The organism is Sporosarcina contaminans (assembly GCF_042679045.1).
GTDB lineage: Bacteria > Bacillota > Bacilli > Bacillales_A > Planococcaceae > Sporosarcina > Sporosarcina contaminans.
This window is the reverse complement of sequence record NZ_JBHTLT010000124.1, coordinates 1-48,280: the sequence shown is the minus strand read 5'-3', so window position 1 is coordinate 48,280 and position 48,280 is coordinate 1. Positions and strand designations below refer to the sequence as shown.

Below are 48,280 nucleotides of genomic sequence, written 5' to 3'. Positions count from 1 at the left end.
GGAAAGCGACGGTTGTCAGGGGTTCCCCATTTATTCTCCAACCAGAAAGGGACTATCACAGAAAATCAGTTTTCACTGACTTTCTGGACAGCCCCTTTTTATTTTATGAAGACTCTGTTACCACCCTTTGTTCAACCTCCTTTTTTGCTCTATTTATATGAGTTCGAAAAGTACTTTTGCTAACTCCTAATTCAGTAGCAATTTCGCCCATGCTCTTTTTATGTCCAATATGCAATAAATAACAAATCCGCTCTTTTTCTGAGAATGATGCCAGGATATCAGCTAAAATAACTTTCTCTTCCCGTGTCATATACAGTTCTTTTTCTTTATCGCTTTTGAAAAAATCCCTGCTCCGCCTGGTCAATCACAATCAACGCAACACTTCGCTTGTTAGTATCAAACAAACTAAACTCGCTGTCACACCATTTTCACTTAACTCGTATGTCCTCAAACAACAGATGAAACGGCTTATGCCTTGCGCTGACCATTTGCTACTGAAAAGAACGAGATTGCAGCTTCCAACTTAATGGACGAATTTGTCGTTTTAGATTCCTTCGATGAATGAAAAATGGTGAATTTAGGGTACAAATTGGAGTACATGGCAAGCTGCATTCTTTTAAACTGTGTAAACCGAAATATAAAAACATCTCAATACACTTAATTAACAATGATATATCAACGTTTATAAAATAAAAAAACACCCGTATTTTGTACGAGTGTTAGGACAACCATTTCGGCGGAGTGTTTTTCGACCAATAAATATCACCTAGTGAATGATGCGCAAGAAAGCCATCTTCGGCTGTGTGGTAATGAAAGTTGTAAAAATAGCCATCTTGCGGTCTTTTCTCTGTTCTTACATGGAATTTGATCAGAGCTTTGCCATCCTCCATATCAGAAACATGGAAGATTTTTTCGGAATAAGCTCCTGAAGGTGTTTCTGTAATGGCAAGTTTTCGATTTTCTACTTGCGAGATTTTTGCTTGAATAACTTCTTCGATTTTAGGGAAAATAATTTCATCAAAGTCGTTTTGAATGACAGGGCCAATCCGTGAACCAAATTTTTGATATGAAAGTTCTTTTGCGGAATTCAATAATTCATCTTGAAGAGAAACCGGCTCCTGCCATGTATAGTGGTCAAAGTATTCATCTTCAAGGCTAATATTTAGCGCATGGTCTGTACCATGCTCGTTTGTTGCTCTTTCATTATCTTTCGGCTCAAGGTTTGTCCAGATTTCATGGCTTGGTGAGATAACACCTAACGTCAGTACAGCAACGACTGCAATGAGCAACTTATGATAATACTTTTTCATCACAATTCACCTTCTTTTTCATTCAGCGCTTTTATAGCAATTCGATAATTCGATCTTACTTTCGTTCAATTTGAGTAGTCTTTTTTGAGTTGAAATGTTCTTCTTTATGATTGGTTTCGTGTATAGACAAAGTATGACACAATAAAAAGGGGGCAAACAAGACGATAATAGTCCCATAGATTATAATGAATTGCTTTCATCATAATATCTTCCTCATTAAAATGCCCATTCATAGAATAATACGAAAAAAACTTGAAAAGGTTTCATATTTCCTGTATTCATTGTACAATAAAACTGTAGAGTATTGTTGGGTTTCTTTGAAGGAGGTAAACATAAAAATGAACGTCGAACTGCTCATAGGAATCGGATTGTTAGTACTTGTCTTATACTTAAGCACGCTAAACTTTACAAACTAATGTAACACCGAAAAAGGGGCTGCTCCAAAAGGTCATGAAAATGACTTTTCGGGCTGGCCCCTTTTACCTGTCTAAATACCCGAAATGGAATTTCGTATTTGGCCTTATTTTCCTGTTCAAAGAAAATCGTTCAAAAACAGGTGAATCAAACCGCTCTTTCACAACAACCCTTCGCTTGCATACTCTCAGCGCTTCTTTGATCCATATGTCTGATAGTACTGAATGAACGCCAGCATCACGCAATGCAGTAAAATTTGAAGATTCGTCAATTGGCCTATGAAACATCGGATCAATATAGACAACATCCCATGATTGGTCAGGCTGCACCTTCAAAAAGCGAATGGCTTCGTCATGTATGACGGTAATGCGTTCCATCGATCGGCGTAAAGAAATGGAGTCCACCTCGAATGACTTCAGTCCTTTATCCGTAATAAACGCCACCATTTCATCCGCTTCGACGCCGGTAATTCGTCCGCCGTCTCCTATTATATAGGAAGCAATAATACTGTCGGATGCTAATCCTAACGTACAATCTAAAAAGGAGTCTCCGGATTTTAATTCACAAATATCAATTAAAGGATCCTTCTCACCTTTTTGAAGCCTTTTCAAACGAAACGCCGCTGAATTCGGATGGAAGAAAAAAGGTTCCTCCGTGCCGACCTTGTACAATTCAAATCGCTGTTTGCCAGCAACTAAAACGTCGGCATGATAGATTTCTTGCATTTTTCGTACCGACCGTTTTTTTCGCTCGACAATTGGAAAACCGAGTGCTGCATGTGCCTCTTTCGTTAGTATATGCGTATATTCGTCTGGCCTTCCAGCCGTTGTAATAATCGCGCTCACTGTCCGCCAAGTTGCTGAAAGACGCCGGAAATATGTTCTTTAATTTGCTCCATCTCCGAATTCTCAATCTGTTCCCGTGGTATGAAATAGGAAAGTTGACCATCCTTCCAAAACGCTATTGATGGAGAGCTGGGCGGAACTTCCGGGAAATAATTGCGCATTACCGCAGTTGCTTCTTTATCTTGGCCAGCAAATACAGTCAATAGATGATCAGGACGTTGTTCAGTTTCGTCAAGCGCTTCACGAACAGCCGGTCTCGCCAAGCCAGCTGCACATCCACAAACTGAATTGATGACGATTAAAGCAGTTCCTTCAAGCTTATCCATTGTGTCCTCCACGCTTTCAGCCGTTGTCAATTCGGTAAAGCCCGCTGAGACAAGTTCTTCACGCATCGGTTTGACAATGCCTAACATATACTCTTCATAAGCGTTCATGTAGAATATCCCCTTCCATAATACAATAAGTTCTTCTTCATCATTTTACCGAACCCATCGCGATATTTCACTCATTTATTCTTCTGCGTAAGTTTACATAATAATATTATGGTTTTAGTGGTGAATTTTTAGAAAAAAGCCGCCATATTGGATACGATCAATATGACGGCTCCTTTATTATCTGCTGCTTGTAAATCTTGATAGAAAATCTTGCAGCCGATCACTTTGCGGATTGACTAAAATATCTGTCGGATGTCCCTCTTCTTCAATGATTCCTTCATTGAGAAATAAAACCCGATCAGCGATATCTAATGCAAAATCCATTTCATGAGTTACTAAAACCATCGCCATTTCACCTGACTTCGCAAGGTCCCGAATGACTTCTAATACTTCTCCGACTAATTCCGGGTCTAAAGCAGAGGTCACTTCATCGAATAGCATCACTTTCGGTTTCATCATTAATGCACGTGCCATTGCGACACGCTGCTTTTGCCCCCCTGATAGCTGGCTCGGATATAAATCAATTTTATCGCCTAGACCGACTTTCTCCAACATTTCAGTTGCCATTTCTCTTACTTCTTTTTTGTTTCTCTTTTTTACAATTGTCGGTGCCAACATGCAGTTTTCTAATATGGTCATATGAGGAAAGAGATTAAAATGTTGAAACACCATACCGATATCTCCACGTATTTCACGTAAATGCTTCTCATCCGCTTCTACATATCGATCATTTTTCTTCATCTGCCATAAGTTCCGTCCACCGACTTCAATAATGCCAGACGTTGGTTGCTCCAATGTCATTAGCAATCGGATAATTGTCGTTTTGCCTGATCCACTTGGCCCGATAAGTGCAACTTTTTCTCCTTTCATAATATCTAAATGAATGCCTTTAAGTACTTCAACTTCACCAAAGGATTTATGGATATCCTTATACTGTACAATTGGTTCGCCCATAGATATCTCCCTCACTCATAACGTTGCCGTCTTTTTATCGAAACGACGGTTGTATTTTTTCTCTAATCGATTGATCAGCAATGCAGATGGATAGCTTAGCAGCAAGAAAAATAACGCAACGACTGTTAATGGCTCAACATATTTGTAATATTGGGCGCCATAATCATTCGCAATATGCAGCATCGCTACAACTCCAATCGTTGATGATAGAGGAACTTCTTTGAACATAATGATCAAATAGTTTCCTAACATCGGAATGGTTGGCGGTATCGCTTGCGGCAAAATAACGTGCCGCCATTTCTGCATCGTCGATAAATTTAAAGCAGTTGAAGCTTCCCATTGCCCTTTTTCAACACTTTCGATACCTGAACGGTACACTTCAGAAGTATATGTGCTGAAATGCAAGCCTAACCCTAAAATGGCCGCTACAAAAGGATTGAGAGTTACACCAATGACAGGGATTGTCGGCCAGGCGAAATAGATAAAAAACAATTGCACTAAAGGAGGAGTGGATCTTATGAATTCTGCAATCCATCTGAATAACCAATTCAATGGTTTAATAGGGATCCGGCTCATGAATACCCAAAAGAAGCCAAAAATCATCGCAAATAGATAACAGGCAATCGTCAGTCCAAGGGTGATCCACAGTCCTTTGAAAATAAGTGGAATCGTTTCAAAAAACACTTCCCAACTCCAAGTCATCCGTGAGCAACCCCCTTCTTGGCAACCTTTTCCATCTTCCTTGTAAATCCGATGAGTGGCAATGCAAGGAGGAAATAAGCAATTAAAATCAAAATATAAACAGCGGGCGCTTCCGACAGATGTGTACTCCGGTAAATGTTTCCGTAATAAAGCAAGTCTGTTAATCCAATCAAAGAGACTAAAGACGTCGCTTTTAGAATCTGTATTAAATAGTTGCCGTATTCAGGCAGCATCATCCGTACCGCTTGTGGAATGATAATATGTTTCATTCTTTGAAACGTAGATAAATTCAATGCAACCGAAGCTTCCGTCTGTCCATGAGGAACTGCCTCGATCGCTCCCCTGACGATTTCAGACATATATGCACCATAATTCAATGAGATTGCCAAGACTGCAACATAGATATCACTTCCGAGGTGAATATTGAATAATCCTGGCAATGCATAGGAAAACCAAAATAATTGCACGATCAATGAAGTTCCACGAAAGATTTCAACATAAAGCCCGGTAAACTTCGAAAGTAAGAAGTTCTTCGATACTCTTGAAAGGCCAGCAATCATAGCGATTAAAGTGGAAAAAATGATCGAGAAAAAGAGTACGATGATTGTCACTTTCAGTCCTTTTGCAAGCACTAAGGAAATTTCTGTAATGGAACTCATACAAACAACTCCATTTTCAATATTTATTTGAGTGGTAAATTGAAAAGGGCCAAACCGCAAAAGGCGTGGCCCCAACCCCTTTTAGTACTTTTCACCACTGCAAATACTTTCAGTCGTAAGTTCTATATCTACAACGTTCCTTTCCTCAGTGAAGCCATAAGGTTCAATCAATTCGGCAATTTTCCCGCTCTCTTTCAATTTACGGAGCTCCTCATTGTATGCTTCTCTTAATTCGTCATCATCGATATGGAAAGCGGCCGCACCATAACTTGGCACCCCTTTGATATTCGGTTGTTCAAAATCCTCAACAAACTGAAGTTTATCTTGATTGGCGGACTCTAACGCCATTTTGATTGTCATTTCTGTCCCAGTTGTCGCATGTGCTCGACCAGATTCCACCGCTGCAAAAGATGCCGGAATGTCAGGCACCATAACTATTTGGCTTTCTGCCACCCCTTCGCGCAGCATGAAATCCTTCTCAGTTGCTCCGCTCATGACGGCTACTTTGATATCTGGATTATTTGCGATATCTTTATAACTATGCAATTCCTCTGGGTTGCCCTTTTTCACAATCAATCCTTCGCCATATTGCATTTCGGGCTCTCCAAAATCAACACTACCGCAACGGTCAGGAGAAATTGCCATGCCCGCAGTGATGACATCGAACTTTCCTGCTCCAAGACCGGGGATCAATTGACCGAAGTCGGACAAATGTCCATCGACTTCTTCAATTCCCAGATTTTCAAAAACCGCTTTTGCAATTGCAACCGCTCCACCCTTCAATTCGCCATCTTCTTCATAGGCATATGGTTTCTCATTTGCAAAACCGACTTTGACTACCCCTTTGTCTTGTAAACTCTTTAACTTTCCTTCCCCGGTAGCGGCAGATCCACTTTTTTCATTTCCACATGCCGCTAATAAAAGAAGTGTTGCCATGATCCAAAAAACAAACTTAAAATTTCGCACAATGCTCCTCCTTTATTTTTTCATCAAACATATTAGTTTGATAGTTTATAGAGTAACATAGGAGATTTTAAACTTCAAATCAATTCAGCATTTTTAGATGTCTAAATTGTATTAAAAATACCTCATAATCATTATGAGAAAAGGCTTTGTTTTCCGCTTGAAAAATTAATAATTATTTTTATTTGCCACCTTTTTGGAAATGAAAGCGCTCTCTAATTCATTTATTTTCATGCTACTTTTCTATTCAATTTCCATATATTGGATATACGTTTTCTAAAAAAATTAAAATCCACTGATAGATGTAATTCGACACATTTATCAGTGGTTTTACAATTTATCTATGAAGTTAATTATGATTCAGCATTGCTTTTTCTTAGTTCAGTCATTTGCTTCCAAATAGAACCTTTAGCGTCTTCTCCTTCTTCAATTCGGGCGATTGCCATTCGAATTTGTAGTTTTACTTCAAACTCTGGATCTTGCTCTGCTTCTTTTAAAGCCGGAAGAGATTTTTCTGTTCCTGTTTCGTAAAGGAACATTGCAGCACGCCATCGAACTAATTTGTTTTTATCTTTCAAAGCTTCAATAGCAGCATTTTCAAATTCAACGAACCCTAAGTCACTCATACAGTCTCCTGCTGTTCTGCGCACTGCCCAACTTTTGTCACGAAGAGCTTTTTCTACATAAGGAACGACTTTTTCATCTTCTATCATGCCAAGGTAGACAGTAGCGAGCCGGCGGATGGACATTTTGGGATCACTTAATGCACGGTCAAGTAATGGAAGGTCAGAAATTTCCGGATCGGGCATTTGATCTAATAATTGGAATCGCTTTTCCCATTCATCAACTTCAAACTGTTGTAAAGTTACCTGTTGGCGTTCGATTTTTGTATCCATTTTACCATCCTCTGCTCGTTTGACTAATTCTTCCAAACGCTCGTCAGGATAGGCCGCTTCAACTTCTGCAACAACTGTCTCTCCTATTTCGTTTTTCTCGCCATAGCGAATTCCGTAATCTGCCCATTTTCTAAGAAGGATATAGTTTTCGACTTCTGTACTATGCACTTTTTCCATCGCTTCACGAAAACGGTCACTTAAGCCAAAACGTTGCTCTGATTCGCTATCAAACACTTTCACTTGTAAAGGAATATCTTTGTACGTTTGAACATGAACATATACTTCCCCGTAATGCTCATCGATCGTTTCCTCATTCTCATCGTTGCTCACTGCTTCGCCTTCGTTAAAGATTGCTTCCACTTCAGCCAATATCGTTTCCCAAGGAACATTGCCAATCCTTTCAATCGCCATAAAGTTCATAACATGGTATATTCCTTTGACGCCATTGACATTTAGCAATGCTGAAACTTTTTCAGGCGCATTTGCAGCATCCTCTTTTTTATAGTTATGGCTAACTCCTGCTGGTAATTCCACATCTAATACGACTTTCATGGAATTCGGGCTTGGTGTCGGTTCAACTGTAATAATATTCATTTAAATTTCCTCCTATCCGATTGATTCGGCTAATTCTTGTAAATAGGTCCAGCGATCAATCAAGCGCTCGTATTCAGCGTTTAGTTCATCTAATGTCGCTGTGCATTCCTTTAACAGATCATAATTGGATCCTGCAGAGGCCATTTCAGCTTCAACAGATTGGATTTTATTCTCAATTTCTTCGATATCTTGCTCAATCGTTTCCCATTCTCTTTTTTCTTTATACGTCATTTTTTTCTTCTGTTTTGGTTGTTCCTGTGCAATCTGTTGGTCTTCCTGCTTTTTATCCGTCTGTTCCGTTTGAGGAGCGGTTATCATTTCCAAGTAATCTGAATAGATTCCAAAAGCAGTTTCTACTTTGCCGCTGCCATCAAGCATCCATAATTTCGTAGAAGTACGGTCTAAGAAGAAACGATCATGGGAAATCGAAAGGACAACGCCGGCAAATGTATCGATAAAAGATTCCAACACAGATAATGTTTCTATGTCCAAATCGTTTGTCGGTTCATCAAGAAGTAGAATATTCGGTTGTTCCATAAGCAATTTCAACAAATATAATCTTTTCTTTTCCCCACCGGATAATTTCCCGATTGGACTACCGTGTGAAGACGAAGGAAATAGGAAACGCTCTAACATTTGGGTAGCTGAAATACGGACGCCATCTGCATCCTCGATATCATTTGAGGTTTCTCGAATATACTCAATCACTCTTTTATTCGGATCCATTTCGGGCAAGTGCTGATGAAAATGGGCGATTGAAACGGTAGATCCTTTTTCAATCGTGCCTGTATCGGGTTCAATTTCACCTGCGAACAATTTTAATAATGTTGATTTTCCCGCCCCATTCGGCCCAACAATTGCAATGCGGTCCCCTGTTTGAAGAAGGCAGCTAAATTGGTCAACAACTTTTTTATCACCGTAAGATTTAGACACAGCATCAAATTCAATGATCTTCTTTCCTAAACGGGAGGACTTTAAAGCCATGTCCATATCAACAGACGACTCTTTCTGCTTCAAACTTTCTTCCAACTGTTCGAAACGACCAATTCTCGCCTTTTGTTTTGTCGACCTTGCTTTTGCACCCCGCCGTATCCATTTCAATTCATTTCTGTAACGGTTGCGCATTTTTGCCTCAGTCGCCTGCGCCATTTCTTCGCGCAATGCCTTCGACTCTAAATAAGTTTCAAAATTCCCTGTATGGGCATATAAAGTACGATCAGCCAATTCAAAAATATGAGTCGAAACGGCATCTAAAAAATATCGATCATGTGTAATAAACAATACTGACCCCGTTTCGTTTTTCAAGTAGTCTTGCAACCACGTAATCGACTGGATATCCAAGTGGTTCGTCGGTTCGTCCAATAACAGCAAATCTGATGGTTCAATGAGTACCCTTGCCAAAGCAACTCGTTTCTGCTGTCCACCTGATAGCTCGCCCATCTTTTTATCAAAAGAATGAATGCCCAATTTCGTTAAGATCATTTTGGCTTTTGTATTGAGATCCCAAGCGGCTTGCGTATCCATTTCGTTTTGGATTGCACTAAAACGGGCTTGGTTAGCTTCTAATGACGGATGAGCAGTCAATGCGGCCAACGCATGCTCGTACTCTAAATTTAATTTAATAACTGGAGCTTCCGACATGAAGACGGTTTCCATAACGGTAAGCGATGGATCGGCAACAGGTTCTTGCGGCAAATAGGCAATTGTATATTTATTTGGATGCTCTGCATGAATTGAATCTGCATCCTCTTTTCCTGCGATAATCGATAACAAAGTAGATTTTCCGGTTCCATTAATCCCGATTAGACCGACTTTCTCGCCTTTTGTAATTGTAAACGAGACATCTTTGAACAATGTCTTCTCGCCGACGGTTTTCGTCAAATGTTCTATAATCAATTGACTCATCATTTCACTTCCATTTCTACAAACAGCATACTTCAATGATAGCTTATAATGCTCAGTTTTGGAACGAGAAGGAACTGGTTTGGCAAAACGGCAAAAAAGCACAGGCGGCAAACTGTGCTTTGAAAAAATCAGACTGTAGACAAAGTATCTTTTTACTTTGTCTACAGTCCTTATAAGGTTGTAGTCATGGGATAGGTGTTTGCCCAGCTTGGCTTGAAAACAGTTGTCACGGGAAGGCAGTATAGGTGCACGACATACGCAGTGCCTTCATTTTCGCAAAGGGCGCGTAAATACGGCAAATCGAACCCTTCGTTGTTCGATTCGCAGTATGCGAGCGTTGTCAACAAGCTGTTTGAAAAAATTATCAGTACGTTACTTTTTTCGATTCGTTATGACAAACAATCCGATGCCAATGATAGAAGCTATAGCGAGCCATTTTCGTTGACTATAAACTGGTTTGAACTTCACAGTATCAGGTGTGATGACGTAAACGCCAACAGGTTTTATTGATATGCATCCCCCTGCACCATCCCCTCCGCCTATATCAGAATCTTTCTTCCCTGCTAAACCACCGCCTGCTCCTCCACCTATCATATAACCTGCCTTTGCGACCGGCACGATTTTGTTCAAACCTACCTCGATCGGTTCGCCATATATGAGGGACACTTCCTTAGTTTCCGCGAACTTTTTAAACAGTGGCTTTACAGGTGACTTGAATGGAAACTGTTCGTTTTTAAGTGGCATTCCTTCTTTCATCTGCTTCTCTCCTTTCTTTCACATATGACTTTATTCGCGAGCATGCATCAATATTCCTTTAGTTCAATGTCACTTTACCATCAATTTACTACTACAATTTTGCGGATTATGTTAGGTCCTTATTTTGTTTTAGATGGAAATAGTAGATCGCAGTATAATAATTTCATTGTGATTATTATCGTTACAAAAAACTTTATTATTTTACAGAAATAATATTCTTATCATTGAATGGACTCCCTATAATTCAAATCATTTTAGTTATCTTCGTTTTATCAAAAATACCATTCGTCAAAATTCATAGTTTTAATAAAATACTTTTGTTTATTAATCTTTATTGATATTTAACTAAATATGCTATAATGACAGCATTGATTTTACTTCACTTAGTTTAAAAGTCTTATTTTACGCATATATAAATCGATTTCACAAAGATCGCTCAATTATGATTTTACTTATATAATTTTATTTTTCGCCTATCTGAAAACATTTAATAAAAGAACTTATACTGAATTCAAGAGATACAGCATTTTTATTTTGACAAAATTATTTCTTTATTAATATAATGACAACATGAGAAGGAGGATACTATCTAATGTCACAATTTAGTAAAGAACAGATTGTTGAAAGCGTTCCCCAAAAAGGATTCTTTGGTCATCCTAAAGGTTTATTTACCTTGTTTTTTACAGAATTTTGGGAACGTTTCTCGTATTACGGAATGAGGGCTATTCTCCTCTTTTACATGTATTACGAACTTTCAAAGGGCGGACTTGGACTAAGCGAACCGCTAGCCCTTTCCATTATGTCTATTTATGGATCATTGGTTTATATGTCCGGTATTATTGGTGGATGGCTTGCCGACCGCTTATTAGGAACTTCTAAATCAGTATTCTATGGTGGCGTGCTGATCATGGCAGGTCATATTGTGCTTGCTATGCCTGGTAATATCACCATGTTCTTCATTTCAATGGTGTTGATTGTTCTTGGTACAGGTCTTTTAAAACCAAACGTTTCTAGCATGGTCGGTGATATTTATGCCGATGACGACTTGCGCCGCGACTCTGGATTTAGCATTTTCTATATGGGTATTAATATGGGCAGTTTCATTGCGCCTTTAATTGTCGGAGAAATCGGACTGAAATATAACTTCCATCTTGGTTTCAGTATTGCTGCTGTTGGTATGTTCTTTGGACTGCTCCTTTTCCTTTTTACTAAAAAGAAAAACCTCGGTTTAGCTGGTCTACAAGTTCCAAACCCTATGTCTGGCGAAGAAAAACAGCGCTTTGTAAAATTATTTATGATAGCACTTGTATTTTTAGCAATCATAATTTTCGCAACAGTTAAACTCGGTTGGCTAACATTCAACTCCTTTATAGGGCTTGTCAGTATTTTAGGTTTTGTCATTCCAACTATATATTTTATTGCGATGTATCGAAGCAAAAAAACAACAGCAGACGAGAAATCACGAATCTTAGCATACATCCCGCTTTTTATCGCCGCTGTCATGTTCTGGGTTATCGCTGAACAAAGTTCAACAATTCTTGCCTTTTATGCAGATAAGCGGACGAACTTGGATGCATTCGGGTTCCATATTTCACCTGCATGGTTCCAATCATTAAATCCATTGTTCATTATTGTTTTATCACCAGTATTTGCTTGGCTATGGATGAAATTAGGTAAACGACAACCATCTATTCCACAAAAATTCTCATTCGGGATATTATTTGCCGGATTGTCATTCTTAATTATTTTATTGCCTGCTTTAATTGGGGGCACAGATGCCCTTGTTAATCCAATTTGGCTTGCTCTAAGTATTTTTGTAGCAGTTTTAGGAGAACTTTGCCTATCACCTGTAGGATTATCAGCAACAACAAAATTAGCACCAAAAGCCTTTTCGGCACAAACGATGAGTATTTGGTTCTTGTCCAACGCTGCTGCTCAAGGTTTGAACGCACAGTTAGTTAAGCTTTATTCAGCTGATACTGAAATGCTTTACTTCGGTGTGATTGGTGGCGTAGCAATCGTTTTAAGTATTGTTCTATTCGCGATTGCTCCATTCATTCAACGCTTCATGAAAGGCGTCCATTAATTGAAAAAGCATGGTCATTAATTGGCCATGCTTTTTCTTTCGTAAAAATGGATTTTGCATTCTTTTGCCAATAAGAGAATAATGGTATAATAATAGTTAATTTTCGGAAAGGTTGCGATTGCATGATAATTGGATTAACCATTATTTTAATTATGGTTTTATTTTTGCCATTTATAGTTCCTTTCATCGAGCGTAATTTAGAACTGTTCTTATTCGTAATGGGTGTAGCTGCAGTTGTTGTAAGTGGTGTACTCGATAAACAACTCATTCTTAAAGCACTGGAAGACCCCATCCATATTACTCTATCTGTCATGATTGCAGGACTCCTTTTTAAATGGCTGCAGAAACCTTTTGAAAAAGGTGTAAAATCCTTTAGCAAGGCAATCCCCTATCGATTGTTCTTTGCTCTAATCGTTATTATTTTAGGTCTTCTTTCAAGCATAATAACCGCTATAATTGCTGCCATTGTTTTAGTAGCTATCGTGGGCGTATTGCGGCTTGATCGAAAGTCAGAAATACGACTTGTCATCCTTTCTTGCTATTCAATCGGACTTGGTGCAGTATTAACTCCTATCGGTGAACCGTTATCAACCATTGCAACGAATAAATTGGACGAGAACTTCTTTTACTTGCTTCGCCTAATCGGACCCGCAGTAATTCCAGGAGTTATAGCTTTCGGCATTCTTGCTGCAATGATCATTAAGCCTACAAAAAGAGACTTCGGATTGAAAGCAAATCAAGGTGCTGAATCGATACTCGATATTATAATAAGAGGCTTTAAAATATACTTATTTGTAATGGCACTCACATTGTTAGGGTCTGGATTTGAACCATTCATAAATAGGTTTTTAATTGATATGAGCCCTTATGTTCTCTATTGGATTAACATGATTTCTGCAGTATTGGATAATGCAACACTTGCTGCGGCAGAGATTAGTACGCAAATGGATAATCATACGATAAAAGCATTGCTGTTAGGTTTGCTCGTAAGTGGAGGGATGCTAATCCCCGGAAATATACCGAATATAATTGCCGCTGGAAAGCTTAATATAAAAAGCGTTGAATGGGCTCGTTTCGGTGTGCCTGTCGGTTTGATCGCAATGATCGTGTTTTTTGGAGTGATCGTGTTGTTCGGCTAAAAACTACAATAGACAGTGACAATCCCAAAATCCTCTCTAATATGAAGCAAGCAGAGAATAGCGATTCGTTTTTCTCTGCCTTATTTTTTAATTGCTATACGTATATAGCCTAAAATAGTTTTTGGAAACCTACTCTGCTCAGCATGTTGTTGGGGCAATGTCACAGTCCCGAACTTGCTATGCATATTCCATAATGAGCATGAGTGGTAGGACTGATTCTCCTTCATATGTCCGAATATGCTTACCAACTATATATTTACGTTCGGTGAAGATGTATCTTGTATTTACATATGCTGATTGTTTACAGAAGATGTGCAGCAATTTGAGCCGATAATTAGCTTTGAGGAGGATTAGTCGCATTAATCAAAAAGAAAAGGGCTATCGCAGAAAATCAGTTTTCACTGACATTCTGAACAGCCCTTTTTATTGTAATTATTTTCTTTTTGTGAGACGGCCTAACATGAACGCACCAGCTGCAAGACCGATCATTGTGTTCGTTTTTTTGTTGAACACTTGTTTTGCGATTAAATTTAAGTTTTGAGGACGCTCTGCAAGTCTACGCATGAAATAGCCATACCAGTCTTGTCCAAAAGGAACGTACGTACAGAAATTGTATCCTTCTTTAGCAAGTTGCAATTGCATATCTTTCCTAAAGCCGTATAGCATTTGGAATTCGAATTTATCATTCGGAATATTATTGTCTTTAACAAATTGTTTTACATGGTTAATGACATTATGGTCATGTGTAGCAATCGAAGTGAATTTACCATTCAATAAATGCCACTCAATCAATTGGATATAGTTTTTGTCAATTGCTGCTTTATCTTGATAAGCAACAGACTCAGATTCTTTGTAAGCACCTTTAACGATTCTTAATCTGTAGTCTTTGTGTTTGTGCAAATCTTCTTCTGCTCGGAAGAAATATGCTTGGATCACTGTACCGATGTTGTCATAATCAACCGATAGTTCATCCAACAAATCGAATGACGGCTGAAGGCGTGCATGATCCTCCATGTCAAAGTTAACAAAGATACCGTAAGAATGAGCTTTCGCTACGATTTCACGGATATTTTCCTTACAGAAATCATAGTCGATATCAAGTCCTAATTGAGAAGGCTTCAAAGAAATGTGGGCATCGACCCCATTTTCATGAATCGCATCAATAACCGCTAAAATTTGTTCTTTTGCAGCGATTGCTTCTTCTTTTTCATAAACGAACTCTCCTAAGTTGTCTACAGTACACGAAATGCCGTGTTTGTTTAATTCCTTGATGCTTTCAATCGTTTCAGGAATATTTGTGCCAGCCACAACGCTTTGAGCACCCATTTTCAATCCGTATTTTTTGGCTGCACTATTCAAAAATTGATTTTGCGAAAGGCCGATAAAGAAGTCTTTTAATACCATTTCCATTACTCCTCAACAAAAGTTTTATTTTCATAACGATTATAGCATATTCGATGAAGCCGATAGTACCAAAACGCAATTTTTGTAGAAATTTGTTTCACAAGTGGACTACTCAAATAGCGCTTATAGAGCGTTCAGTATCACAATTTAAAATGACCGACTAATTTTTCCAAGCTCTTTGCCATTTCATTAACATGCTCCGATTGTTGAGCAACATCGTGAATGGAAGCGGTTGTTTGTTCGGTAGCGGCCGAAACATTGTTTGTTTTATCCTCGATTTCCTTTATGGACGTATTCAGATCCATAATTAACTGAACAACGGATGTTGATTTTTCTGCTTCACTACTCATTAGGCGAGAAATCGTATTGATTTCTTCAACTGTTTTTGAAACAGCTGTAGTAATATCACTTAATGAAGAAGCAGTTTGTTTCGCAGTTTCCGATCCTGTTTCAACAAGTATCGTACTTTCCTTCGTTGACAAAACGACTTGTTGAATCTTTTCCGTTATATCTTTTACCAAATTCTCTACTTCTAAAACTTCCGCATTTGATTGTTCGGCTAATTTCCGTACTTCTTCAGCAACGACAGCAAATCCTTGGCCATGTTCTCCCGCACGCGCTGCTTCAATCGAAGCATTCAATGCCAACAAATTTGTTTGTGAAGCAATCCCGGCTATAGATCCTGTAATATTTTGGATTTTAGTAGTAGATTCAATTAAATCTTGAATGGTTGTACTTACCTCTTCTGAAGAAGTTCGAATTTTTTCCATATCATTACTAATTTGCAATGCAAGTTTTTCTCCATCCTTCGCTACGCCCATTGTCTGATCGGAATTGACAGCCAATTGGTCCGCTTTCTCTTTCGAAGAATGCAAATCAATGGATAAAGATGTCAGAAGAGAAGATGCCTGATCTGAATGTCGCGTGCCATCTGAAACGTCAGCTGCCACTTCTTCCATATGATCAGCGACCATTTGAATGGCTCCACCCATTTCATTCAATGTTTGCGTTGTTGAAGATACGTTCTCCATTAATTGAGAAGAAGAATCTTTCATTGTGCTAATCATAGACCGTAGGTTAGAAGCCATCGTATTGAGCGTATTTGCAAGATCACCAACCTCGTCATGGCTTTTCACTTCCACGTCTTTTACGGCCAAGTTACCCTGGGCAATTTCTTTTGCTTGTACAATTAGGCTTGAAATTGGCTTCGTCTTTCTTCGTAGTAAAATAACCGTCACGATCGCTGCGAGCAACATTGGAATAATGCTAATGAAAATGCCATCCCGAACAACTTCCCAAGTTCTATCAGAGACAATTTTAGAATCAAAATCAATGACGCTAATAGCAATTATCTCTTTTGATGGATCGTGATCTTTGTAAATTGGAGCATACCCGGACAGTCTTTTCATGCCACCAAATTCATACGGTTTTGAATAAGTAGGATGCTTCATTTCCAATAACATATCAACAGCATCCTTATCCATTTTAAACTGGTCGCCTGCGTTAAACCCTTTCGCAGCCAAATTCGAATCCAATGCGATTAATTTCCCATTTAAATCAACAATATATTGCGTTTCGAAAATATCCTTATGTTCAATCGTCCAATTCAGTTCCCCATTCACTTTTTCAATTGTTGCTGCGTCTCCAGCAAGCGCCTTTTCAATATCTTTCGAATCAATAAGTCCTGTTGTAATATTGGCACAGCCATAAGCTTCCACACCTGCTGCATCATACAGTTTATCGTAAGCCGTTTTATAAGTGGCTACTGATGAAATTGTAAGCATTACGATCAAAATACCTACAATGATCGTACCAAGTTGGAAAGATAAAGTATGTCTCCTTTTCATTGGTGAGTCCCAACCTTTCAATCTATTAATATAAACATATAATAGTCCATATTATCTACATCATACAGTATTATAGGTAGCATGAATAGCTATTTTACAATATCAAGAAAATACCATAGCAAAGCTATTTACTAAAATAGTTTTTGAGTTGCTGTTAAGTATATGGTTTAATAAAAATGAGTGGATGATTCGTTAGATACAATAGGGAGGCAAATAAATGTCAGAACAGACTATTTTTGAACTTTTGCATACAATTGATCAAGTAACACAAAAAATGCTTGTCAAATGGCGTAAAACTTCAAATATCGACCTAGGCATTTCACATATTTTGGCACTTCACGAACTGCGCACTCACGGAGAAAGCCGTCCGTCTGATTTGGCTAAACACTTGAACTTCACACCTGCGTCTCTCACCCATTTATCTACTAAGCTAACGAAGAACAAGTTGATTGAAAGGCGGCAAGATGAACATGATAGAAGAACTACCTATTGGTCGATTACAGACAGAGGAATAGAACTATTAAATCAAGCCCAATTAGATGGACAAATGCTTCGTAAAGAACTTTTCTCACATTTGTCAGAAGAAGAGCAAACCACCTTGCTCTCCATTTATAAGAAATTGAATACAGTATTATAACAATCAAAAGAGGCTTGAATCGATTTGATTCAGCCTCGTCGGTATTTTTGTTCAATTTATTTTTGCTCGAACATATCCGCCAAACTCTTTTTCTATTATGGAGCCAACAGTGAACAATGCATCCTCATTGCCGTTCTTCCCGATAATCTGCAGTCCGATCGGCATTCCATCCTTATCTTTGCCGACAGGAACTGTCAAAGAAGGCAAGCCCCAAGTATTCGCGTAAGCAACGTATGGCATGTATTTCAAAAATGTCTTCTTGATTGAAAAGATTTCTTGATATACTTCGCCGTGCGGAGGAGCGGTCTTATGGTAGACAGGCATGATAACAATGCGATTATCCAAATATGCACTTACTTTCGCATCCCCTTTTTTAAGAATTTCACCGATTTCCCGAATACGTTTTTTCGAGGGCTTGAATAAGGACGCGCCGATTAACGCCCATGATAAATAGCGGTGAATATCCGATCTGCCATTCAGCAGTTCCTTTGAATATTCTCGGTATACGTTTCCTCGACGGTTACCGAACGCCTCAACAATAGTACCTTCTCCTCCATCAATCGACATAATCTCCTGCCATAGCAAAGCGGATTCATCGAAATACGGAATAGGCTCCCGTTCTGTTTTTAAGGTTTCTTTCATGTGGAGATAAACATTATTTAATAATAAGGTTGTTTCATCTGATAAAGGATATTGGGTCGTTCTAAATACATTGATTGTAAATTGATCGATATCTTTCTTCACTACAGGTTCTTGAGAGATAATGCTGTATAAGTATTTTGCATCTCGTACTGACTTAGTCATCGGCCCAATTCCTAACATTCTTTGCTGAAAAGGATCTCCTACAAAAGGATAACTGCCGATTTGTGAAACTTGATTATTTCCCGGCTTGAATCCTACAATCCCGTTAAAATGGCTCGGAAAGCGAATGGATCCTCCTATATCAGAGCCAAGTCCTGCAGCAGCACCTCCTACTGCTATTATCGCACCTTCACCCCCACTCGAACCACCGACCGTCCGATTCACGTTATGTGGGTTGTTCGTTCGTCCATAAAGCTTATTATCTGTTTCTTGACAAAAACACAACTCAGGCGTATTTGTTTTTCCTAATATAATTGCACCTTCAGCTCTCAATTTGCTTACAACTTCGGCATCTTTCGTCTGCACAAATCCTTTTCTACGCTTTAGCCCTCCCGTTGTCTGTAAGCCGGCAACATCAAACGACTCTTTAATGCTCATTGGTACACCAAATAATTTCCCGTCTGCGTTGCCCTCAGCAATCGCTCGATCTGCATTTTCAGCTTCTTCTAACGCTGTTTCAAAACGATCTTCAACTAAATAGTTCAATTCTATATTCGTTTTTTTAATATGGTCGATCAATACTTTAGTTACTTCTACTACAGAAAGCTCCTTATTCATCACTAATTCACGGATACGCATTGCATCTGCGTTTAAAACGATTTGTTCTTTGTCAACTATTACCCCATTCACCATTTCGTTCCCCACCCTTTATGCTTCTTTACACATTATTATAGTCTAAAGATTCATAGAATAGAAAACAAAAAATGCTTCTCCTTTTCAGGAGAAACATTTTCAATCAACTTAAAACAATTCAATAATAATTACAGCAGCTATAATTGCCAATGACACGCCAAGTGCAATCCATTGGCCCTTATCGGGTTTTTCTGGCCTACTATCCCATTTTTGCATCGAACAAACTCCCTTCTGCTTGCTTTACATACTATTTCCCGAAGGCATTAAATATAAACGTTTGAAAATTCGAACGTCCCCTCTATTCAATTTTTCTTTCTCTATGATAAACTGTTAGCAAAAAGTAGGTAGTGAGATGTACTTATTTATTATCAATCCTGCTTCAGGAAACGGACGTGCTTTTGATAAATGGTCTGAATTGCAAATGATGCTTCGCAATAAAAAAATTGATTATCAATTTCATATTTGCTCTTCTATTGTAGCAACGAATGAGTTTATCGAAAGGCATTGCAAATTAATGACGATAAAAGCAGTTGTTATTATAGGAGGAGATGGTACGACTCATTCCGTTATTCAACATCTTCCATACAAGAATATTCCAATTGCTATTTTACCTGCTGGTTCGGGAAATGATATTTGCAGAAACTTCGGACTAACAAATGATACCAAAACATTTATAGAAAAGCTCTTTATCGCTGATTCAGAGAAAGTTGATGTCATAAGCGTAAATGGCAAAATTGGTTTAACAGTTGTCGGCATCGGTTTAGATGCAATGATTGGAGAAAGGGCCGATCATTCCCTTTATAAAAAGTGGCTCAACATGTTTAATATAGGACGTTTTGCATACCCAATTGCTGCAATTTTTGAGTTGCTGACCTTTACTCCTTTTCAAGCAAAATTATTAGTAGATCGTCAATACATTCCAACTTCGAAAGCATGGCTTATCGCTTGTGGAAACACGAAAAAATATGGAGGCGGTTTAAAAATTTGTCCAACGGCAGATCCAGCTAACGGTAAGTTAGCGCTTACGCTGTTGGATGGCGCTCATCGCGCAAAGGTTTTATTCAGTTTATTTCCACAGCTGCTCATCGGAAAAACAATTCAACAAAAAGAAGTGACTTATTTGTCAGGTAAGCAATTTCATATTCAAACTGATCGAATCATTCCAGTTGTCATTGACGGCGAAATTTTACCTACAGACAATATAACAATCGAAATTCTTCCTCAAGCACTTCAAATCATAAAAACGGTGTGAATCGCTATTTTTTAAATCTCCTGTTGAGATGCTTTCGTCAGATTATGGATGTAATTCTTTTTTTATAAAGAAAACGCTTACATATTTATTCGAATAGTTTTTATGATTGAATTCATTTAAATAAATACGCAATTACAAACTTTCCTATGTTCTTTCTTTTCCTTTCATGTTATTATTAAAAAATCTTCAACTGATTCGGAGGGAACGATATATGGGTAAAGTAGTTATTGAAGAACAGAAGAAGGTTCAAGTGGAAGATATCCTCATTGCCAATCAACTGTTAAAAGACGTAGTGGCGCATACTCCTCTACAGAAAAACGAGCGACTATCAGAAAAATACGATTGCCATGTTTACATTAAACGTGAAGATTTACAACATGTCCGATCATTTAAACTAAGAGGAGCCTACTATAAAATAAAAAGAATTGAAAATGAAGCGCGGGAAAAAGGCATTATTTGTGCAAGCGCGGGCAATCATGCACAAGGAGTTGCATACGCTTGTGCACATTTACAAATTGATGGCAAAATTTTCATGCCACAAACAACGCCAAAACAAAAAATTAACCAAGTGAAAATGTTTGGTCGCGATTATATTGAAATTATCCTTGTCGGGGATACTTTCGATGATTCCTCCGAAAAAGCGATGGAATGCGCAGTAACGGAAGGCAGAATATTCATCCATCCGTTTGACGATGAAGACATTATTGCTGGCCAAGGAACTGTCGCGGTAGAAATGATGAACGATATTGATGAACCAATTGATTTTGTATTCGCAAGCATTGGCGGCGGCGGTCTTATGTCAGGCATTAGCACCTATATTAAAAATCTATCCCCTATGACACAAATGATCGGGGTCGAACCATCTGGCGCAAAAAGCATGAAAGCTTCCTTCGAGAACAATAAGGTGACACCACTTGAAACGATTGATAAGTTTGTTGATGGCGCAGCAGTTAAATGTGTCGGCAATCTGACTTATGAAATTTGTAGAAAATACGTAGACAATATCATTAGTGTCCCTGAGGGCAAAGTTTGCACTTCAATATTGGACCTTTACAATGAACATGCAATTATTGCTGAACCGGCAGGCGCATTACCTATTGCAGCGCTTGATTATTATAAAGAAGAGATTAAAGGGAAATCGGTTATTTGTGTGATTAGCGGTGGAAATAATGATATCGGTAGGATGCAAGAGATTAAAGAAAAATCTCTACTCCATGAAGGACTGCTCTATTATTTCATTATAAATTTCCCGCAACGTGCAGGTGCATTGCGTCAGTTTTTAGATTTCGTATTGGGGCCGGATGATGACATTACTACTTTTGAATATACGAAGAAAAATAACAAAGAAAACGGACCCGGACTTGTTGGTATTGAGCTAAAAAGGAAAGAAGATTACCCGAGGCTGTTAGATCGAATGGAACAAAATGGCTTCCCTTTCAAGGAAGTGAACAAAGACAGTACGTTATTTGATTTATTAATATAACAAAACCGCACCTTCATTGTTTGATAATTCAACAATTGAGGTGCGGTTTTCATAATTATTATTTTATTAATAGATGGGCGTAGTTGTAATCGCTGTTGCAATTTTGTCAATCGAAGGAAGCGTACTATCTTTATGATCTTGCGTCAAAATCGTGAAAACTAATGTTTCTCCGCTTTTTGTCTCTGCATATCCTGCCAAAGATTTGACGTTATTTAAACTCCCCGTTTTAGCTATTACTTTACCTTTTACAGAGGGTGATGCCAATCTATTTCTTAATGTTCCTCCAACGAAACGATTATCAATGCCTGAAATCGGCAGCGATTTTACAAAGCTGCCATACCAAGGTGCATTCCGAACGAGTAATAATAATTCAGTTAGTTGCGCTGAGGATACTTTGTTTTTGTGCGACATGCCCGATGCGTCTTCAAAGTGCCATTCAGAAGCGTCTAATCCGATGGATGTTGCATATTCATGCATGACACGCAATCCAGCATTCCAGCTGCCTTCCCCATACACTTTTTTGCCCATCGTTTTTGCTAATATTTCTGCATGTGTGTTATTGCTTAACTTCATAAATGGGATCATCAAATTTTTTAACGGCATTGATTTATGTACCGCCAAGACTTTAGCTGTGTCTGGCGCTTGTCTTCGTACATTTTTAGAAGTTGAGCTGAATTTTATTCCTTTTGAAGATAAGGAGCTTTTGAAAATCGCCAATGTATGAGCAGTTGGGTTCGAAACAGTTACCCATTCCCTTTTGCTGCTGCCTACTGGGATGTTACCTGATACCATAATTTTATTCGTTCCGTGTTGCCTTTTAATCGATAAAGTGTTACGTTTCCCTTTCGCTACCGTGTTTGCTTTATTGACAATCGTCACAATACCCTCGTCAGGTGTCACGGATATCTTAGGCTTGTACCCTTTTTTCGTAGGCTTTGCATCTACGATCACTGTGCCAGCGTCATAATCCGCATTTGGCGATAAAGTTAATGCAGAAATTTGAGCAGCATAATAATAGGTTTCATCGCTTTTATCAATGCTTGGCGATAGACGTATATTATCAAACCATTGATCATCTCCGACTAAGTCGCCATTAATCTTTTTTACCCCTAATTTTGATAAGGTTGCGGCAAATTGATCCAGCTCCTTTTTCATTAAAGTCGGATCTCCTTGACCACGTAAATACAAGTTGCCATTTAAAACGCCATTCGATATTGTTCCATCCGTTAATACATCCGTTGTAAAGCGGTAATCTTCCCCTAATGTTTCTAAAGCTGCGGCTGCAGTGAGCAATTTTAAAGTCGAAGCCGGTGTCACTTTTCGGTCTGCATTCGCTTCGTAAACAATTTCTCCGGTTGAGGCTTTACGGACAGTGACACTTGTCATAGCAGACTTTATAGATGCGTCCGATAATATAGCATTAATTGTATTTTCCAAAGACTGATAGGAATTTGTGGCATGGGCTTCAGCATGAGAAGGAAACGGTGTGAACAAAGCAGCAAAAGATAGCATTATAGCTGTTATGAATGTAGCAGTTTTCTTGAAAAGCAAAATAATCCCCCTTTTCTCAGTTGTCGCTATCAGTCTATCACTTTTCTTCATTGAATCCTATAGATTTTTTGCAAACGAAAAACGGCCATCGGGTTGAATTTTTCGATAGCCGTACTATTTATTACTTTTGCCGGATTATAGACCGACTGATATATATTTTACTTCGATAAATTCTTCCAATCCGTAATAACCTCCTTCCCTTCCTAAACCGCTTTGTTTAAAACCACCGAATGGCGCTTGTGGAGTCGAAGGCAATCCATCATTCAATCCGACGATGCCATATTCCAATTTTTCACTGATACGAATTCCTCTTGAAAGGTTTTCGGTAAATACATATGCAGCAAGTCCATAAATCGAATCATTTGCCCTTTGAATCGCCTCTTCCTCTGTAGTAAAAACAGTAATTGGCGTAACCGGGCCGAACGTCTCTTCACGCATGCATAACATATTGTCTTGTACATTTGTTAAAATTGTTGGCTCGAAAAACAGCCCTTCTTTACGTTTACCACCGACTTTAATTGTAGCTCCTTTTGAAACAGCGTCATCAACATGCTGTTGAACTTTATTCACTGCGGCTTCGTCAATTAATGGCCCAATCGTTACGCCTTCATCCAATCCATTGCCGACTCTCAACTCTTTCACACGCTCAATCATTTTAGCTGAAAATTGATCAGCAATAGACTCTTGAACATAAACACGATTCGCACATACACAAGTTTGTCCGGCATTCCTAAATTTTGCTGCAATGACACCGTCCACTGCTTTATCAATATCACAATCATCCATAATAATTGTCGGAGCATGGCCGCCAAGTTCCAATGAAATTTTCTTTACTGTATCGGCGGCACCTCTCATTAACAGCTTACCAACCTCTGTTGAGCCTGTGAAAGTAAGTTTACGCACCCTTTCATCCTTTAACCATGCATCGCCAATTGCCGATGCATCACCTGTCACGACATTGACGACACCTTCAGGGATTCCTGCCTGTAAACATAATTGCACTAATTTAATAGCGGTAATCGGAGTTTGCTCAGCCGGCTTAATGACAACTGTGCAACCAGCCGCTAAAGCCGGTCCGACTTTACGTGTAATCATTGCAGCAGGGAAATTCCATGGTGTAATTACCGCAGTAACCCCTACAGGCTGCTTATGGACGAAAATTCGTTTTGTCGTTTGAGTGGCAGGGATCATTTCTCCATAAATCCTCTTCGCCTCTTCCGCATACCAAGAAATGAAGCCATTTGCATAATTCATTTCTCCACGTGCTTCTGATAATGGCTTTCCTTGTTCTACAGTCATAGTTCTTGATAGATCTTCAATGTTTTCATCGATCAATTCGAACCATCTTTTCAAAAGGCTGCTTCTTTCATATGCCGAACGATTCGACCACTCTTCAAATGCTTGATGTGCAGCGGATACTGCCATTTCAGCCTCTTTAGCGCCTCCTTTCGGAACAGTCGCTATCGTTTCATTCGTTGCAGGATTGACGACCTCAATTACCGGCAGTCCATCTTTAACTTCCTTGCCATCAATAATCATTGGATATGCTTTCATTGTTAACATCCTTCCTTATTGTTTAAAAACTTTATTACATAATGAACTTAAACGGACCGTCTTTTTTTCATTGCTCGTAAAAACTGCTCAACCGTGATTGCCACCAACGTACCTATGATTAATCCATTAGAGAGTACTGCAGAAAGGATCGCCGGCAAGTGCATCATACTTTCAGTTGGAACAAACATTAATCCAACACCGATCATTAGCCCAAGTGCACTTACACGATAACCGATTGTTTTATCATTCTCCATTTCCATTTCTGCAAAAGCCAGTTCAACCATTTTTGCAAATATAGCAAATGTGACCGCATAGGCAACCGGCGCTGGCAGTGCTGCGAAAAATGACATGATTGCTGGAAACAATGTCATGATCATTACAAGAAGGCTTCCTATAATAAAGGGGCGCAATGAAGCCATCCGTGTAGTTCCGACAAATCCTGCTGAGCCGGAAATAGGAACAGGTCCAATCGCTGAGAAAACTCCTGCCAATAAATGATTGATCCCAGAAGCAATCGATCCTTCCCTCGTACGATCAGACACTTCTTTTTGAAAGGAATGCTTCAACAAATTTTCCATTACCCGAATCGATGCCATCATGTTCGCAATCAATAAGAGCGTAATAAAGAATGCTGTTACTACTACTCCACTATCCCAAACAGGCTTGCCGTAAACAAAAACTTCAGGGAAGCGAACGATACTATTAGAAGTAGTATGAATAGATTGTGCCTTGCCCAACAAAATGAAAACAATCCAGCCGAACCCAATCGATAGCAACACAGAATATTTTGATACCCACGTCACTTTATGATACATCGTTATAAACGTGACGATTACCGTCAATAAACTTCCAATAAAAACAATGCCATCAATCGGATCAGTTGAAGTTTCAACACCAACCATTCCTTTAATGAATGTTCCACTTAATTGAAAGATCAGCAACATTAAATAAGTGAATGTAACTGTAGGTGTGAACAACCTTTTCATTTTCGAAATAAAACCGAACGCCGCCAACAAAATAAAAAGCACGCCGCTAACGATCATGCCGGTTTGCAATGCTTGTAAAGCATCATCCGCAGTCGCATAGAGAATGCCAACCATATTTACATAAACGACAAAAATCCCCCACCATAAACCGGCAGGGCCTTCATTAATCGGGAGCCGATGTCCAATAACTGCCTGTACAACACATGCAGTTCCTAAAACGAACATCGTTCTCTGAATGAAGGAAGCCGTTTCCGCAGCATCCATTCCAAACACATGTGCAATGGCAATAGGAGCCGCAATAGAGGACGCGATCAGAAAAACAGCCCATTGTAAACCACCAGCCAACTGCTTCAAAAAACCACCCCAAATCCAAAATGACAAATATTCCTTTCAAATACGCATAATATATCAAATGCGTAAAACAACTTACCTTACAATAAACGACTAGTAAATCAACGTAAATACATATTCATCTAATTCATACGCATATTCAAACAAAAATCATCTATGCACTTAAGCACATAGGAAAGTCACGTCCAACCCTATTCCTACTGATTCTCACATAACTTTTTTCAGTCATATACAAAAATATAAGCTCAAACGAATAAGCCCCGGAATAATACGTATAGATCATTCCATATCAAAATTGCGTTCCGATGTCACGATAAAGTATACCACTTCTTTGTAAAAAAATAGGGTAGTAAATACTTGGCAGATTATTATTTGTCATTGCCTTTATAGCTTTGAATAAAAAAACCATGTGAATTGGACCACTCACAATATAAAATCTCATCTATCACTTTATATCCTTCTTGTGAAAGTCCATCCATAAGCCATTGTCGTGTTTTACCGATCGCATGGAGCACTTCTTCCTGTATTTGCCCTTCATCGATTAACAGCACACTTGGATCCTCTTCTTCTAATTCCAATTTCAAATCAGCAGCTGTGACAGCCTTAAATTTCGCATATTGGTTTATGGAAATTTCACCGCCAGGCTCAATGTATAAGTCCTTCACTTCTCTTAATGAAAAGATCCCTTGCTGCCTCAGCATCGTTCTAAGTTGTTCCATTTCCAGTTGATTTTTATCAAAGAGCTTTTTATTTATTTTCCCATTCTCAATTAGTTGATCTGGTTCCCCTTTTAAAACAACTCGCAAGGTATTCGATTTAGCAACTAATTTTTCAATTATATAAATTGCCGAAACCCATATTCCCAGTGAAAACAAAAACATGAATACTGAAGTTTTCCGATCATACAAAGTCTCTTCCAATATTCCTCCAAACATAATTAAATAAATGATGTCATATGGGGTCATTTCTGCTAAATGTTTTTTTCCGAGCAACCGAATGACAACCATAAACGCAATTATTCCAATTACCAATTTCATGCCGTTTATTATGTAATCCATAAATACTCCTCCTATTAATAGCAAGCTACCTTGAAATTACCCTTAATAACAGTTTCATAATCAATCGGTAAATGATCTTCATTGAAATTAAAATGTAAAAGTTTCAGATTCATATTTTAGGGTATTTTTCAAATAGCATGATCAACAATAATTCAGGAGGCGTATACACATGGTACAAAGACGTGTAGTTGGATATTATGATACAGAATCTGAAGCGGTGGCAGCAATTGAGGATTTAAAGCGACAAGGCTATCGTTCTGCTGATATTTCAATCATAAGCAAAGATAGAGATCGGGCCGGACATATTGAGGATGAAACCGGAACACATGCCGCGGACGGTGCTGCAACAGGCGCTGCTACCGGGGGTGTATTAGGTGGTCTCGGAGGTGTTTTGGCTGGCTTAGGTGCACTTGCCATACCTGGTATCGGCCCGATTATAGCTGCTGGACCGATTGTAGCTGGCATAACAGGCGCCGCAGCAGGTGCAGGTGTTGGTGGATTAGCGGGTGCTCTCATCGGAATGGGAATTCCCGAAGAAGAAGCAAATCGCTATGATCAATATTTTAATGAGGGAAAAATACTCATTTTAGTCGATAGTGATTATATTGATCCAGAACGTCCAGATAATCTTGATCGCCCGTTTGTTTAATGAAAAGACCGGCATGCAAAAATTGCATGCCGGTTTTATTTGTGTATAATGCTGCATTCAATGAATATAAAATACAAACTATAACTTTACAAATCGCATCTAAAGTAGATAATCGAAATGCTTATGCACTATTACCATTTTTCAAAATCGATAAATTTACCACCGCAATCGCTCAACAGCATGTCCGGCAGTATATATGCCAGCATTTAGGCCTGTCAAACAATTGTCGCCGATGACTACCTCTGCTATATGTAAAATTGTGCAGTTGTATCCGCATAAAACTGATCTCCAGCGTGAAGATTATATCCAATGTCAAAATGAAAATTATGTTCGATATTTGGATTTACACCTGTTCTGCCGAATAGCTCTTTAATGATCTCCTTTTTCAATTTGTCATCTTCAAAAGGACTATCATTCAATTTACGAACAAGAGAATCGGCACGGAAATTCTTTTTACGAAGCTCTTCGGTTTCTCTTTCATAATAAATTTTCTACCTTTTTTTCATAACAAAACCTCCATTTATGCTTCTCATTTACACTACCATACGATTGGAAATCATTATTATTTCCTCATACATATAAAAAAAACCCTTTCCCAGAATGCACCGAGAAGGGGTATTCAAACCTATTAATAATACGGTGAAATTAAGATGTAAACTAACACACCTGTAAAGCTTACATACAACCAAATCGGCATCGTCCACCTTACAATTTTCCGGTGGCGCTCATGCTCTCTATTCCAAGCACGTGCAACACTTGTCAATGCAAGAGGCACGATAACTGCAGCTAACACAATATGTGTAATTAAAACAAAATAATAGACGTATTTCAAAATTCCATCCCCGCCATATGGTGTAGATGGCGAAACATAGTGGAACGTTACATATGTAACTAAAAATAACGTAGTCGTAACAAACGCCGCGTATATAAATTTCTTATGGACATCCACTTTTCTCTTTTTAATTGCAATAAGAGCTGCTACTAAAAACAGAAATGTGAACGTATTAAATATTGCATTCATTAAAGGCAGAATCGTTACATCGAACGCATCAAAATCTTCTACCCCCGGCAATCCCGACAGTACACCGATCGCACCGATGAGTATGACCGATAATAGTATAATAGCTGGACGATAATTCCTCTTTTTAAAAGGCTTCCCTTGTTGCTCTCCGATAGATTGGCTCATGCACAAAATACATCCTTTCCAAATCTCTTCTACATCGTAGTTTAACATATTTTAACCGTACAAATGCCATGTTCACAGTGATGTCGAAAAGACTTTAAAAACTGAATTATTTATGCAAGCTTCTTTGGAGAAATGCTCGCGTCCGATCTATTTTCGGATTTTCAATTACTTCTGAAGGAGTACCAGCTTCTACAATTTTACCATCATCCATGAAAATCACTTTATTTGCGACCTCTTTGGCAAAACCCATTTCATGCGTAACGACAACCATCGTCATCTGTTCAGTCGCAAGATCCTTCATCACTTGCAGCACTTCACCAGTCAATTCAGGATCCAATGCCGAAGTAGGCTCGTCAAATAATAGAATATCTGGCTCCATCATTAACGCCCTTGCGATTGCGACTCGTTGTTTTTGACCTCCTGACAAACTTGCCGGGAACACATCCGCTTTCTCCGATAAACCGACTTTCTTCAATAGCTCTAAACTTTTTTCTCGTAACTGTTTTACAGGTATCTTTTTTGTTAACTTGGGAGATAGTTCAATATTCTCAACGACTGTGAGGTGTGGAAACAGATTGAAATGCTGAAACACCATTCCCATTTTAGATGTAATCTTTTTCAGTTCGGAAGGTTTGGAATAGACGCCATCTTGTACCATTGGATTACCATCGACAATAATGCTGCCCTCGTCAATCTCCTCCAAATGAATTAAACTTCTGAGCATCGTACTTTTACCCGAACCCGATGGACCGATAATCGCAATTACATCATTCCGCTCAATTTCAAATGTAATTTGTTTTAGCACTTCAAGCGTGCCGAAGCTTTTTTTTACATTATTCACTTCCAAAATAGCCATCTTATCCACATCCTCTCTGATCCATTAACTGAAGCGCATTCGTCTTTCCAATACTTTAAAAAACATTGTTAACAATAACGTAATGAATAAATAGATTACACCTGCCAACACAAAAGGCACGATTGTAAAATCTCTATTTACTGCAGTTTGTGCAAAATGCAGCAGTTCTGGTACAGCAACTGCATACAATAAGGCTGTATCTTTTACTAACGTAACGGATTCATTTGCTACCGCTGGAAGTGCGATCCTAAACATTTGAGGCATTACGACTCGAGTAGTCGTCTGAAAGCGATTCAAGCCAAGTACTTGAGCGGCCTCAAACTGTCCTTTATCAATCGCAAGCAAGCCGCCTCTGAAAATTTCCGCAAAATAGGCTGCATAATTCAATATAAATCCTAAAGATGCAGCTACAAACCGATCCAATACTAAATATTCACCGATAACAGGTATTAATGGTAATCCAAATACAAAAAACAATAATTGAAGCAACAAAGGAGTGCCACGCATTACGTAAATATATCCATTTGTCAACCATGCGAGCCACTTAATTGAGCTTGTAGAAGCAAGTGTTAACAGGAACCCTAAAGGAATTGAAACGATAATGGCAATCAAAAAAAGCAAAATCGTTGCTTGTGCACCCTCTAACATGGGTTTTAAAATGGAAAGTAAATAATCGATCGACATAATCGCTCGCCTCCTTATTCGTTATTTTAAAACTTTAGATTCGCCAAACCATTTTTGCGATATCTTCTCTGCTGTTCCATCATCATTTAATTGATTTAAAGCGTTTTGCAACTTGTCCAACAATGCTTCATTTCCTTTTTTTACACCAATTCCATACAACTCAGAGGATAACGATTCATCCAGTACTTTGAATTGCCCTTCCTCTTTTGCCATATAATAATCAATGACAACTTCATCAATGACAACTGCATCCACACGGCCAGCTTTTAAATCTGTTAAAGCCAAAACATTATCTGCATACTCTGTTATAGATTTAACTGTCTGTCTTACAGGACTTCCATTTAGCGCATCAGCTGCGGAGGACAAGGCTTGCAAAGCAACATCTTTATCGGATAAATCCTCTAAACGATCGATTGATGAATCCGCTTTTGTGACGATGACTTGCTCGTTTTCTAAATAAGGCTTCGTAAAAAGGACTTTTTCTTTTCGGTCATTTGTAATCGTATAGCCATTCCATATTAAATCAATACGTCCACTGCTTAGTTCTGTTTCTTTCGTCTTCCAATCAATTGGCTGAAATGTAACTTCCATTCCCATTGCTTCTCCTGCAGCCTTTGCATACTCAATATCAAACCCAGTCAATTCATTGTTTTCATCTCGGAAGCCCATTGGTGCAAACTTATCATCTACCCCGATTACGAGTTTAGCCTGATCGCCGTCTGCACTACCATTACTATTTCCGCATGCTGATAAAGTGATGAGCAAGGTTGAAGCTATGATTATATATGCCAACAATTTTTTCATAATATTATATCCCCTTCCGCTTCAATGCTTTAGTTCGTTAACGTGTTAACAATATAACATAAAATAGTTTTCTTTGAAACAGCCTATTAAAAATAGTACTATTCCCTATTTTCACTATAATCAAAGAGGTTTAACATTACCGAAAAACGGCTATTCTATTTGAAACATTCCCGATCGCAAGGGATGTGAAGGAGGAGAAGTAATGGACAACAAATACAATGATGGCCAAGCAGCCGAAGAAAAACGCCGGAAGAGTAAAATGGATAAAGATTTTGAAAATGATTATATTGCCAATGAAAAGATGTTGAAAGACCATAAGCATATCGAAAGAGAGATGGAATCACAAACACATGAACCAAACGGCGTAAATCCAAAATCTAAATTTGAAAAAGGCTTGAGCTTCCAAGAGGATGTCGAGCAATCAAAATTAGAGCGCATGGATCCAAGTGGTCCAGAGCCAAATAGCATTTATCCGCAAAAATAAACACTTTTGCTCTATTGACATCAAACAAACGCACTGAAATGAATCCCTCAGTGTGTTTTTATTTGACTTTAAGTTGCTAATGTAATTTCTTTATCGAATGAATGTCTTCGTCTATAGGTTGAATAAACAAAAAAGAGACACGAATTCCTATATGAATGGTGTCTCTCTGAATACAATCTATTTCATTTTCCTATTCAAGACTATCTGAATACAGCATATACGAATTGCGTCCGTTTTTTTTCGAATTGTATAACGCGCGGTCCGCAAATGTCAACAATTCATCAATTGTCGTGCCGTCTTGAGGATACATTGCTGCACCCACACTCGATGTTGTTGTAAAATGATGGCCTGCGATATTCCACTCACTTTGTAAGTTTTTCACAATTCGATCAGCAGTTGCTTTCACATCATCTTCGTCTATAATGTCTGGCAACAGTAAAAGGAATTCATCTCCTCCTTGTCTAGCCAATACGGCTTGATCAGAAAGGATTCCAGATACTCGAACCGCAAATTGTTTCAACAATTCATCGCCAGTGGCATGTCCTAAATGATCATTTACCCATTTAAACTTATCGATATCCAAATAAAGTAACGCGAATTTCAAATGATTCGTCTTTGAATCCAATAAAACTTGTTTTAGTTTCTCTTGGAATAAACGCCGATTTGGCAAACCTGTCAACTCATCATGAAAAGCCATCTGTTTCAGCTTTTCCCGCATTCTTTTTTTCTCTTCAATTACACGGGAAACATATAGTAAGAAACCTTTGCCATTTTCTTCATCGATAAAATAAGTGCCTTTCGCTTCAAGCCAAATCCATTCCAATGTTTTATGGCGATATCTAAATTCCATTTCATTTGTGCCTTTCGTTTGAAATAGCTCATTCATTTTACGCTCAATCATAGGTAGATCATCAGGATGTGCTTTTCCAAAAGCTCTATTTCCTTCATAATGCTCAGGCATGTACCCTAATATAGAGGAAGTGGAAGGCGATGCGTATTTAATATTCCTCTGATCATCGACGATCGTCAGCAAATCTGTCATATTTTCTGCGATTAAACGATACTTCTCTTCACTCCGTATTAGAGCTTCTTCAATTCGTTTTTTTTCTGTAATATCTTTAAATAGTACATGGACAGATAGGTTGTCTTCAAACTCTATACCGATAAATGTAATTTCTGCAGTAAACACCGAATGATCGGCGCGCACCATTTTTAGTTCAATTGTTTGGGCAGGTATATTTTCTTCATTAGCTAATTGTCTAATCATCCTTTTTATAATGCTATGTGATTCAGGATGGGATAGTTCCAATACATGCCGCCCTAAAACTTCAGACGGGTGGCTATAACCTAAAAGCTTTACTGCTGCTTGATTTATATACTTAATGATTCCGCCGCTTTGTACATAACTGGGCTCCGGTAAGGCGTTCAGCAATGATTTGTATTTGTTTTTACTTTTATTTAGAGCTCTTTCCCATTCTTTTCGTTCAGAAATATCGCGGGATATTGCAGAAAATGCAATCACCTTTCCATGCTCGTCGCGCAAAGGCGAAATCGATATATTGACAGGAATAAGCGTCCCATCTTTTTTAAGACAGTTCACTTCTAAATTTTTTATACTTCCATTATTCGCTACTTGTTGACGTTCTTTATGCACTTGTTGAAGACGCTCTTCTGGAATCGTAGGCATTGGCTTCCCAATTATTTCTTCGGCTTTCCAACCGTACATTTCTTCAAATGCTTTATTCACTTGAATTACATTGCCGTTTAAATCGATAATATCCATCGCATCAGCAGATGTTTCGTAAATGGAACGCAAGTTCTCAGACATTTTTTGTAAATCAATTCTATTTTGAACAAGACTCGTTAAGTCTTTTACAATAAATAAAATGTTAACGAGCACATTATCTTCAAACATCGGTAAGGTTTTTACTTGTAAATGCAATGTTTGCCCATTTTTATTGTGTGTCGTTATTTCATAAGAAGAGAACCCCGAAAAATCATAGATTTGTCCGTTAGCTAATTCGCATCTTTTTCCAATAACATCTTCTGGACGATAACCGAAAATAGATTCAACAGCCCTATTTATCTCAATTACAAAGCCATTTCTATCTAAAATAAAAATCGGATCTGGATTATGCTTGATCAACGAATGATATATATTTGCAGGAACTCCATTTAATATGCTTTCCATAATAATTCCTCCTGTACATATTTTACCATCGGAATTGTTGTGAACAAGCAATTTTTCTATAATGATAAAATGTTTTTTTAGGTGAATATCAAGCATTAAACAGTGCTTTATAAGACAATTGTATAAATCGTTTTCACCTAAGACGTAATGCTAAAATAAAATTGCTGAATAAGTCGTTTGACCTAAATTGGCAGTGGGTATATTAGGCATGAAGGAGCGATTTTATGTATAAATACGAAACAAAATTCTTAATGATCGAACTGAATAGGCTCTATATAGATGTTGAGAGATGTCCTTTATGTGTTAAAGGAGAAATAAAAACGGATATTCGACTATTGGAGGACGCAATTCATTATCTGATGAATGGTGGACAAGTAGCTGAATAAAAACATCAGTTACAACACCAACAGTATGCTATGCCGTTTTACTTTGATAGACGCTCTAATGTGAAAAGACACCAATACAATCCAAATTTAAACGAATTGGTGTCTTTCTCTTTCGTATTTTTTTATCCTATCGGTTTCTATTTTCGACCTGGGTAATCCAATTTAGATCTGCTTCTAAATGCAGCAATGTACCTGTAATTAATAAATATTTATTCTCATCTCCATCTATTAGTAATTGTGTTTTCAATTGGGTTAATTCCATAACCGCTTCTATAATCATCGCTTTTTGTTGCTCTAACATTACCTTTTCGTCAGTGAATTGAATCGTTCGGGCACAGCTCCATTTAAAGAAGAAGTCCTCCTTAGTCGAATGATAAGGAACTGGTTGTAGTAGCCAGTCTTTTAACTCTTCCTTCCCTTTTGACTCGATTTCATATATTCTTCTTTCTTGATCATCCACCCCTGGCGAGGAAACAAGCTCATCACGCATTAATCGATCCAGAGTTGTATAAATTTGCCCCGGGTTGATTTTTCCTTTCACGCCTAATAGAGAATCCAACTTTAATTTCAAATCGTATCCATGATGTTTGTGAAGGAATAATAATGTTAATATCCCATATTTTACTGACAATCTATCAACCTTCTTTGAGTGATGTTTGGATATCCATTTTACTTACACTTCTGCTTGAAATATAGGCTGCACAAAGGCTTAATGAAATTCCGGCAATTATAGAAAGCATCATATCGAACACAGGTAATTGGAATGACATAAATCCATCCATCAGCTCAGATTTACTTGTTATAAATATAAGCAACACACCCGTGCCAATGCCTCCTATGACTCCTGATAGCCCAATAATTACACCTTCAGATAAAATCATATTTCGAACCTGTTCCTTTGTAAAGCCGATTGCACGCATTGTGCCGATTTCCGAAATACGTTCCAACGTATTCATTAATAATGTATTTGCTGTGCCAACACTCGCTAATCCAATGATCAAAATCAACATTACTAAAAGGAGTTCGTTCATTCCAGAAACTGCCGAAGTTGTAGATTTTATCTCATCCTCTACAGTTTGAACTTTTGAAAGATGTCCACCAAAATCCGACCATAACTGATCACGTATGGAATCGTTCGCTGCACGATTGCTTACAGTAAGCAAAAGGTCAAAACTATTTGTCCACCCAAAAATGTTCTGCATGTTAGTTTCATCGATAAATGCGACGTATCCTGCATAATGAGATGACTTCACGACCCCGATTACTTTAAAGAACTGTTCACCATTAGGTGTATTCATGAGAATGCGTTGACCAATTGATCCTCCCCATTCATTGAAGGCACGATTTCCAAGCAACACAGAAGGCTCTTCTCTTAGATTTTCATATTGAATATGATTTTGGGCATTTTCAAATAGAGTTGGCCCATTTTCATTCACAGATAGAACGGAAAATTGCCTTCTTTCCCCGTTAATTGTTTCCCATGTTATAGGGGTTGCTTCTGTTAATGTTTGTACATTGGTAACAGTATTATAAGAAGCGATTGTAGATAGATCTTCATCAGACCATGGTGTCTCTGAAGTGACTCTTATATCTCCTCCAAACGTATGCCTGATTTCTTTTTCATAACCTTCTGGTGCCGCTGCAACGGCTGCACCGAGCAACAATATAATTGAAATGCCAATTGAAAGTATAACCGCAGTATTACTGTTGCGGTTAATTTGTTGGTAGACATTTTGAGTTGCCAATGTAATAGGAAAACGTAAAAAGAATTTTGAAATGGATTTGATTACTTTGCTTAAACCGATAATTATCCATGGGAAGATAAGAATAACACCTAACAGAGTAGCCGCATATGAAATTGGATGATCAATAAACACGAACAACAGCAGCCCAATCGAAACAATCCCCCTATAGTAGAATTGTTTTTGTATAATGTCCCGAAAGTCTACCTCTTTTAATGTTAATAAAATCGAGGTCTTGCCTGCATAATAAATTGGAAAAAGAGAAAATACTATTGGAAACAGCAATCCTATAATTATGGATACAATCATAGGGTACATCCAATTTAATGTGTAAACCATATCAAACTCGAAAACACTGAGAAGGGCTTTCATAAATAAATCTCCAAGCCAAATACCGATCGGTACACCAACGATTGTGCCAACAAGCGATAGAAGTAATATTTCGGTTAGAACGACTTTGGAAACGGCAAATTGTGTATAGCCAAGGCTTTTCATAATCGCAAATTCTTTTTTTCTCTCAATAACAGTCGTATAAATCATATTAAATACAATAAACCCACTAATAAAGATCGATAATCCAGCAATTAAATAAAAGAAAGTATATAAACCTCCAATATCATTGCTCTGGAGATCATCAGCTACTACAGGTTCAATATAAGCGTTTGTACCACGGAATTGAGCTTGCATTGAGTGGAATAATTCCTCTCCATCGTCACTCGTCTGAAAACGCATATAGGAAATTTCATCTTCAATCCCCGTCCATTCCCTTACCATATGGAGCGGAGCCATTACACGAAAACTTGTCGAGGCAGCGCGTTCCCAATTATTAGGGCTCGCAAGCAATTGTGTGTACTCAACGATTGCGGAAACCTTTGCTTCCCCTAAATTGGAAAATCGAACTACGTCTCCTACTCCGACCTCTAACAGTGTTGCGACTGCTTGTGTTAAAACGATTCCGTCATTATCCAAGTTTCCTTCGATTACTGGTAGCGTTAATAGCGGACTTGTTTGATCACTCACACCGGTAATTCGCACAGACCTTTCATTCAGCGAATAATTGCCATCAAGCTCAAAAAATGCTTGCTTATCTAAGGCAAGTAATGTGTTGGAAACGGATGGATCATCCTGTATCGGCGAAATCAATTTTTCGGAAAATGTATGATCGTCACTTAAAACCCAATAATCCGCATTCGCCACATACATTTGCTCATAATAGTTAAAAACATCATTTGTTGTTTTATCGGCGATGAGCATAGATGTAAAAAAGGATGTTCCTAAAATAATTGCCAGCAAAGTAAAAAAGACTCTTTTCTTGTTTTGCGTCATATTACGCCATGAAATTCGCCAAATACTTAGCATAGTCACTGTCCTTTCTAGAAATCTCTTGATCGACTACTCCATCTTTAAAAAGGATGATTCGGTCCGCAAAACCAGCTGCAAAAATATCATGGGTTACCATTACAATCGTTTGTTTATAGTCCCGATGAAACTTCGACAATAACGTTAGTATTTCTTCAGCCCTTACCCTATCTAAATTCCCTGTCGGTTCATCGGCCAATAAAACAGTTGGGTTAGTAACGAGTGCTCTTGCGATTGCTACTCGTTGCTGCTGACCGCCACTAAGCAATTTCGCTTGTTTGCTCTCTAACCCTTCCAATCCGACAGTTTGTATAAACTCATGAATCAATTTTTCATATTCCTTTGAAAGTTTTCCATCAGCATGTAGAGGAAAAGCGATGTTTTCCTCAACAGTTAAATTGGGCAACAGCTGGTAGTTTTGAAATACAAAGCCTATTTGCCGTCTTCGAAACACTGTTCTATCTTTTTCCTTCATCTCGTTTAACATTTTATGGCTTATTTGAATTTCTCCAGTCGTTGGCGTATCAAGCCCCCCAAGTAATTGGAGCAATGTACTTTTTCCAGACCCACTCGGCCCCATTATTGCTACGAACTCTCCTTCTTCAATATGTAAATGAACCCCTTTCAACACTTCTGTTTTCTCTTGACCTTGATAAAATTCCTTTGTAACATTATTCACTTTGATCATGTCTTAACTCCCTCCTCTATTCTGTCCATATTATATACTAAGTATATAAATAAGTGAATTAAAATTAGCTTTATCTTGATGATTTATAAATAAAAAGCGTATTAACAATAAAAAAAACACCTACCTTATATATACTAAGTATACAAAGATAAGTGATTTATTAAGTAGTCATCATAATGTAGAATTGACTATCAAAAAATTGGAATGCCATTCATTTTTATTTATAGTTCAGATTATACTTTCAACTGTTTCATCCTCAAGGTTAAAACATTTTCCCCCATTAATTGCTTCTTCTCTCAATAAGATTGATCCCTATTCCCATCGCTACCGTTCCAATTAACAACATTATGATAAGTGACATCGTAATATCAGCTATGCCAGCATTATAGAAAACCACCGATAAAATCGCATCCATTGCATGTTTTAAAGGAAATAAATCCGCAATGAATAATAAAATAGGATTGGTGATCGTCCCTGGCATCATATATGCACCACTAATAAGTGGAATGAGCGGAATAAAAGAAGGGTAGACCGCGTAAAATTGTTCCGGCGTTCTTACCAAACCAGTGATTAACATTGCGACGCTTATCATACTAAATGTAAAAAACGCAGAAATCAAAATAATGATCCATAAATTATCGCCTACGTCATAGTTTAGAATATACTTGAATACTAATAGCACAACGGTTATTTGGAAAAGCGTAATTAAAAAACTATAGATGATGTATCCTAAATACATGCTCTCTTTGCCCATCGGTGACATTTTGAGTCGATCCCAAATTCCCGAAACCTTATCTTGCATAACATTATTAACTTTAAAACCAGCGATGAACATCGAAACTAAAAAAGTAAAAGCGAATAATAATTGAGTACGAATATCGTAGTTTGGAATTTCTTCATTATCAAGTCCTTGAGATACTACCTGGAAGGGCGCATTGGATAAGTAGTCTTCAATTTCACTACGGAACTTTTCTTCGTCCTCAGATTGGGTAATTGCTGCTATTTGAGCCTCGCGTAAAAACACTTTTTCAACATGCTGACGTACAAAAGAGACTCCTGGCAGTTCATTTGCTGCGACAAGTTGGTAATCCGACTCCATTAACTTCACTGCCACATCGGCATTCCCATCTCTCACATCTTGACGCGCTTGATCTGGTTCAGTGATTACAAATTGAATGGCATGATTATCATTTAACAGCACTTCCCACTTAGATTCAATAGCTATAGCATTTTCATCATCGCTGAAAATTGGGACAACTGTAGGTGTGTAGGCTCCTCGAGCAAACAAGAGGGTAGCAAGAATACTGCCCATAATAAAAAGCAAAACGGTTAACGGATTTCTTCTATCCTTAGAAAGTTGTGCCCAAATGACTGATTTCATTGCGTCACCCCCCTTTTCGGATAAAGGGATAAACTAACAACTAAACATAGTACAAAAAAAGCGATAAGTGTCATGCTCGGTATAAGTAATTCATGCAACTCCTCGAACTGTATCCAATTTGTCATCATCGATAACGATAGACCATTCGGCGTCCACTCACCAACTTGTTTCAGCCAATCAGGAAATACGTAAATCGGAACAAAATTTCCGCCCATTATACCGAATAACAATATAACGAGCATAAAAATTCCGTTTGCCGCATCGGTATTTTTCATTCTAAGAGATATAGAAGTGAAAACTGCAGTCAGCCCCGATATCGCTAGAGAAAACACCGTTACGACTCCTATTGCCCCTACCCAAAAGGTTGCGGATCGGCCATGAAATACATCAAGAATTAAGTGAGATGCAACCAATACTATCAGAATTTGTAACCAAACCAAACAAAATGTGGATACTATTTTGCCAATCAGAAACTGAATCGGATTGCTATTTGTCAACATAATGCGATTAAATACTTGCTGCCTTATTTCCACTCCTGTTTTTGTACCAATCGTAGCCGCTAAAAACAACGAAAAAAGCACTCCCATTGCAACCGTAAAATATTGAGAGAGCGTAAAGCCCCCTGCTGTACTTAACTTCTCGATTCCACCTTCGGGAACGGATACTTCCTCTATTTCAGCCCCCTCAATTCCTTGTAATACATATTGAAAGTTCACATTGTCTATGAAGCCTTCAATGATATTTAATAATATTTGGTTATGATTCGTTTCCTTATCTATTTGATATTGCAATGAAATCGTCGGTTTCTCTTTTGTGTATGCCGCATATAAGCTATTTACCGTAAATCCTTTTGGTATGACTAAAAGGCCGTCTAAATCACCTGAATCTACCTTCTCTATTGCCTCTTGATAGTTAAGTGAATGAATTGTCACCCATTCCCTAATTTCATTGCTCGTAAGGTAATCGACCAACCTCTCTGTCGGCATAAATAAGCTCATCTGCTCAACAATTGTGTCTGCTTCGGCCTCATTTACTGAGGCTTCTTTTATCAATTTCTCTCTCAGTTGAGCAATCGAATCTTCTTCATTGTCTTGATTGACGACCGCCAATTGTAGGTCAAGAGACAATTCTTCGTCATTGCCGATCAATCCGGCAAACGCAAAATTCAGTATGATCACTAAAAGAATAGGAAGTGAAAGTGTAATGATGATTTCCTTGCGATCTCGTAAAAATAATAGAAAATCTTTTTTAATAAAACTGCGCATAGCAACACCCCCCTTAATTTCGCAACTTTCGACCTGTTAAATGAAGGAATACATCTTCTAAAGTAGGTGTCTCCGTTTGGTAATTAATAATTTGTACATGGTGTTTATTGGCAAGATGTACAAGCTCACTGATCAAATTGGTTCCTTTTTTTGCGATGATTTTCATATGCAAAGGAGATGATTCCACTTTACGTACAACATCTATTTTTACAACCGACTCCATAAAAGCTTCATCTGCTCGATTCAATCCAAGTTTTATCGTATCTTCCGTCGATAGAATGCCTAATAACTCCGACTTTGTTCCAGAAGCTATGATTTCACCATGGTCCATAATGTACAATCTGTCACAAAGCTGCTCAACTTCCTCCATATAATGACTAGTATATAAGATTGTAGTTCCTTTCTCTCTATTTAACTGACGTACCGTTTGCAAAATATGATTTCTTGATTGCGGATCAATCCCTACAGTCGGTTCGTCTAAGATTAGGATTTGCGGTTCATGCAATAATGCTGCAGCAATATTTAATCTGCGCTTCATACCTCCTGAAAAAGTTTTCACTAAATCTTTTTTCCGCTCCTCTAACCCGACAATTTCGATAACTTCTTCTATCCTTTTTTCCAAGTTTTTACCTGTCAATTTATAAATAGATCCGAAGAATTTTAAATTCTCATAAGCTGAAAGTTCTTGGTATAATGCAATTTCCTGCGGTACCACACCTAAAACCTTTCTAATTTCTGATGGTTTTTCAATCGTATTCATTCCATTCAACTTTATTTCACCAGTAGTAGGCTTCAGTAATGTCGAAATCATGGAAATCGTCGTAGACTTCCCAGCTCCGTTCGGTCCCAATAAACCTACCGATTCTCCATGATCCAAATATAAATTGACTTCTTGCACAGCCTTCTTGCCTTTAAAAGATTTACTTAAACGAATGGCTTCAAGCATTCCAATCTTTCCTCCTTTTCGTAAAGATCATATTCTGTACTTGAATCATAAAACAAAAAAACCGAAGCCACTACTGACCTCGGTCATCTATTAAACAAACTGCTATTACTTTCGTCATTTTAACTTCAATCAACAGTAGTTTTTCATTTTAGTAAGCCGTTCGGTAAACTTCTGCTCACATAATAGTAGCCCCTCTATCCATCGCTCCAGCTAATTCACACTATACTTCACACGATGTGATGGCGAATCGCATAAATCGCTAATTGCGTGCGATCCCTTAACTCCAACTTATTCAGTATATGGCTCGTTTGATTTTTAACAGTGCCGACGGATAAACTTAATCGATCTGCTACTTCCTTATTATTCAAACCTTCACCAATGCATTTTAATATCGCTCTTTCCCTCGGCGTCAAAGTCGGATCGATTGGTGTCTCAACCTTTTGATGAATTAAAGCAGGGATCACTTTGGCAGCTACTTGATCTTCTAAAGAAAGTCCTCCGTCAATTGCACTTTTTATCGAACGTATAAGTGATTCTGTATCCCCATTTTTCAACATATAGCCATTTACGCCTAATTTGAGGGATTCCATAACATATTGCTGATCATCAAAAGTTGTCAGCATAAGGATTTTCATTTTTGGAAAACGAGCTCGTAAAATTTTTGCGGCTTCAATTCCATCCATTACAGGCATCCGGATATCTAATATGACGACATCGAAAAATTGGCGATTGCATAACTGGATTGCTTCTTTTCCATTGTCGGCTTCACCAGTCACTTTAATAAGTTCATCTGTTTCGATCATCGCCTTTAAGCCTTGTCGCACCATTACTTGATCCTCTGCAAGCAAAACGTTAATAATGCTACTCGCCCCTTTCCTTTAACCCAATATGGCCCCTCACTATAAAATGACGACCGTCATGCTGGATTTCCAATAATCCGCCCGCTTTTTCCAATCGTTCCCGCATCGCTTTCAAGCCATAGCCTTCCTGAAATAAAGGATTAGGGTCTGTTATGTTTACGACTTCAAAACGAAAGACACTTCCGCCTGGGCACTCAAACATTACTTGGGCCTCTTTAGCGGAACTGTGTTTCATAATATTCGTTAGCGCTTCCTGTACGGCACGATAAATCACAAACGATTGCTCTCCTGTTAATGGAGCTGCGAATGCACCATGCTTGACGGAAAAATTGATTTTCATATAGCTTTCCAATTCCAACTTACGTATTAAACGAATGACACCTATTAGTCCGCCTACTTCCTTCTGTTTAAAAGACTTTACGGCCCTTCTTGTTTCATCCAAGCTTTGCTCAGCAAGAATTTTCAAACGATTTATCTTTTCTTTGTCCTGATCAGCTGCAGTTAAACGGAATGCCTCAAATTGCATTAAAAGGGAAGTCAGCTTATGGCCAACTGAGTCGTGTATTTCATGGCCAATCAACATACGCTCATCCTGTCTTGCCCTCTCTTCCTCCGTCATAAGTAGCCTTTTCATCTTTCTGTATTCATCTAACAGTGCAGCATTTCGATTGCCCACTTCCCTTTCCCTATGGCAAACGACTTGATAGTGCAGCATACCAATTATCAATAAAAGATAAAAAAGTATACACCATACAACGAACGTTTTATTAGTATCTACATTTACCATAATCCAAGCAATACATCCTACTTGTACACTAATGACCGCAAGACTTTTCATCCGAGAAAGGTAAAAAACAGCTTCACCGATCATTAGCATTTGTACTAAAAATACAAATGGATTTAACTGATTGTTTATCGGAAAAAAGATGATCACTGCTGTCAATGCCTGTATGCAAAATAAAAATGTTTGCAGCATAGGTCTGTATCTAAAAACAGGCAGAAGGAACAAGATGGTAAAAAACAAACAGATGCCCAAAATTCGAATTTCGTTTAAGCTTTCTGACATACTGATAATGGCAGATGCCCATACTATACAGTGAATTGTAAGCCATATAAAGTATGTATTCTTCATCTATTTAGACTCCTTGAAATTGTAACAGCTTCGTTCCAGCCAAAATCTCATCATTATATTGTTGATCATTATTAGTTTCTGTAATTGTAAAGCTATAAATGAAAATGCCTTTACTTACAGTTGCATTGACCATTACCCCTCTAAATTGTTCCTTTTCAGCTCATTTAATAATTCCTTTTCAATTTCTTCATTACTAACGATCGTGGGCATTTCTTCTTCCATTTGAAAATGCGAAGAAATAATCCTTAATTGTTGAAGAATTGCAGACAATGTAAGCAATGCAAATACCATTATTACAATGATAGCGATCATAAATAAATTCAATAACATTCCTCACACACCTTTGGCAAATTTTTTAAAACAAATATCTTGTGACGATAGTATATGTTAAGACCATTTAACCAATTTCATCGTAAACTTCTTATAAAACATGAAAAAAGATAACGAAGCCTTGTAATTTGATGAGAAAAAACTACTGTCAATAAGCTTATTCTATTCATATCTTACCATTATAGTTATTTTACATAAAAGAAAATTTAGATGTTTGAATGGTAAAAGGCCATCGCAGCAATGCCATGGCCCTCTAATTCATCGTTATTTCTCACAAGCCCACCCATCTTTATCTCGATCATGCTTAGATGCGTAAGCAGGATGGCTGCTTTTTACGCCGTGAGGATAATACTTTCTCAATTCTGTGCAATTCTTAAATGAAGTCGGTGCTCCCGGGATGACATATGTTCCTGAAGACAAATTACCGTTTTGTTTTGGTTTTGAACGAACTTTCGACGTTGGCTTTGTTGTCTGCTTAGCAGTCGCCGGCTTGTCAGCAGTTTTACCGCAGCTACTAGAAATAGAATGCTTTACTCCATCTGTAGTAACCGTAATATTACAATGATCTGCTGTCTTGTATGTCTTTGCCCCAACATTTTTCAGACGTGCCTCAACCGCCGCATGTGGAGGATCTTTCTTATCGTAAGATAAAATAGCTGCTTGTGGTTTCACATTGCTTATAAATGCCGCTGAGCTACTTGCGTTTGAACCGTGCTGGCCATTTTTTAGAACAGTTGCTGCAACATCATATTTGGATCGGATTTGATCTTCGATTGCAATGTTTGCATCGCTCATTAATAAAAACGATACTTTGTTATACGTAAGCTTCAAAACGATTGATGCATCAGCTCCATTACTCGCATTTTGATTCACATGTAGCACTCGAATAATCATATTAGAATCGAACGGAAGCTTGTCCAACTCTTTCGGTACAGAAACCTTAATCTTTTTTTCTTTTACGATAGAATTCAAGTCGGCATACACTTTGGAATTGTCAGTATACCCTGACTCAATGAAAGTAGATACTGTAAATGCCTTCAGTACATCAACTAACCCGCCAATATGGTCTTCTTGATTATTTGTCGCCACAACATAATCCAATTTTTTTATTTTTTTATCCTTCAAGAATTCAACGACATACTTTCCAGCTGATTTTGGTCCCCCGTCAATAAGCATATTTTTTCCGTCTGGCGACTGTATCAATATTGAGTCGCCCTGCCCAACATTTATAAAATGCACCTTTAATTCACTAGTAGCTGCATTTGAACGATTAGGAAAGAAACCAATCAACAATACGAAAGCAATAACCAATGATGCTACCTTTTTCATTATAGCCCTCCTCTATCGATATACCTATTATCATAGTATATAAATATATGAATTGTCTATAATTATTCAAATTAACAATTAAATATTTTCATCCTTAATGAAGACGATGAAATGGCTATTCAGTTTCGTTTTTCGGCGTTTGTGTAACCTTTGACAATATGTAATACTATAAGCATACAATCTTTGTTAAGGAGAACAGTGATGATTAAAGTTGTTGGCACCGTTGAATTTCTTACACCTAAGTCAAGTAGTCATTATAATATTAGAAAAAGGAAAGCTCGCATCCAGCCTGTGGAAACAGAACAATTGACCACTCGTGATGGAGCTCTAAGCTATAAAATATCTGCAAAATTTGAGATTTTATTAGAAAAAGATTACAACTGTAAGTCTGAAAATGATTACGTCGGAAAAGTTAAGCCATTCCTGGATTCACTCATCGTTTCATCATTAATTCTCAATACGCAAATATATTCAATTGGACAAGTGTATTTTCCGCTGCAACAGTAGAAATCTAAGGACTATATTTTGGACTATGAGACTTTCATTTTCATAAAATCGCTACCTTGCTTTATTTAATTCTCCGTTTGTGTATTGAAGTTAGTATAGATGTATAGATAAGTTAGTTTTTTAATGGATCTCGTTGGCTGCATAGGAAATACTTCTTTCGCCACTCTTGTACTGTTTCTGTAATTTTTAACTGGTTAAATTGTAGCAATTGTTTAACATGTTGTTTTGCACATCTAATGTTAGAAATCAGAGCTGTCCAGAAAGACAATGAAAATTGACTGTCTGTAAAGGCCCCTTTTTAAAATACAAATTACATTTACTCGTTGCTTCAGTTTCCAGGTGGTCGCTTTCCGCGTGTACGGGTAAGCCTACTTATACACGTCAACTTTAGTTTTTGTTCGCTTGCTATAACAAACAACTCTTACTATAATTTATTAGAAGCTTTTCGACCAGCTCTATGTAGGATAAAACCTACTTGACACATTATTCTTCCTTTCATAGCATGCTGAATCAAAGTTTGGTAAACACAATTACTTGTGATTTTTCTCATTTCCATGCTTAAAATTACCTGTGGCCTTAGCCATTAGTAATTGGGCTTCTTTGAAATCTGCTAATTGGATCTTACTCAAAAACTTTTCACTCGCTTTTCCTGCAAGCGTTGTGACGAGCTTTCCTTTATAATAGATAAATACTTTTTTATCTTTCGTCAATTTATAGGTAAAGATTTCCTCGTCAAATCGATTTCGCTTATCAATACGATTCATTGATTCACCTCCCTTATTTTGGTGTTAGAGTGTCTCTTTTGAAGTCCCTGCAATTGCAAATTTCAAGTAAACGTATTTTGATCGGGAACCAATAACCTTTTTTCATGAATTCTTGTAAGGCAATAAATCATATTATATGGATTTTCTTGAGGATCGATGTCCTTACAGTCAATCCCGCAACAGCATAACCGATCTCGTCTGTACACCCTTCCTTGACGATTGGATAACTTAAACTCCCAATCAGTATCCGCAAACCAATTATGATGAAATTCAGAGACATTCTTGTATCCTCTTAGTAAGCGACCATTTGAATGATTACACTAATATCTTCACGATCGGAAATAGTTTGTAGAAAAGATTGAATGTCTTTACTTTCAATGGAATCTATGTGTTTAATCGCTGCATAGTGAATACCTGCTACCCTCATAAATAGTCTCCTATGACACAAACTTCTTACTATGAATACTCCACTATCGTCTGTTTCACTAGTTACAATAACATTTTACAAGTTATATTCTACACTATAACCAAAAATGCCTAATCAAACTATAACAAAAGGGTATTTTGTGGAGTTCAGCAATTGTAAAAACTTCTAAATGTATAAATATAAAAAGTTATGGGAGGGATTTATTTGATCAAGGGAGTATTGTGGTTAATCGGTGCTGTAATCGGCGTAGGTGTAATTGCAGTTGTTGCAACTATATCTATTGGATGGCTTCTTTTCGGGGGCTTGAAGGCTTGAATCGAATATCGTACAGGATAGCTTATACGAACCATGCGATGAAATTATTACGATGGATGGTCAACCGATCAAAGAAATGGATTGGTCAACAGTCGAACCGATCGACTTTAAACAATTAAAAGAGAATCCAAATAAATATAAATCTGAAAGCACTCCACTGGAACAATCGTACAGATCTTGGAAGATAGAGATTACACAGATATTCGCTTGGCGATTGATGATGAGACGACAATATTATCTTTGTAAAATACTTTGATCTTACCGAATTTGTGGTTGGCGACACTGTCACAGTATATGGTACCATCTATGGCAACTATAGCTATCCATCCACAGCCAATCAAAATATATCATTGCCCGCCGTAATTGCGTATGAAATTGAATAGCAGAAAAGATTAAAGCTACCTTCTCGTTAAGAGTTGGTGGTTTTTTTAGTATGATTTGAAATTTTGCCAAGTAATTATGTTAGATTTAAAGTTGCTTGGCATCAGTTCGTTATCCTTTACCCAACCTAACGCTGTAAAGATGAAGGTAATCCAAATAAGAGCATTACAAAATGTGGAGCAATTGGATAGTTAATTTATATTTTAAACATTTTTTATTGAAATGAAAGGATTTTAAAAGCCTCACAAACACATGGCTACAACGTTTGCAAGGCTTTTATAGTTTTTATAAAATCCTTAATATTACCCTCATAACGTCCCAGGCAGACGTTGATTGTGTG

46 protein-coding genes and 1 pseudogene are annotated in these 48,280 nt (G+C 37.9%); 9 read left to right on the top strand and 38 right to left on the bottom strand.

Annotation, left to right across the window (positions count from 1 at the left end; all coding sequences use genetic code 11):
- Positions 1–103 precede the first annotated feature (103 nt).
- From ACFQ38_RS15545 to ACFQ38_RS15495, 11 genes are all read right to left on the bottom strand, one after another.
- The gene (locus ACFQ38_RS15545) at positions 104–310 is read right to left on the bottom strand and encodes a sigma factor-like helix-turn-helix DNA-binding protein (RefSeq protein WP_336825323.1); all 207 of its coding nucleotides are present in this window, start codon (positions 308–310) and stop codon (positions 104–106) included.
- A 409-nt stretch (positions 311–719) separates the two neighbouring features.
- Positions 720–1,310, bottom strand: coding sequence for a YpjP family protein (locus ACFQ38_RS15540; RefSeq protein WP_336825327.1), 591 nt, complete (start codon positions 1,308–1,310; stop codon positions 720–722).
- 479 nt (positions 1,311–1,789) lie between these two features.
- Complete coding sequence (locus tag ACFQ38_RS15535) at positions 1,790–2,569, bottom strand: class I SAM-dependent methyltransferase (RefSeq protein ID WP_381482040.1); 780 nt, start codon at positions 2,567–2,569, stop codon at positions 1,790–1,792.
- Complete coding sequence (locus ACFQ38_RS15530) at positions 2,566–3,003, bottom strand: BrxA/BrxB family bacilliredoxin (RefSeq protein WP_381482038.1); 438 nt, start codon at positions 3,001–3,003, stop codon at positions 2,566–2,568. Before ACFQ38_RS15530 ends, ACFQ38_RS15535 begins: the two co-directional genes overlap by 4 nt.
- A 177-nt stretch (positions 3,004–3,180) precedes the next feature.
- Complete coding sequence (ehuA, locus tag ACFQ38_RS15525; protein WP_381482036.1) at positions 3,181–3,957, bottom strand: ectoine/hydroxyectoine ABC transporter ATP-binding protein EhuA; 777 nt, start codon at positions 3,955–3,957, stop codon at positions 3,181–3,183.
- Between the two features lie 15 nt (positions 3,958–3,972).
- Positions 3,973–4,659 carry an ectoine/hydroxyectoine ABC transporter permease subunit EhuD gene (gene ehuD / locus ACFQ38_RS15520; RefSeq protein ID WP_381482034.1) on the bottom strand — a complete coding sequence of 229 codons (687 nt, stop codon included), beginning with the start codon at positions 4,657–4,659 and terminating at the stop codon, positions 3,973–3,975.
- Positions 4,656–5,318 carry an amino acid ABC transporter permease gene (locus ACFQ38_RS15515; protein ID WP_381482032.1) on the bottom strand — a complete coding sequence of 221 codons (663 nt, stop codon included), beginning with the start codon at positions 5,316–5,318 and terminating at the stop codon, positions 4,656–4,658. The genes ehuD and ACFQ38_RS15515 overlap by 4 nt, the downstream gene beginning before the upstream one ends.
- An 81-nt stretch (positions 5,319–5,399) precedes the next feature.
- A complete protein-coding gene (ehuB, locus tag ACFQ38_RS15510) occupies positions 5,400–6,254 on the bottom strand; it encodes an ectoine/hydroxyectoine ABC transporter substrate-binding protein EhuB (RefSeq protein WP_381482043.1) in 855 nt (284 codons plus the stop codon).
- Positions 6,255–6,634: 380 nt separating this feature from the next.
- Positions 6,635–7,771, bottom strand: a complete 1,137-nt coding sequence (locus tag ACFQ38_RS15505) for a virulence factor (protein ID WP_381482030.1) — start codon at positions 7,769–7,771, stop codon at positions 6,635–6,637.
- A gap of 12 nt (positions 7,772–7,783) precedes the next feature.
- Positions 7,784–9,676, bottom strand: a complete 1,893-nt coding sequence (locus tag ACFQ38_RS15500) for an ABC-F family ATP-binding cassette domain-containing protein (protein WP_381482028.1) — start codon at positions 9,674–9,676, stop codon at positions 7,784–7,786.
- A 372-nt stretch (positions 9,677–10,048) separates the two neighbouring features.
- Entirely contained in the window at positions 10,049–10,432 is a 384-nt protein-coding gene (locus ACFQ38_RS15495) for a spore germination protein GerW family protein (RefSeq protein WP_381482026.1), read from the bottom strand.
- 592 nt (positions 10,433–11,024) lie between these two features.
- Here ACFQ38_RS15495 and ACFQ38_RS15490 point away from each other — a divergent pair.
- The gene (locus ACFQ38_RS15490) at positions 11,025–12,518 is read left to right on the top strand and encodes a peptide MFS transporter (protein WP_336825345.1); all 1,494 of its coding nucleotides are present in this window, start codon (positions 11,025–11,027) and stop codon (positions 12,516–12,518) included.
- Positions 12,519–12,640: 122 nt separating this feature from the next.
- Positions 12,641–13,657, top strand: a complete 1,017-nt coding sequence (locus ACFQ38_RS15485; protein WP_381482024.1) for a DUF1646 family protein — start codon at positions 12,641–12,643, stop codon at positions 13,655–13,657.
- Positions 13,658–14,089: 432 nt separating this feature from the next.
- Here ACFQ38_RS15485 and ACFQ38_RS15480 read toward each other — a convergent pair whose 3' ends face one another.
- Both ACFQ38_RS15480 and ACFQ38_RS15475 read right to left on the bottom strand, forming a co-directional pair.
- Complete coding sequence (locus ACFQ38_RS15480; RefSeq protein ID WP_336825619.1) at positions 14,090–15,061, bottom strand: proline dehydrogenase family protein; 972 nt, start codon at positions 15,059–15,061, stop codon at positions 14,090–14,092.
- Positions 15,062–15,201: 140 nt separating this feature from the next.
- Complete coding sequence (locus ACFQ38_RS15475; RefSeq protein ID WP_381482022.1) at positions 15,202–16,908, bottom strand: methyl-accepting chemotaxis protein; 1,707 nt, start codon at positions 16,906–16,908, stop codon at positions 15,202–15,204.
- A 217-nt stretch (positions 16,909–17,125) separates the two neighbouring features.
- Between ACFQ38_RS15475 and ACFQ38_RS15470 the strand changes: the two genes are divergently transcribed.
- Positions 17,126–17,545, top strand: a complete 420-nt coding sequence (locus ACFQ38_RS15470; RefSeq protein WP_381482020.1) for a MarR family winged helix-turn-helix transcriptional regulator — start codon at positions 17,126–17,128, stop codon at positions 17,543–17,545.
- Between the two features lie 51 nt (positions 17,546–17,596).
- On the opposite strand, the gene ACFQ38_RS15465 is transcribed toward ACFQ38_RS15470, so the two are convergent.
- Complete coding sequence (locus ACFQ38_RS15465; protein ID WP_381482018.1) at positions 17,597–19,039, bottom strand: amidase; 1,443 nt, start codon at positions 19,037–19,039, stop codon at positions 17,597–17,599.
- A gap of 352 nt (positions 19,040–19,391) precedes the next feature.
- On the opposite strand from ACFQ38_RS15465, the gene ACFQ38_RS15460 reads away from it, so the two are divergent.
- Both ACFQ38_RS15460 and ilvA read left to right on the top strand, forming a co-directional pair.
- Positions 19,392–20,291, top strand: coding sequence for a diacylglycerol/lipid kinase family protein (locus tag ACFQ38_RS15460; protein ID WP_381482016.1), 900 nt, complete (start codon positions 19,392–19,394; stop codon positions 20,289–20,291).
- A 211-nt stretch (positions 20,292–20,502) separates the two neighbouring features.
- Complete coding sequence (gene ilvA, locus ACFQ38_RS15455) at positions 20,503–21,774, top strand: threonine ammonia-lyase IlvA (RefSeq protein ID WP_336825295.1); 1,272 nt, start codon at positions 20,503–20,505, stop codon at positions 21,772–21,774.
- A 66-nt stretch (positions 21,775–21,840) separates the two neighbouring features.
- Here ilvA and dacB read toward each other — a convergent pair whose 3' ends face one another.
- From dacB to ACFQ38_RS15435, 4 genes are all read right to left on the bottom strand, one after another.
- Positions 21,841–23,325 (bottom strand): D-alanyl-D-alanine carboxypeptidase/D-alanyl-D-alanine endopeptidase, encoded by a 1,485-nt coding sequence (dacB, locus tag ACFQ38_RS15450; protein ID WP_381482013.1) that lies wholly within the window; start codon positions 23,323–23,325, stop codon positions 21,841–21,843.
- A 135-nt stretch (positions 23,326–23,460) separates the two neighbouring features.
- Positions 23,461–24,879, bottom strand: a complete 1,419-nt coding sequence (locus ACFQ38_RS15445) for an NAD-dependent succinate-semialdehyde dehydrogenase (RefSeq protein ID WP_336825291.1) — start codon at positions 24,877–24,879, stop codon at positions 23,461–23,463.
- 47 nt (positions 24,880–24,926) lie between these two features.
- Positions 24,927–26,219, bottom strand: a complete 1,293-nt coding sequence (locus tag ACFQ38_RS15440) for a purine/pyrimidine permease (protein ID WP_381482011.1) — start codon at positions 26,217–26,219, stop codon at positions 24,927–24,929.
- 365 nt (positions 26,220–26,584) lie between these two features.
- Entirely contained in the window at positions 26,585–27,274 is a 690-nt protein-coding gene (locus tag ACFQ38_RS15435) for a DUF421 domain-containing protein (RefSeq protein WP_381482009.1), read from the bottom strand.
- Positions 27,275–27,443: 169 nt separating this feature from the next.
- Here ACFQ38_RS15435 and ACFQ38_RS15430 point away from each other — a divergent pair, with 169 nt between their 5' ends.
- Positions 27,444–27,923, top strand: coding sequence for a general stress protein (locus ACFQ38_RS15430; RefSeq protein WP_336825285.1), 480 nt, complete (start codon positions 27,444–27,446; stop codon positions 27,921–27,923).
- Between the two features lie 245 nt (positions 27,924–28,168).
- Here the strand turns inward: ACFQ38_RS15430 and ACFQ38_RS15425 are convergent, their stop codons facing one another.
- The 6 genes and pseudogenes from ACFQ38_RS15425 to ACFQ38_RS15400 all read right to left on the bottom strand — a co-directional run bounded on the left by ACFQ38_RS15425 (position 28,169) and on the right by ACFQ38_RS15400 (position 31,453).
- Positions 28,169–28,312: an LbetaH domain-containing protein gene (locus ACFQ38_RS15425; protein ID WP_381482006.1), complete on the bottom strand. Its 144-nt coding sequence runs from the start codon at positions 28,310–28,312 to the stop codon at positions 28,169–28,171.
- A gap of 18 nt (positions 28,313–28,330) precedes the next feature.
- A pseudogene (locus ACFQ38_RS15420) lies at positions 28,331–28,411 on the bottom strand (maltose acetyltransferase domain-containing protein); the annotation flags it as partial.
- Positions 28,412–28,551: 140 nt separating this feature from the next.
- Complete coding sequence (locus ACFQ38_RS15415; protein WP_336825281.1) at positions 28,552–29,109, bottom strand: DUF420 domain-containing protein; 558 nt, start codon at positions 29,107–29,109, stop codon at positions 28,552–28,554.
- Between the two features lie 106 nt (positions 29,110–29,215).
- A complete protein-coding gene (locus ACFQ38_RS15410) occupies positions 29,216–29,965 on the bottom strand; it encodes an amino acid ABC transporter ATP-binding protein (protein ID WP_381482004.1) in 750 nt (249 codons plus the stop codon).
- 24 nt (positions 29,966–29,989) lie between these two features.
- Positions 29,990–30,649, bottom strand: a complete 660-nt coding sequence (locus ACFQ38_RS15405) for an amino acid ABC transporter permease (protein WP_336825276.1) — start codon at positions 30,647–30,649, stop codon at positions 29,990–29,992.
- Between the two features lie 21 nt (positions 30,650–30,670).
- Positions 30,671–31,453, bottom strand: a complete 783-nt coding sequence (locus ACFQ38_RS15400; RefSeq protein ID WP_336825274.1) for an amino acid ABC transporter substrate-binding protein — start codon at positions 31,451–31,453, stop codon at positions 30,671–30,673.
- A gap of 202 nt (positions 31,454–31,655) precedes the next feature.
- Between ACFQ38_RS15400 and ACFQ38_RS15395 the strand changes: the two genes are divergently transcribed.
- Positions 31,656–31,937 (top strand): hypothetical protein, encoded by a 282-nt coding sequence (locus ACFQ38_RS15395; protein WP_336825272.1) that lies wholly within the window; start codon positions 31,656–31,658, stop codon positions 31,935–31,937.
- A 190-nt stretch (positions 31,938–32,127) separates the two neighbouring features.
- Here ACFQ38_RS15395 and ACFQ38_RS15390 read toward each other — a convergent pair whose 3' ends face one another.
- Positions 32,128–34,128 carry a PAS domain S-box protein gene (locus ACFQ38_RS15390; RefSeq protein WP_381482001.1) on the bottom strand — a complete coding sequence of 667 codons (2,001 nt, stop codon included), beginning with the start codon at positions 34,126–34,128 and terminating at the stop codon, positions 32,128–32,130.
- A 224-nt stretch (positions 34,129–34,352) separates the two neighbouring features.
- On the opposite strand from ACFQ38_RS15390, the gene ACFQ38_RS15385 reads away from it, so the two are divergent.
- Positions 34,353–34,514, top strand: coding sequence for a hypothetical protein (locus ACFQ38_RS15385; RefSeq protein WP_336824849.1), 162 nt, complete (start codon positions 34,353–34,355; stop codon positions 34,512–34,514).
- Between the two features lie 127 nt (positions 34,515–34,641).
- Here the strand turns inward: ACFQ38_RS15385 and ACFQ38_RS15380 are convergent, their stop codons facing one another.
- The 10 genes from ACFQ38_RS15380 to ACFQ38_RS15335 form a co-directional block, all read right to left on the bottom strand.
- Positions 34,642–35,145 (bottom strand): PadR family transcriptional regulator, encoded by a 504-nt coding sequence (locus ACFQ38_RS15380; RefSeq protein ID WP_336824848.1) that lies wholly within the window; start codon positions 35,143–35,145, stop codon positions 34,642–34,644.
- Positions 35,146–35,149: 4 nt separating this feature from the next.
- Positions 35,150–37,615: an ABC transporter permease gene (locus ACFQ38_RS15375; RefSeq protein ID WP_381481998.1), complete on the bottom strand. Its 2,466-nt coding sequence runs from the start codon at positions 37,613–37,615 to the stop codon at positions 35,150–35,152.
- Positions 37,584–38,303 (bottom strand): ABC transporter ATP-binding protein, encoded by a 720-nt coding sequence (locus ACFQ38_RS15370; RefSeq protein ID WP_336824846.1) that lies wholly within the window; start codon positions 38,301–38,303, stop codon positions 37,584–37,586. The genes ACFQ38_RS15375 and ACFQ38_RS15370 overlap by 32 nt, the downstream gene beginning before the upstream one ends.
- A gap of 280 nt (positions 38,304–38,583) precedes the next feature.
- Positions 38,584–39,684, bottom strand: coding sequence for an ABC transporter permease (locus ACFQ38_RS15365; RefSeq protein WP_381481996.1), 1,101 nt, complete (start codon positions 39,682–39,684; stop codon positions 38,584–38,586).
- The gene (locus tag ACFQ38_RS15360) at positions 39,681–40,949 is read right to left on the bottom strand and encodes an ABC transporter permease (RefSeq protein ID WP_381481994.1); all 1,269 of its coding nucleotides are present in this window, start codon (positions 40,947–40,949) and stop codon (positions 39,681–39,683) included. Before ACFQ38_RS15360 ends, ACFQ38_RS15365 begins: the two co-directional genes overlap by 4 nt.
- Positions 40,950–40,962: 13 nt before the next feature.
- Positions 40,963–41,895 carry an ABC transporter ATP-binding protein gene (locus ACFQ38_RS15355; RefSeq protein ID WP_336824843.1) on the bottom strand — a complete coding sequence of 311 codons (933 nt, stop codon included), beginning with the start codon at positions 41,893–41,895 and terminating at the stop codon, positions 40,963–40,965.
- Between the two features lie 227 nt (positions 41,896–42,122).
- Positions 42,123–42,755, bottom strand: coding sequence for a response regulator transcription factor (locus tag ACFQ38_RS15350; protein WP_336824851.1), 633 nt, complete (start codon positions 42,753–42,755; stop codon positions 42,123–42,125).
- Position 42,756: 1 nt separating this feature from the next.
- Complete coding sequence (locus ACFQ38_RS15345; protein WP_381481992.1) at positions 42,757–43,887, bottom strand: sensor histidine kinase; 1,131 nt, start codon at positions 43,885–43,887, stop codon at positions 42,757–42,759.
- 132 nt (positions 43,888–44,019) lie between these two features.
- Positions 44,020–44,217, bottom strand: a complete 198-nt coding sequence (locus ACFQ38_RS15340) for a hypothetical protein (RefSeq protein WP_336824841.1) — start codon at positions 44,215–44,217, stop codon at positions 44,020–44,022.
- Positions 44,218–44,481: 264 nt separating this feature from the next.
- Positions 44,482–45,546 (bottom strand): excalibur calcium-binding domain-containing protein, encoded by a 1,065-nt coding sequence (locus ACFQ38_RS15335; RefSeq protein WP_381481989.1) that lies wholly within the window; start codon positions 45,544–45,546, stop codon positions 44,482–44,484.
- Positions 45,547–45,747: 201 nt separating this feature from the next.
- Here ACFQ38_RS15335 and ACFQ38_RS15330 point away from each other — a divergent pair, with 201 nt between their 5' ends.
- On the top strand, positions 45,748–46,053 hold the full coding sequence (locus tag ACFQ38_RS15330; RefSeq protein ID WP_336824839.1) for a hypothetical protein: 306 nt from the start codon (positions 45,748–45,750) through the stop codon (positions 46,051–46,053).
- A 530-nt stretch (positions 46,054–46,583) separates the two neighbouring features.
- Here the strand turns inward: ACFQ38_RS15330 and ACFQ38_RS15325 are convergent.
- The 3 genes from ACFQ38_RS15325 to ACFQ38_RS15315 all read right to left on the bottom strand — a co-directional run bounded on the left by ACFQ38_RS15325 (position 46,584) and on the right by ACFQ38_RS15315 (position 47,244).
- The gene (locus tag ACFQ38_RS15325; RefSeq protein WP_336824838.1) at positions 46,584–46,817 is read right to left on the bottom strand and encodes a hypothetical protein; all 234 of its coding nucleotides are present in this window, start codon (positions 46,815–46,817) and stop codon (positions 46,584–46,586) included.
- Positions 46,818–46,944: 127 nt separating this feature from the next.
- A complete protein-coding gene (locus ACFQ38_RS15320) occupies positions 46,945–47,097 on the bottom strand; it encodes a hypothetical protein (RefSeq protein ID WP_336824837.1) in 153 nt (50 codons plus the stop codon).
- 12 nt (positions 47,098–47,109) lie between these two features.
- A complete protein-coding gene (locus ACFQ38_RS15315; protein WP_381481986.1) occupies positions 47,110–47,244 on the bottom strand; it encodes a hypothetical protein in 135 nt (44 codons plus the stop codon).
- Positions 47,245–48,280: the final 1,036 nt, after the last annotated feature.

What these genes read in the sequence shown, in the direction of transcription:
- ACFQ38_RS15545 (WP_336825323.1), bottom strand. Translation starts at nt 310, where the DNA reads ATGACACGGGAAGAGAAAGTTATTTTAGCTGATATCCTGGCATCATTC.
- ACFQ38_RS15540 (WP_336825327.1), bottom strand. Translation starts at nt 1,310, where the DNA reads ATGAAAAAGTATTATCATAAGTTGCTCATTGCAGTCGTTGCTGTACTG.
- ACFQ38_RS15530 (WP_381482038.1), bottom strand. Translation starts at nt 3,003, where the DNA reads ATGAACGCTTATGAAGAGTATATGTTAGGCATTGTCAAACCGATGCGT.
- ehuA (WP_381482036.1), bottom strand. Translation starts at nt 3,957, where the DNA reads ATGGGCGAACCAATTGTACAGTATAAGGATATCCATAAATCCTTTGGT.
- ehuD (WP_381482034.1), bottom strand. Translation starts at nt 4,659, where the DNA reads ATGACTTGGAGTTGGGAAGTGTTTTTTGAAACGATTCCACTTATTTTC.
- ACFQ38_RS15515 (WP_381482032.1), bottom strand. Translation starts at nt 5,318, where the DNA reads ATGAGTTCCATTACAGAAATTTCCTTAGTGCTTGCAAAAGGACTGAAA.
- ehuB (WP_381482043.1), bottom strand. Translation starts at nt 6,254, where the DNA reads ATGGCAACACTTCTTTTATTAGCGGCATGTGGAAATGAAAAAAGTGGA.
- ACFQ38_RS15505 (WP_381482030.1), bottom strand. Translation starts at nt 7,771, where the DNA reads ATGAATATTATTACAGTTGAACCGACACCAAGCCCGAATTCCATGAAA.
- ACFQ38_RS15500 (WP_381482028.1), bottom strand. Translation starts at nt 9,676, where the DNA reads ATGAGTCAATTGATTATAGAACATTTGACGAAAACCGTCGGCGAGAAG.
- ACFQ38_RS15495 (WP_381482026.1), bottom strand. Translation starts at nt 10,432, where the DNA reads ATGAAAGAAGGAATGCCACTTAAAAACGAACAGTTTCCATTCAAGTCA.
- ACFQ38_RS15490 (WP_336825345.1), top strand. Translation starts at nt 11,025, where the DNA reads ATGTCACAATTTAGTAAAGAACAGATTGTTGAAAGCGTTCCCCAAAAA.
- ACFQ38_RS15485 (WP_381482024.1), top strand. Translation starts at nt 12,641, where the DNA reads ATGATAATTGGATTAACCATTATTTTAATTATGGTTTTATTTTTGCCA.
- ACFQ38_RS15480 (WP_336825619.1), bottom strand. Translation starts at nt 15,061, where the DNA reads ATGGTATTAAAAGACTTCTTTATCGGCCTTTCGCAAAATCAATTTTTG.
- ACFQ38_RS15475 (WP_381482022.1), bottom strand. Translation starts at nt 16,908, where the DNA reads ATGAAAAGGAGACATACTTTATCTTTCCAACTTGGTACGATCATTGTA.
- ACFQ38_RS15470 (WP_381482020.1), top strand. Translation starts at nt 17,126, where the DNA reads ATGTCAGAACAGACTATTTTTGAACTTTTGCATACAATTGATCAAGTA.
- ACFQ38_RS15465 (WP_381482018.1), bottom strand. Translation starts at nt 19,039, where the DNA reads ATGGTGAATGGGGTAATAGTTGACAAAGAACAAATCGTTTTAAACGCA.
- ACFQ38_RS15460 (WP_381482016.1), top strand. Translation starts at nt 19,392, where the DNA reads ATGTACTTATTTATTATCAATCCTGCTTCAGGAAACGGACGTGCTTTT.
- ilvA (WP_336825295.1), top strand. Translation starts at nt 20,503, where the DNA reads ATGGGTAAAGTAGTTATTGAAGAACAGAAGAAGGTTCAAGTGGAAGAT.
- ACFQ38_RS15445 (WP_336825291.1), bottom strand. Translation starts at nt 24,879, where the DNA reads ATGAAAGCATATCCAATGATTATTGATGGCAAGGAAGTTAAAGATGGA.
- ACFQ38_RS15435 (WP_381482009.1), bottom strand. Translation starts at nt 27,274, where the DNA reads ATGGATTACATAATAAACGGCATGAAATTGGTAATTGGAATAATTGCG.
- ACFQ38_RS15430 (WP_336825285.1), top strand. Translation starts at nt 27,444, where the DNA reads ATGGTACAAAGACGTGTAGTTGGATATTATGATACAGAATCTGAAGCG.
- ACFQ38_RS15415 (WP_336825281.1), bottom strand. Translation starts at nt 29,109, where the DNA reads ATGAGCCAATCTATCGGAGAGCAACAAGGGAAGCCTTTTAAAAAGAGG.
- ACFQ38_RS15410 (WP_381482004.1), bottom strand. Translation starts at nt 29,965, where the DNA reads ATGGCTATTTTGGAAGTGAATAATGTAAAAAAAAGCTTCGGCACGCTT.
- ACFQ38_RS15405 (WP_336825276.1), bottom strand. Translation starts at nt 30,649, where the DNA reads ATGTCGATCGATTATTTACTTTCCATTTTAAAACCCATGTTAGAGGGT.
- ACFQ38_RS15400 (WP_336825274.1), bottom strand. Translation starts at nt 31,453, where the DNA reads ATGAAAAAATTGTTGGCATATATAATCATAGCTTCAACCTTGCTCATC.
- ACFQ38_RS15395 (WP_336825272.1), top strand. Translation starts at nt 31,656, where the DNA reads ATGGACAACAAATACAATGATGGCCAAGCAGCCGAAGAAAAACGCCGG.
- ACFQ38_RS15390 (WP_381482001.1), bottom strand. Translation starts at nt 34,128, where the DNA reads ATGGAAAGCATATTAAATGGAGTTCCTGCAAATATATATCATTCGTTG.
- ACFQ38_RS15385 (WP_336824849.1), top strand. Translation starts at nt 34,353, where the DNA reads ATGTATAAATACGAAACAAAATTCTTAATGATCGAACTGAATAGGCTC.
- ACFQ38_RS15375 (WP_381481998.1), bottom strand. Translation starts at nt 37,615, where the DNA reads ATGCTAAGTATTTGGCGAATTTCATGGCGTAATATGACGCAAAACAAG.
- ACFQ38_RS15370 (WP_336824846.1), bottom strand. Translation starts at nt 38,303, where the DNA reads ATGATCAAAGTGAATAATGTTACAAAGGAATTTTATCAAGGTCAAGAG.
- ACFQ38_RS15365 (WP_381481996.1), bottom strand. Translation starts at nt 39,684, where the DNA reads ATGAAATCAGTCATTTGGGCACAACTTTCTAAGGATAGAAGAAATCCG.
- ACFQ38_RS15360 (WP_381481994.1), bottom strand. Translation starts at nt 40,949, where the DNA reads ATGCGCAGTTTTATTAAAAAAGATTTTCTATTATTTTTACGAGATCGC.
- ACFQ38_RS15355 (WP_336824843.1), bottom strand. Translation starts at nt 41,895, where the DNA reads ATGCTTGAAGCCATTCGTTTAAGTAAATCTTTTAAAGGCAAGAAGGCT.
- ACFQ38_RS15345 (WP_381481992.1), bottom strand. Translation starts at nt 43,887, where the DNA reads ATGAAGAATACATACTTTATATGGCTTACAATTCACTGTATAGTATGG.
- ACFQ38_RS15340 (WP_336824841.1), bottom strand. Translation starts at nt 44,217, where the DNA reads ATGTTATTGAATTTATTTATGATCGCTATCATTGTAATAATGGTATTT.
- ACFQ38_RS15335 (WP_381481989.1), bottom strand. Translation starts at nt 45,546, where the DNA reads ATGAAAAAGGTAGCATCATTGGTTATTGCTTTCGTATTGTTGATTGGT.
- ACFQ38_RS15330 (WP_336824839.1), top strand. Translation starts at nt 45,748, where the DNA reads ATGATTAAAGTTGTTGGCACCGTTGAATTTCTTACACCTAAGTCAAGT.
- ACFQ38_RS15325 (WP_336824838.1), bottom strand. Translation starts at nt 46,817, where the DNA reads ATGAATCGTATTGATAAGCGAAATCGATTTGACGAGGAAATCTTTACC.
- ACFQ38_RS15320 (WP_336824837.1), bottom strand. Translation starts at nt 47,097, where the DNA reads ATGTCTCTGAATTTCATCATAATTGGTTTGCGGATACTGATTGGGAGT.
- ACFQ38_RS15315 (WP_381481986.1), bottom strand. Translation starts at nt 47,244, where the DNA reads ATGAGGGTAGCAGGTATTCACTATGCAGCGATTAAACACATAGATTCC.